The following is a 54694-nucleotide window of genomic DNA, read 5'->3' as shown; positions in this document are numbered from 1 at the left end:
GCAACAGGACGCCGAGCCCGAGCATCGCGCCGAATGACGGCGCGCGCACGACTTCGAGCGCATCCCAGGCGGTTGCCTGTTCGCCGTGTTCGCGACGGCGGCTCATCTCATAAAGGCCGAGTGCCGCAAACGGGCCGATCAGGGCAAAGCCGGCGGCGAGCGGAAACAGCAATGGCAGCACGGAATAGCCGAGCACGGCGCGCGCCAGCATCAGTCCGAGCACGGGATAGATGACACACAGAATGATAGCGTGAGTTGGTACTGCCTTGAAATCTTCCCAGCCGCGCTGCAAGGCGCGATGGAGATCTGACAGGCCGATGGTTCGGATGACTGGCGCGGCGGCGTTATCGGTTACGCCCTGCGCCATAGATGTGACATTGCCGTGAAGGGTCGCCATGGTCGCTGTCTCCCTGCCGGCTGCATGGTGCGCCTGTCGAAAGACGCAGATGCGCCGTTTCATGAAACGATCACGATCAGGCCAGACGCGAAGACAGAGGGATGGAACTGGCCTGTCGCGAACCGAGTCGTCAGCGTACTCTCAAACAGCGACAAAGGCACTCACGCTTAGGTGAATGTTTCATTGGCAAGCATCTTCAGGCTGGCTAGACTTGTCAGTGATACCGGCGTGGCGCTGCCGGTCGAAACCTCGGCAGCGACAGAGCCTATCCTCAAGTCATTGGGAGTGAACGATGAGCATTTTCGGAAAAATCATGGGCGCGATCTTCGGCACCAAGGCGGACGCCGCGCCGGCGGGCGGCGGCGGCGCGGCCGCAGGGACCGGATCGTCATCGTCCGGTGGGGCTGCCGCTGCACCGGCTGCTGCGCCAGCCGCGACTGTCGATGTCGCGCCCATCCTGGACAAGGCGGTCGCCGCCAAGGGAGAGAAGCTGGCGTGGCGCACCTCGATCGTCGACCTGATGAAAGCGCTTGATATCGATTCCAGCTTCGCCGCGCGCAAGGAACTCGCCAAAGAGCTCGGCTACACCGGCGACAGCAATGATTCCGCCAGCATGAATATCTGGCTGCACAAGCAGGTCATGGCCAAGCTGGCCGCCAATGGCGGCAAGCTGCCGCCTGATATCAAGCACTGAGCTTCGTTCAGATCTATCCGAAAGGCCCGCGGTGACGCGGGCCTTTTTGTTTCGCGATGGCGGCACCATCGTCAAAAGCCGTGCGTTCCTGCTTTGCAATGCACAACGCAAAACATGTCCACTTCGGCTCGAAAAGGCGGTAGATACGCGTCCGGCAACAAGAGCAAAATACAAAATACAAGGAGACGCCAATGAGCAATGTCGATCGCAGGACCATTTTGGCAACGGGCGCGCTGGCGCTGGCGGGCACCGCGGTGCAGAACGGCGCGGCCGATGCGCAGGCTGGCCCGAAATCGATTTTCCCGGTCGGTACGACGACCATCCCGATCGTGGGCGAGACCGACGTGTTTCCGGTGCGGCGGATCTATTGCATCGGCCGCAACTATGCGGCGCATGCACGCGAAATGGGCTCTGACCCCAATCGCGAGCCGCCGTTCTTTTTCCAGAAACCGACCGATGCGATCCAGAATGTCGCCATAGGTACGGTCGGCGATCATCCCTATCCCACCCTGACCAAGAACTATCATTACGAGGTCGAACTGGTGGCGGCGCTGAAATCCGGTGGCACCAGCATTTCACCGGAGCAGGCGCTCGACCATGTCTACGGCTATGCGCTCGGCCTCGATATGACGCGGCGCGATCTGCAGCGGGCGATGGGTGACGAGAAGAAGCCATGGGAAATCGGCAAGAGCTTTGATCGCTCCGCCGTGCTCGGGCCCATTCATCCCGCAGCCAAGACCGGCCACTTCACCAAGGGCGCGATCTCGCTGGCGGTAAACGGCACGGTCAAGCAGAACTCCAACCTGCAGAACATGATCTGGAGCGTGGCCGAGCAGATCTCCAAGCTCTCGGAAGCTTTTGAGCTCAAGGCCGGCGACATCATCTATTCCGGCACGCCGGAGAATGTCGGTCCGGTGGTGAAGGGCGACGTGATCCTGTGCAAGCTCGAGGGCCTGCCGGATATGTCGATCCGGATCACGTGAGGCTTGTTGTTNCGGATGGAGCCAACGGGTCGCGCGAATGCGCGCCCGATGACAGGCTCCGCGAAATCCGGGGTGGCTTGCGGTGGATGGACTTATCCCGGATTGCGCTTCGCTCCATCCGGGCTACGACAACATCACGCCATCAGATCGGCAAACTCCGGATTTCTGCGCAGGTAATCCACGACGAAACCGCAGCCGGCGATGACCTTGCGTCCGTCGGCGCGGATCAATTCGAGCGCGCCCTTGATCAGTTCGGAAGCGATGCCGCGGCCGCGCAGTGCGCGGGGCGTCTCGGTGTGGGTGATGATGACCGCCGCGGGCGTGACGCGATAATTCGCAAACGCCACGGCGCCCTCGACGTCGAGTTCGAAGCGGTTTTGAGCCTTGTTGTCGCGGACAGCGGCCATGCAGTGATTCCCGGATAATTCACCCGTTCATGTAGCGGCATGAACCTGCCGATGCAAACCGGCGACGAAGTGGGAGCTGCCTCGCCCGGGATTGGCTGATATGCGCATTCTGACCTGCCTGACCGCATCGTTACTGGGCGTCGCCGTGACGCTCGCGCAACCACCTGCCGCTTCCGCAGAAGATGACCAGACATGGCAGGCCTGCGTCAGCACCACCACGACGCCTGCCGACAAAGTGGCCGCGTGCGGCGCCGTCATCGATGCCAAGCGCGAGACGGGCAAGAGGTTGGCTGCCGCCTATTGTTTCCGCGGCCATGGGCTGACCGAGAAGCGGCAGCTCGACGCCGCACTCGCCGACCTCGATGAATCGATCCGGCTCGATCCGACCTCAGCCTGTGCACTCACCAACCGCGGCCGCGTCTACGCCTTCAAGCGCGATCTCGACCGCGCGATGGCCGATTACGACGAAGCGCTCCGCATCGATCCCGCGTTCGCGCTGGCCTACAACAACCGCGGCGATGCCTGGTTCAACAGGGGCGACCTCGATCGCGCGATCGCCGATTTCAGCGCCGCCCTCAAGCACAATCCCGCGCTTGCAACAGCCTATGGCAATCGCGGCTATGCCTATCACCGCAAGCGCGACATGGCCCGCGCGCTCGCCGACTACACCATGGAGATCAGACTCAGACCCAACGTGCTGGCCTATATCAACCGTGGCAATGTCCATCGCGACAGCGAGCAACTCGACCGTGCCAAGGCCGATTACGGCGAGGCCATCAAGATGGCGCCGACGGATGCGCGCGGCTGGCGCAATCGCGGCATGATCAGGCTGTTCCAGGATGACATCAAGGGCGGGCTGGCCGACTATGACAAGGCGCTGCAATACGATCCCGCCGACGCCTATTCCTGGAACAACCGCGGCCAGGCCAGGATGCGGCTCGGCGACAAGGCCGGCGCAATTGCCGATTTCCGCAAGGCGCTCGAGATCAGCCCGGGCCTGCGTACCGCCAGCGAAAGCCTGCAGCGGCTGGGTGCGGCGCAATAGCGCGGGCCCGCTGTTCCCATCCGCCAAGATCTCTGCAGACGGACCTTGCAGCGGTGGGCAGCGTTCCTAGGTCTTTAGGATGACATACGCCGCCGAAGCGGCTGGATCTGGTTCGGGATCGAAAATGCTATGATCGCGGCCGCCGACGTATGCCTCTTTTTTCAAGGGGAGGTCTACAATGTCGGGCTTTCGTTTCTTCAGTAAACACCGCACATGGGAAGACTGGCTCGGCATGCTGCTTGGCGTGCTGATCGTGGTCTCGCCGTGGTTTCCGTTCTCCAACCATGACGTGATGGATGCAGAACGCAGCACGATGATCCTCAATACATTTGTGGTCGGCATGCTGATCTTCGGACTGGCCCAGCTCGAATATGTCGCGCTGCAGCGCTGGGAGGAGGTGGGTGAGATTGCGCTAGGCCTCTGGCTGATCGCCTCGCCCTTTATCTTTGGCTATTCCGGCGACGAGACGCTCCGGATCTGGCACGCCGCGCTCGGCGGAGTCGTCGTCCTGCTCGGTGCGCTCCAGCTCTGGCAGGACTGGCGCTTGAGTGACCAGGAACTGGCCAACCATCCGCAGTAATTCCGGGCAGGTACTGCCGGCCTCACGCGTGGCCGGCAGGCGCTCGATTTCAATCCTAATATTTGAATGAGTCGAGGAGCATTGCGCGAACCGACCACGGAGTGCCATCGACGGCGCCCTTGATGTCGTCGATTTTCCACTGGCCCGCCTCGCGGACGAAATCGTAGCGGATGGTCTTGTCGGCCGGGTTGGCGCGCGCATCCTGCTGATGCGCCTCGATCGTGACGGCGATGGTCGCCTTGTCGCCTTCCTGCTTCTCGGCAGTCACCTTGAACGATTTCACGTCCGGATCCTGTGAATTGGTGACGGGATCGAAGCCGACCGGTCCGCCGTCGCCCTTTTTGGTGCGGGCATCCGCCTTGGCCCACAGCGCGATCAGCGATTTCGACAGATATTTTGCTTTCGCCGCCTTGTTCTCGATGACGAACGTGCCACCGCCATCGCCCTTGCCCTTGGTGACGCGGGCATAGACCGCGGTGAGAATACCGGCGGGATCGTCGGCGGCACGCGCGTGATGCGGCAGGGTGCCGACCAGCACGAGGGCTGCGCCTGATACGATCAGGTTTCGACGGGTAATCATTTGGTTCCTCAAATCGTTGGGTCGGGTTATGGACGGGAGAGCCTGGCTGGACCATGGTGAGCATGACGGCGGCAGATCATTAGTCGCCCGGCTTCTGTTATTGTTCGAATGAGGTGTTCGATGTCCGTGTTGCAAGGCGACTGGCTTGTCTGGATGGTCCTCCGATGACCGGGACCACAGCCGACCCGCGCGGCGGGCTGGCGCGGATGTCGCGCCGCGTGATGAATCTTTCGCATCTGCTGACCCAGAATGCCCACCGCCATGGCGACCGGACGGGCTTCATCTGGGGCGACAAATCCTGGACCTGGCGCGAGATCGATTCCGCCGTATCGGCGCTGGCGGCGGGGCTTGCCGCACGCGGGGTCGTCAAGGGCGACCGTATCCTGGTCCATTCCAAGAATTGCGACGAGATGTTCTGGTCGATGTTCGCGGCCTTTCGCCTCGGCGCGGTCTGGGTGCCCACGAATTTCCGCCTGATGCCGGACGAGGTCGCCTATCTCGCCAGCGCCTCCGGCGCCAAGGCGTTTTTGTGCCATGGCGATTTTCCCGAGCACGCCACGGCGGTTGCCAATCCAGCGCTCGAATTCATCTGGCGGATCGGCGAGGGAACGCTCGGCGAACGCGCGGTGAGCGACGTGATCGCGGCGCAGGCCGGCGCGAGGATCGAGAACGCGGCGGTCGATTACGACGATCCCTGCTGGTTCTTCTTCACCTCGGGCACGACAGGACGCTCCAAGGCAGCCGTGCTCACCCACGGCCAGATGGCCTTTGTGGTGACCAATCATCTCGCCGACCTGATGCCGGGCACGACGGAGACGGATGCCTCGCTGGTGGTCGCGCCGTTGTCGCACGGCGCCGGCGTGCACCAGCTCGTGCAGGCCGCGCGCGGGGTGCCGACCATCCTGCTGCCTTCGGAAAAGTTCGACATTGCCGAGGCGTTCCGGCTGATCGAGGCGCATCGCGTTAGCAACATTTTTACCGTGCCGACCATCTTGAAGATGATGGTCGAGCATCCCGCGGTCGACAAGTTCGATCACTCGTCGCTGCGCTTTGTGATCTATGCGGGCGCTCCGATGTATCGCGAGGACCAGAAGGCCGCGCTGAACAAGCTCGGCAAGGTGTTGGTGCAATATTTCGGGCTCGGCGAGGTCACCGGCAACATCACTGTCATGCCGGCCAATCTGCATGACGTCGAGGACGGCCCGCAGGCCCGCATCGGCACCTGCGGTTTCGAACGCACGGGCATGCAGGTCTCGATCCAGGGCGACGACGGGCGCGAGCTCAAAGCGTTCGAGACCGGCGAGATCTGCGTGATCGGGCCCGCGGTGTTCGCCGGCTATTACGATAACCCCGAAGCCAACGCGAAGGCGTTTCGCGACGGCTGGTTTCGGACCGGCGATCTCGGTCACATGGACGAGGAGGGCTTTCTCTACATCACCGGCCGCGCCTCGGACATGTACATCTCCGGCGGCTCCAACATCTATCCGCGCGAGGTCGAGGAGAAGATTCTCACCCATCCCGCGATCGGCGAGGTCGCCGTGCTCGGCGTGCCCGATCCGTTCTGGGGGGAGGTCGGCGTCGCCGTCTGTGTCGCACGCGAGGGCGCTGCCGCCGTGAGCGAGGCGGAACTCGCCGCGTTCCTGGCGCCGAAGGTGCCGCGCTACAAGATGCCAAAGCGCTTCTTCTTCTGGGAGGCGCTGCCGAAATCCGGCTATGGCAAGATTCCGAAGCGGCTGGTCCGCGATGAACTGGAGGCGCGAGGGCTGCTTGAACTCATTTCCAAGACCGGCAGCTGAGCCGATGCGCAGCATCGAGCAGCCAGGGCCGCCCGCGGCCGAACGCATCCAATGGGTCGAGGCGCGGGGGCGGGCGTTCTCGTTCACGCTTGAGGCTGGCCTGCCGCTGCTGGAGGCCGCGCGCCGCGGCTTTGCGGAGGCCGGGTTTTCGGGCGGCGTCTTGAGCATGAGGGAAGGGGCGCTTGGACCCTTTGCCTATGTGATGCCGGCGCTGTCGAAGACCGGCGCCAATGCGGCGTTCTACAGCGATACGTATCGGCCCTCTGGCATCACGCGGCTGAAGTGTGGGGCAATGACGCTCGGCGAGCGTGACGGCGCGCCGTTCTTCCATTGCCATGGGCTATGGACCGAGACCGACGGCCATCTGCACGGCGGCCACATTCTCCCCGAGGAGAGCATCGTCGCCGAATCGTTTTCAGTCGAAGCGTTCGGCATCGACGGTGCTGTCTTCACGGCCGAGCCCGATCCCGAGACCAATTTCAAATTGTTCGGTCCGGTGGCGCGCGCCGGCACGGATGTGAAGGCCGAGAGCCGCGCGTTCGCGCTGCGGCTGCGGCCGAATCAGGATTTCGCCGCGGCGCTGGAGACGTTCTGCCGGCAGCACGGCATCCTGCGCGCGCGGATTCACGGTGGCGTCGGCTCGACGATCGGCGCGCATTTCACCGACGACCGAACCGTGGTGCCGTTTGCGACCGAGCTTGCGATCAAGGCCGGCACGATCGCGCCCGGCGCCGACGGCACGTTGCACGCGGAGATCGATATCGCACTCGTCGATTATCTCGGCGGCATCGCCGAGGGCCAGCTGATGCGCGGCGACAATCCGGTGCTGATGACGATGGAGCTGGTGCTGGAGGCGGTTTGAGTTCTTCGTAATGCCGTATGGTGGGAAGGCGCATTTGCGCCATGCCCACCATCCAGCGTCATTGTAATCTGTCGATGGTGGGCACGCTTGCGCTTTGCCCACCCTATAGTTTCTCGGCTTACCTGAAGTGATAGTTCACGCCGACCTTGAAGGTGTGAAGGTCGATGGTGCCGGAATCCGCCGGGATGCCGCCGAAATTGTAGGTCTCGCTGCCGAGGCTGGTGAACATGTATTCGCCCTTGGCCGACCAGTTCGGAGCAAACATGTATTCCAGACCGCCGCCGATGGTGAAGCCGGTGTGCGTCTGGCTGTCGGAAAACGACCCAAGGCCAACCGCTGAGAGCGAGGCCTTGTTGTTGGCCCAGGCATAACCACCCTTGGCGTAGAGCAGGGCCGCATCGATGGCGAAGCCGGCGCGTCCGGTCACGCTGCCGAATGAGTTGATCTTGGTTTCCGACGTGACCAGAAGTCCGCCGCCAAAATCCTCGGTGACGCTGTCCTTGATGCTGGCGCCGGCGGCGTCGACTTCGATACCGAAGACGAACTGGCTGCCGGGGAATTGCCAGTTGTAGCCGATCGTGCCGCCGCCGAAGCCGCCGCTGCCCCCACCGGTCTCCGAGCCGTAGCCGCCCATCGCGCCGATGTAGAAGCCGGACCAGTTATACGCCGCAACCACCGCCGCCGGGGGCGCCTTGGCATAGGGCCGGGCCGGCAGGTCGGCAGCCGAGGCCGCGGTCGCGACCGAGAGGGCCACGCCAGCTAGAAGTAGTTGTTTCATATTTTGTCCCCTGTAGTTGAACACTCTTGTAACTGCCTGCAGGCCCCATAACGGACCGGTGCACCGGCATGGTGACGTAAAGTTCTGGAAGCGGGCGCGAACGCGCCCTCAAAGAGTCGTCTGCAAGCGACGTTTGAGCGGATGTAAAAACGTCGTTCACAGGATTAACCATACGTCATGTATGCCGGCAAAAATTGGACCGAAGCGCGACCGCCCATTGGCGCGGACAGGTTGCTATTTCGACAGCGATGCGGCGACGTGTAGTGCGGAATACGTTCTCGATATGCGCGAGAAATGACACGATTGCGTTCGATCGGCCTAACCGCGTCATTCGAGCGCAGCGAAGCAATCCATACTTCCGCGCATGAGATGGCAATGGATTGCTTCGCTGCGCTCGCAATGACGGTGTGGAATCGTTTCGCGATCTCGCGACACATTGCGTCCGAGGTTTGCATCTTGTTCAACCCTCGAAATTCAGTCCGTAGGGTGGGCAAAGGAGCGCTAGCGACGTGTCCACCAACCATCACCAATCGTCGCTCGATGGTGGGCACGCTTCGCTTTGTCCACCCTACGCGTGCTACGCTTGCTCACCTGTGCTTGCGAACTTGAACGTTGATGTCGAGATCGATATCGCTAACGCAGGTCTGCGTCGTGCGGTGCGAGCCGCCCTCGTGCCAGCGGCCTGCGCGCAGGCGGGCGTCGCTGACGTCAGCAAGTTTCAGGCAGCGCCATTGCGGCAGTGGGCCACTGCTGTCGCCGGCGAACTGCCAGGCCAGCACGACCTCTTCGCCGCGTCTGTTGGTGCCGATGACATACGGGCAGAGCTCGCGGCTGCGCCCGCCATAGCGGCAGATAACTTGCTGCCCGGCAAGGATGGCGTTACGGAAGATGGTGTAGGTGACGCTTGGCATTGATTGGCGTGCCATCTAGGATTGTACGGCGTTTTCTGTATAACCATGACGAACGACATTGTTTCCTCCGGACCAGGGCCCATGGCTTCCAGACGCAATCGCCCGATCAATTTGCCGGCGCCGTACCTTAAGCGCATCTGGCTGGAGCCGTCGCGGATCACCGACCGCGAGGCCTATCCGTTCTGCCTGCCGCTTTTGGGCGATGATTTCGAATTGAGCTTCGATCGGGCGATCACAATCATCGTCGGTGAGAACGGCACGGGCAAATCCACCTTGCTCGAAGGCATCGCCGTGCTCGCCGGCTACGACGAAGCCGGGGGCGGCAAGGGGTACATGACGGTCGATCACTCATGGGCGTTGGAAAAAATGGGAGGGCAATTGTCCAACGCGTTGCGGGCGAGCTGGCTACCCAAAATAACCAATGGCTGGTTTTTCCGCGCCGAAAGCTTTTTCTCGGTTGCCCGATACTTGGACGAGATGGCCCAGAAATATCCAAGTGGAGGAGGCCCTCCGCCGGACTTCCTGTCGCACTCCCATGGCGAAGGTTTTCTGCGTTTCTTCGAAGAGCGCTGCCAGCGGCAGGGCATCTTCATCTTCGACGAGCCGGAATCCGCGCTCTCGCCCGCGCGGCAGATCGAGTTTCTGAAACTGATGCGGCGGATGGACGAGATAGGCCATTGCCAGATCATCATGGCCACGCATTCGCCTGTCCTGATGGCCTATCCCAGCGCGACGCTACTACGGCTGACGAAGTATCGACTCGAGCCGACGAAGGTGGAAGAGACTGACCATTTTCGCTTGATGCGCGAGTTCTGCGAGGATCCGGCAGGTTTCGTGGAAGGTGCGATCGCTGGAGAGTGAACCATCCGTGATTCCGGCGCGACAACGAAGCGGCGGCGTTCCGACGGCGCCCGCGCATCGCAACCGGAGACCGCATGACCGGCCAGGATCTGACACAAATGCTCCTCGACGCGCTGGGCAAGCGTATCGAGGACGCGGAGGCGACCGCGCTTGCGGTGGCGCTCGGAAAAAAAGCGTTCAAGAGCGCGACGCCGAACAGCCAACCTGGGATCAGTGCAGCCAAGCTCGGCGTGGACGTCGGGACGCACATCAATATCAAGAACCGGGCCTTGTGGCCGCCGCGCAAACAGGGCCGCCTCTGGATCACCTTTGTGTCGCACGCGTTCATCCGTCCGAATTATCGCGGTGCGCTGCCGCCGGGTTTCGATTGGCAAATGGACGATGCGGCGCTGAGCGCGCGCTTTGAGCGGCGCGTGGAGGGTACCATCAAGGCGGTCCGCTTTACGCTGCCGCAGCCGCGCGAAGGCCTGAGGGCCATCGTTGAACTCGGCAGCGACGGGCGGCCGCGACATCTATATCTCGGCGTCATTCAGGAGCGCGCCTATGCGACGATCTATCCCGACGACAAGCCTGAACACCGCGTCGAGGACGGCTTCTTCGCGGCCTGGTGCGCGCTGGAAGGCCTGTTGCGCGAGGGGCGGCTCGACGCCGGCAGCAGCATGCCCTGCGCAAGCGGCGCGGATCGCCGCGGGCTTTCCTGGAAAATGCGCTCGGCGGGCTGCTCTGGCAGGCGGACGTGAGGCCCGAATTCAACGCGTTCTGCCACGCCTACATGAACCGGTTGATGCAGCCCGAGGAGGCAACGGCTCTGGGCGACGCCAGGCTGATCTTCGGCGAAGCCAATTACTGGCGCGGGGCCGACGAGCCGATGACGAAGGATAGCTGGTCGAACTACGACCGTATCGCGCCGCGCTATGCGCAGCGGCTCGCGCAATGGCGACGGGGCGAGATTACGTCGATGGTCGATGGGTGAGCGCCCGCAGGATGGGTAGAAGCCAAACCCATCCTTCTGCATCGTACGGCTACCCTGATGGGGATCGCGGACTTTATCATCGGGCCGGCCGAAAGGCCGGACCCGTTTGCTCCCCCATCCTACATCACTGGTCAGATCTCCCGCCGTCGTATACAAGGCCAGGCGAAAGATAAATGTCGATCGACCGCACCCAGCTAAGCAAGTTCTTGAGTCTCGTCCTGCGTCACAAGCCGGATGCGATCGGGCTTGTGCTGGATTCCCAGGGATGGGCCAGCATTGAAGCGTTGATCGACAAGGCCAATGTCGCCGGCACGAAGTTCGACCGGAAGGAGCTGCTCCACGTCGTCGAGACCAGCGACAAGAAACGGTTTTCGGTCTCGCCGGATGGACAGCGCATCCGGGCGGCTCAAGGACATTCCGTGTCGGTCGAACTCGGGTTGTCGTCCAAAGAGCCGCCGCCCGTGCTGTATCACGGGACGGCGACGCGGTTTGTGGAAGCGATCCTTGAACAAGGCTTGAAGCCGCAGGCGCGCCAGCAGGTTCATCTTTCCCGCGATGAAGAGACGGCCCGTCGTGTCGGGCAGCGACATGGCAAGCCGCACATCTTTGAGATCGATGCCCTTGCCATGCACGCGAATGGTTTCAAGTTCTACCTCGCCGACAATGGCGTCTGGCTGACGGACCGGGTGCCGCCGGAGTTCCTGGCGCCATCGGCAACCGGAGCAGAGTAGGGACCCTGCGGTTTGCGTGGGTGAGGGGTTTCGCTTGCGCTCTACCCATCCTACGCCTTTGGAGACTTTGTCGCAGACAGGGTCACCCATCCCGAGTGCGGCTGTGCTATGATATTGACCGAACAGGGGAAGACAGGGAGGAAGCCATGCCTCACACCCTGGTGCCCAGTGATCGCGTCGAGCGTGTGAGCGTGTACGGCCGCGACGGCACAAAACTTGGCTCGATCGAACGGCTGATGCTCGACAAGGTGAGCGGAACCGTGGCTTACGCCGTGATCAAGACCGGCGGGCTGCTCGGCAGTCACCATCATTGTCCGATCCGCTGGGACGCCCTCCGATTTGATCCCGCGCGTCAGGCCTACCAATCCGACGTGACACTGGAAGATCTGCGCACGGGTCCATCCGAGCTCGATGAAGAAGCCTTCGATTGGGGTGATCGCTCAAGGCCTCATCCGCATTACTGGACGGTGTAGAACGGCATTTGCGGCTGCGGGCTTCTGAGTTCCCAAGCGGCGGGATGCGGCCCTCGTTCGCGCCGCAAAAGCGCGATCGGTATCGCTTCCGGCGGACAACGTCGCTCCACGCATCCTGCATTACCGCTTCCCGGCAGCGCCACGAACCAGCCTTCTTTGGCACGAAAATGCGGTACGCTATCGCCAACGCGCGCCGGCGCGGCCAACGAAACTTTGGGGAAACGACATGAGAGTGACAATTACGGGGGTGGGTGCCGTGCTGACGGCGCTGGCGGTAATGGGGGTCGCCTGGGCGCACGGGCCGACCCGCCAGAAGGTGCGGGAATCGATCGAGATCAACGCGCCGCCGGCCAAGGTGTGGGCGGTGATCGGCAATTTCCAGGACATGAGCTGGCTGCAGCCGGTCAGCAAGACCGAGGGCACGAAAGGCAACGAGATCGAGGCGACGCGGCGGCTGACACTGGCGGATGGCGCGACCGTCGACGAGGAGCTTTACAAATACGACGCCGAGAAGATGACCTATTCGTACCGGATCACGGCCGTCGACGTGAAGGTGCTGCCGGTCACTAACTACTCCTCCACCCTGACGGTTACGCCCGGCGCCGACGGCAAGGGAAGCAGCCTGGAATGGGCGGGCGCGTTCTATCGCGGCTTTCCCAACAACGACCCGCCGCCGGAGCTGAGCGATGAGGCCGCGGTCAAGGCCGTGAGCGGGCTTTATCGCGCGGGCCTCGAGGCGCTGAAGAAGAAGGTCGAGAGCGGAAGCTGATCGTGCGGGCCCTTGCCCTGGCGGCGTTCGTCGGCGGCATCGGCGCAGCGTTCGCCGGGCAGGGTTGGGCCGAGGAAGCCTTCGTCACCAACCAGCTCAGCGAAAATCTGACGGTCGTGGATCTCACGTCCTTGCAGCCGGTCGCCACCATCGCGATCGGCGGCAAGCCGGCGGGCGTCGCCATCACGCCGGATGGGCGCTTCGCCTATGTGACGAGCCCGGACACCAAGGCGCTGACGGTAGTCGATGCCGCCGCACGCCGGATCGTCGGCAAGATCGACGTCGGCGGTGGTCCGCTCGGTGTCGCGGTGGCGCCGGACGGCGCCACCGTCTATGTCGCCGACTGGTACGCCGCGGCGGTACGGGTGATCGATCCCAGGGAGCAGCGCGTGAGCGCGAGCATCACGGTCGGCGCCTCGCCGTCCGGGCTTGCGGTGACACCGGATGGCCGGCTGCTGCTTTCCGCGGACCGCGATGCTGACAGCGTATCCGTCATCGATACCGCCACGCGCGAGCGGCGGGCGGTAATCAAAGTGGGCACGCGCCCGTTCGGCATTACCATCGATGCCGAGGGCCATCGCGCCTACACCGCCAATGTCGGATCGAACGACGTGTCGGTAATCGATATTGAGCAGGCCCGCGAGATCGGCCGTGTGAAGACCGGCCTGCGCCCCTATGCCGTCGCGCTGGCCCAGGGCCGCGGCTTCGTCACCGACCAGTATGACGGCACCCTCACCGTGTTCGACCTTGCCACGCTGGCGCCGGTCAAGCGCATCACCGTCGGCGATTATCCGGAAGGCATCGCGGCGACGGCGGACGGGAGGCGCGTCATCGTCGCGAACTGGGAGAGCAACTCGATCAGCGTGATCGATGCGGTTGAGCTGAAAGTAACAGGCGAGATCAAGGTCGGCGACGGGCCGCGGGCGTTCGGGGCGTTTCTCAGGCGGTAGCCAGCGAAGGAGTGCACTGCGTAGGGTGGGTAGAGCGAAGCGAAACCCACCGTTTACGAAGGCGATGGGTTTCGCTCTACCCATCCTGCACATTCAGGTCCATCATCAATGTAAGATTGCGCAGCGTGTTGCGTTATGCCATCAGTCGCGCTCAAGTCGCCGCCGCTCATGCAGATGCGCAGACGCGCGGTGAAATTGGAGACATTTCTTATGAATGATTGGATGGCGTTGGCGGCATCGTGGTTGCCGTTCGTGGTGCTGATCGCGGTGTGGCTATGGCTTTCGAAGGGATATCGGGGACGTGGACCGTCCGGAGCCAACTGGGCCGAGCTTTACGAGCAACAGATCGCGGAGACCCGGCGGATGAACGTCTTTCTGGAACGGATCGCAGTGTCGCTGGAGAAGCGGGAGATAACAGCGGGCAAGTGACGTGAAGGCTCATAGGCGGGTGGAGCGCAGGTGAGCCACAGGTTGACTTAGCGATTACTCCGCCGCCTCACTCGCCCCCGCGCTCTTCCTCGGCTTGCTATCCGCCTTCTTCAGCACCGGCGCCAGAAACTTCCCCGTATAGCTCCGCGGCGCTTTCACGATATCCTCTGGTGGGCCCCAGGCGACGATTTCGCCGCCGCCGTCGCCGCCTTCGGGGCCGAGGTCGATGACCCAGTCGGCGGTCTTGATGACCTCCAGATTGTGCTCGATCACGACGACCGTGTTGCCTTGGGCGACCAGCTCGTGCAGCACCTCCAGAAGTTTTGCGACGTCGTGGAAGTGCAGCCCGGTGGTGGGCTCGTCGAGGATGTAGAGCGTGCGGCCGGTGGCGCGCTTTGACAGCTCCTTGGCGAGCTTGACGCGCTGGGCTTCGCCGCCCGACAGGGTGGTGGCCTGTTGGCCGACGTGGATATAGTCTAGGCCGACGCGGTGCAGCGTCTTGAACGTCTCGCGGACGCGGGGGACGGCCTTGAAGAACTCGGCGGCTTCTTCCACCGTCATGTCGAGCACATCCGAGATCGACTTGCCCTTGAACAGGACTTCCAGCGTCTCGCGGTTGTAGCGCTTGCCCTTGCAGGTGTCGCAGGTGACGTAGACGTCGGGCAAAAAGTGCATCTCGATCTTGATGACGCCGTCGCCCTGGCAGGCCTCGCAGCGGCCGCCCTTGACGTTGAAGGAGAAGCGGCCGGGCTCGTAGCCGCGCGCCTTGGCTTCGGGAAGGCCGGCGAACCATTCGCGGATTGGCGTAAAGGCGCCGGTATAGGTCGCAGGGTTGGAGCGCGGGGTGCGGCCGATCGGCGACTGGTCGATGTCGATGATCTTGTCGATATGCTCCAGCCCCTCGATGCGGTCGTGCGGCGCGGCGCCTTCGCTGGCGTTGTTGAGCTTGCGGGCGATGGCGCGATAGAGCGTGTCGATCAAAAGCGTCGACTTGCCGCCGCCGGATACGCCGGTCACGCAGGTGAACAAGCCGAGCGGGATCTCCGCCGAGACGTTCTTCAGATTATTGCCGCGGGCGTTGACGACCTTGATGGTGCGGCGATGGTTCGGCGGCCGGCGCTCGGGGATCGCCACCGACAATTCGCCGGTGAGATATTTGCCCGTCAGCGATTTCGGATTCTTCATGACCTCGGCGGGCGTGCCTTGCGCCACGATGTGGCCGCCATGCATGCCGGCGCCGGGGCCGATGTCGAGCACGTAATCCGCCAGACGTATCGCGTCCTCGTCATGCTCGACCACGATCACGGTATTGCCGAGGTCGCGCAGCCGCTTCAGCGTTTCCAGAAGCCGCGCATTGTCGCGCTGGTGCAGGCCGATCGAGGGCTCGTCCAGAACATAGAGCACGCCGGTCAGCCCCGAGCCGATCTGCGAGGCCAGGCGGATGCGCTGGCTTTCGCCGCCGGACAGCGTGCCGGAGGAGCGGGACAGCGTCAGATAATTCAAGCCGACATCAAGCAGGAAGGATAGCCGCTCGCGGATCTCCTTCAGCACGCGCGCGGCGATCTCGTTCTGCTGCGCGTTGAGCGCCTTCGGCACGCTCTCGAACCATTCGCCGGCGCGCTTCACCGACAGTTCGGAGATCTCGCCGATATGCTTGCCGCCGATCTTGACGCAGAGCGCCTCCGGCTTGAGGCGATGGCCGTTGCAGCCCGCGCAGGGAATGTCGGAGAAATACTTTGCCAGCTCCTCGCGCGCCCACTCGCTCTCGGTCTCGCGATAGCGGCGCTCGAGATTGGTGATGACGCCCTCGAACGGCTTCTTGGTATCGTAGGAGCGGACGCCGTCCTCATAGGAGAACTTGATCTCGTCGTCGCCGGAGCCGTGCAGCAGGGCAGCCTGCGTCTTCTTCGGCAGGTCTTTCCACTTGGTGTCGAGCGTGAACTTGTAGAACTTGCCGAGCGCGGTCAGCGTCTGGATGTAATAGGGCGAGGAGGACTTGGACCAGGGCGCGATCGCGCCCTTGCGCAAGGTCAGCTCCTTGTCGGGAATGACGAGGTCCTCGTCGATATGCTGCTCGACGCCGAGGCCGCCGCAGGCCGGGCAGGCGCCATAGGGATTGTTGAACGAGAACAGCCGCGGCTCGATCTCGGGGATGGTGAAGCCGGAAACCGGGCAGGCGAATTTTTCCGAGAACAGAATCCGTTCCGGCCCGCTCTTGTCGTGGATTTTTGCAGTTTTCTTGTCGGACTTCTTCTCTTCCGCCGCGCCCGCGGGGGCATCGGCATATTCGATCACGGCCAGGCCCTCGGCGAGCTTCAGCGCGGTCTCAAAACTTTCGGCGAGGCGCTGGCCGAGATCGGGGCGCACCACGATGCGGTCGACCACGACGTCGATGTCGTGCGGGAATTTCTTGTCGAGCGTTGGCGCTTCCGAAAGTTCATAGAAGGTGCCGTCGATCTTGACGCGCTGAAAGCCCTTCTTGAGCCATTCGGCGAGTTCCTTCTTATATTCGCCCTTGCGGCCGCGCACGACCGGCGCCAGCAGATAGAGGCGGGTGCCTTCGGGCAGCGCCAGCACGCGGTCGACCATCTGCGAGACGATCTGGCTTTCGATCGGCAGGCCCGTGGCCGGCGAATAGGGTACGCCGACGCGCGCCCACAACAGGCGCATGTAGTCGTAGATCTCGGTGACGGTGCCGACGGTGGAGCGCGGGTTCTTCGACGTCGTCTTCTGCTCGATCGAGATCGCCGGAGAGAGGCCGTCGATCTGGTCGACATCCGGCTTCTGCATCATCTCCAGGAATTGGCGCGCGTAGGCGGAGAGCGATTCGACGTAGCGGCGCTGTCCCTCGGCATAGATGGTGTCGAAGGCGAGCGAGGATTTGCCGGAGCCGGAGAGTCCGGTGAACACTACGAGCTTGTCGCGGGGAATCTCGAGATCGACATTCTTGAGATTGTGCTCGCGCGCGCCACGAATGGTGATCGCACGCGACGCGGAGCCGGCGTTCTGTTGGCGCTTCGCCCTTAGCACTTCATCCATATCGGCATTTCCAGGCGCGCTTGTCGCGCGCCGCGTTGGGCGCGCATTGCCGGAGCGAACCGGGATCAGGCGCCGATGATTGAAAGTCGGAACATAGGAAGAACGAGAGGGAATATCCAGTGCCGCGCGCGAATCATCAACGGATTGTTTTGCGCCATCAACGTTTTGGCAGCAGCCGTCAGCAGCGCGGGGCGGAACTGCGCAAAAGAAAACGCCTCCGTTCCGGATTGAGGAACGGAGGCGCATGTAGTTTCAGCAGGAAGGCTGAAAGCTTTTGTTTGAGCATGATCCTTTCGGAAAAGCGGTATCCGCTTATCCGGGCCATACTCTTAGAAGTGATAGTTCACGCCGACCTGAACGCTGTTGAGATTGATCGTTCCGACGGGGAAAGTGCCGGCGAGGTAGGTGCCGCCTTCCAGGCTCTTGTAGAGGTACTCGGCCTTGACCGACCATTTCGGTGCGAACATCACCTCGACACCGGCGCCGACAGTCCAGCCGGAGTGGAAGCGGCTGTCCGAGACGCTCCCCAAGCCGGCCGCCGTTGCCGTCAGGCGGTTGTCGGACCAGGCGTAGCCGCCGGTGCCGTAGATCAGGACCTGATCGAAAGCATAGCCGACGCGGCCGCGAACGGTACCCATCGAGCGAATCGTGTAGTCGAGCGAGGCGATGCCGGGAACGCCCAGGGTCGTGCCAATGTCCGCCCAGGCGGCATCGGCTTCGAGACCGAGGACGACGTTGCCCATCTGCCAGTTGTAGCCGGCGGTGCCGCCAGCGAATCCGCCGCTCAGCGTACCGATGCCCGACGAGTTCTCCTGCGCATAGCCGCCCATCGCGCCGAGGTAGAAGCCGCTCCAGTTATTGATCGCAATCGCTGCGGCAGGCGCCTTGGTGTAAGGCCGGGCGGCAAGATCGGCGGCGACCGCGGGCGCCATCCCGAGCGCGATCAAACCGGTGGTGGTCAGCAGAATCTTTTTCACTTTCTTTTTCCTTTCACGGCTCCCAACGCAACTTTTCCTCAGCCGTCAATTTGAGGTTGCTTCGGCATATAGCGCGAAGTTTCCGCAAATTGCTGTCGCCGAAAAACCACATCCGCGGCAAATGTAGGTATTCTGCAACCGGTGCGGGTGTTGATGCCGTCGCGGTACAACCAAACAAAAAGGCCGGCGCGAGGCCGGCCTTTTCATCCCGATTTGGAAAGCGAAGATCAGTACTTCGCAATCACCGGGCCACCCCACTTGTAGTTGACGCGAACGGTGACGAGATCGACGTCCTGACTGATGCGATCGGCGGCGAAGAAGGCGCCGGCTCCGTCGACGAAGGTATGCGTGCGGTCCTGCATGAACAGGTGATTGTACTCGACGCCGGCCGTCCAATTGGGGGCGAAGCCGAATTCGACGCCTGCGCCGACGCTGGCTCCCCAACGGGTATCATCACCGGTGGTGCCAACGACGAGGCCCGTGGGAATATCAAAGATGCGGAAACGATCCGCGGTGACGGCCGCGCCGCCCTTAACGTAGAACAGAACGTTGTTGGCGGCGTAACCAACCTGGCCCGTGAACAGGCCGAAGGCGTCGATCCGCGAGTCGTTCCGGGCGCCAAGGAAGAGCGTGCTTGCGTTGCTGCCCCTGAAGTCGGCCCAGTTGCCCTGGGCTTCGAGGCCGAACACCCAGCTGCTGGCCTGCCAGCGATAACCGATCTGACCACCGGCGGTGCCGCCGGTCGCGTCATGGCAACCCTCAGCGCCGATCAGGAGAGCAGGCGCCACCGAATCCCAGCACTTGCGGCTCGAACCCCAGCCGCCGTTGGCGCCGATGTAGAAGCCGCTCCAGTCGTACACCAGCGCGACCGGTGCCGGCGGGGCCTTGGTGTAGGGGCGCGCCGCAAGGTCGGCGGCCGCCGCCGGCGCAGCGAACGCGATGAGAGCAACCGTACCTAACAGAAACTTCTTCATCCTCTGATCTCCAGCTCTTGCTCGCTTCCCGTTGGTCCCGAAGCGTTGTGGATGACGCGAACGCCCGCGCCGATAGGTGTTCTATATCGCGACTCGCGCAGAAATGGCGTGTCCCGGATGCAACAGGCGACAGCCGAGTTATATGCACAACAACATGAATTAGCTGGCATAATTGGAACCGAGACGGGAACTTTCGAGTTCCATTCTCGTCTGTTTCCGTATCTCCGTGGGTTCCCGTGGTTCGCTCAACAGTTGTATTGTTGTGGTCAGGCTCTGGCGGAGTGTTCGTGGGAACAAAGCTGGAACGCGCGGCCGGGCGATGCTATATGTGGATAACCACCGGCTTGGCGAGGGATCGCCAAGTCAGCGAGGCCTGCGAACGTATAGGGTCGCCTCGGATGTCCGGAAGCGGACAGGCGACAGGTCAAGCGACAGGTCAAGAATTGAAGACGTCCGGCGATTTGCCGTCGGACCGGTGATTTTTGCCGGCGATATCGATTGGAGAGCGGCGATGGCGGGAAGTGTGAACAAGGTGATTCTGGTCGGGAACCTCGGCAAGGATCCGGAGATCCGGCGCACGCAGGACGGACGGCCGATTGCCAATCTGAGCATCGCGACGTCGGAGACCTGGCGCGACAAGGCCACCGGCGAACGCAAGGAAAAGACCGAGTGGCACCGCGTCGTGATCTTCAACGAGGGGCTCTGCAAGGTCGCCGAGCAATATCTGAAGAAGGGTGCCAAGGTTTACATCGAGGGTGCGCTGCAGACCCGCAAATGGACCGACCAGAGCGGCGTCGAGAAATACTCGACCGAAGTCGTGCTGCAGGGATTCAACTCGACCCTGACCATGCTCGATGGCCGCGGCGGCGGCGGAGGCGGCAGCTTCGGCTCGGACGATTCCGGCGATTTCGGCTCCAGCGGTCCGGTCTCTTCGGCACCGCGTCGGGCGGTAGCGGCCGGCAGCCGCAACAGCGACATGGACGACGACATCCCGTTCTAGGGTTTGGCCGGCAAGAAACGGCCGGCGCGACTTTCGAGCATCCGGACTAAAACCGGGTCCATGAATTCGTAGTCGTCCGGAATGTCGAGGCAGATGACCCGCTTACCCTTCAAGCTGGACCGGAATTTCCGGTTCAGCCTGTTGCGATGGGTCTTCTCCATGACGAAGGATGGGTCTTCTCCATGACGAAGATTGATGTCGGCCCACTCGACCTGTTCGGACGACAACGGCACGTTCGCGCCGTTCGAGATGCCGGCCGAGTCGGTCTCTACCCCCGGCCAGGTCGAAAAGATCTGTTCAGCCGTTGGGCTGCGCAGGCGATTGGCACTGCAGACGAAAAGGACGTTGGTCACTTTGTCGCTCGAATGGGGCGATGGAGCATCGGGTCCTTGCGTATAGTTGACATTTCTCCTGCTCACTAAATCGTTCTGATCGCAGCGGCGCCTGATAGCGGGAAGTGTCCCGAACCGGCTGCATTCGGCTGAAAATCGAGTTTTCTATCCGGGCGTGTGATCGGTTCGGTCAGCTATTAATACTTACATGAGGTCTTTCCCGTAAGCTGCTTCCAGCCTCGAACGCCAATCGGATCTGGAGCGACCACCATGAGCCTCGCGCCGCTGCTGGAGGCCCCTGGAACGATCCCGCTGCACGCCTTCGCAGCGATCGCCGCCTTCGCGCTTGGGATCGTCCAGTTCGCCGCGCCAAAGGGAACCTTGCCGCACCGGACCATCGGCTGGATCTGGGTGGCGCTGATGTTTGCAGTGGCGATCAGTTCGTTCTGGATCCACGAGATCCGCCTGGTCGGGCCGTTCAGCCCAATTCATCTGCTGTCGATCTTTGCGCCGGTCATGCTGGTGCTCGCGGTGCTGCATGCCCGCCGGCACAATGTCGGCGCGCACAAGAAGGCGATGACCTCGATCTTCTTTGGCGCGCTGGTCGTCGCCGGCGTCTTCACCTTCCTGCCGGGACGGATCATGCATGCGGTGGTTTTCGGTCCGTAAGGAGCGGTAATTAAGCACCATTTTAGCAGTTTCATTCGGGCCCGGAAATAGCTGTCCCAGCAGCGGTCGGAAAACTCCCTTGCGCTGCCGTAAGTCCATGAAAAAACGAGCGGAAAAACAGCTCCGCTTAAAGGCTCCGGGGTGGTTATCGGACCCCCGATGCGCTATATGATTCCCGACTGAGAACTGACTGGATTTTCCCCTTTGTCCGACAACGAAGACGACAAGCCCGGCGAGCCGCCGGAGCACTCTGATATCCGTCCCGTTTCCATCCTCGACGAGATGAAACGCTCCTACCTCGATTACGCCATGAGCGTGATCGTGGCGCGTGCGTTGCCGGACGCGCGCGACGGATTGAAGCCGGTGCATCGGCGCATTCTCTACGCGATGCACGAGAACGGTTTCGAGTGGAACAAGCCGTACCGCAAGTCGGCGCGCACGGTCGGCGACGTGATCGGTAAATACCATCCCCACGGCGACCAGTCGGTCTATGACGCGCTGGTGCGCATGGCGCAGGATTTCTCCATGCGCGTGCCGCTGATCGACGGGCAGGGCAATTTTGGCTCGGTGGACGGCGATATGGCGGCGGCCATGCGCTACACCGAATCCCGCCTGACCAAGATCGCGCAGACGCTGCTCGACGACATCGACAAGGATACCGTCGACTTCCAGCCGAACTACGACTCTTCCGAAAAAGAGCCGTCGGTGCTGCCGGCGAAATTCCCGAATCTCCTGGTCAACGGCGCCGGCGGCATCGCGGTCGGCATGGCGACCAACATCCCGCCGCACAATCTCGGCGAAGTCATCGACGCCTGCGTGGCGCTGATCGACAATCCGGCGCTTACCATCGACGATCTCATCAACATCGTCCCGGGCCCGGATTTCCCGACCGGCGGTATCATCCTCGGGCGCCAGGGCATCCGCTCAGCCTATCACCTCGGCCGCGGCTCGATCGTGATGCGCGGCAAGGTGACAATCGACACCATCCGCAAAGATCGCGAAGCGATCATCGTCACCGAGATTCCCTACCAGGTGAACAAGGCCACCATGGTCGAGCGCATCGCCGAGCTGGTGCGTGAGAAGAAAATCGAAGGCATCTCCGATCTGCGCGACGAATCCGACCGTGACGGTTTTCGCGTGGTCGTCGAACTGAAGCGCGATGCGGTACCCGACGTGGTGCTGAACCAGCTCTATCGCTTCACGCCGCTGCAGACCAATTTCGGCGCCAACATGGTGGCGCTCGACGGCGGCCGGCCGCAGTTGATGAATTTGAAGGACCTGCTGACGCTGTTCATCGCGTTCCGCGAGCAGGTCGTCACGCGTCGCACCAAATTCCTGCTCAACAAGGCCCGCGACCGCGCCCATATCCTGGTCGGCCTTGCCATTGCGGTCGCCAATATCGACGAGATCATTCGCGTGATCCGAACCTCGCCCGATCCGAACACGGCGCGCGACACGTTGATGTCACGCGACTGGCCGGCAAAGGACGTGGAGGCGATGATCCGCCTGATCGACGACCCGCGTCACCGCATGGCGCCTGATGGCACCGCGCGGCTGTCGCTGGAGCAGGCCAGAGCCATTCTCGATTTGCGTCTGCAGCGCCTGACCGCGCTCGGCCGCGAGGAAATTTCCGAAGAGCTCGACAAGCTCGCGGTGGAAATCGCCGACTACCTCGAGATCCTGCGTTCGCGCGCGCGCGTGCAGGCGATCATCAAGGACGAGCTCGCCGCCGTGAAGGACGAGTTCGCCACCCCGCGCAAGACTGTGATCGTCGAGCAGGAAGGCGAGGTTGAGGACGAAGACCTGATCCAGCGCGAGGACATGGTCGTCACGGTCTCGCACGCCGGCTACGTCAAGCGCGTGCCGCTCTCGACCTATCGGGCGCAGCGGCGCGGCGGCAAGGGCCGCGCGGGCATGCAGACCCGCGACGAGGATTTTGTCAGCCGCCTGTTCGTGGCCTCGACCCATACGCCGGTGCTGTTCTTCTCCTCGCGTGGCCAGGTCTACAAGGAAAAGGTCTGGCGGCTGCCGATGGCAGCGCCGAATGCACGTGGCAAGGCGATGATCAACATCCTGCCGCTGGAGCAGGGCGAGCGCATCACCACCATCATGCCGCTGCCGGAGGATGAATCCTCCTGGGCCAATCTCGACGTGATGTTCGCGACGACAGGCGGCACGGTTCGCCGCAACAAGCTGTCCGACTTCGTCGATGTCCGCCGTTCCGGTATCATCGCCATGAAGCTTGGGGAGGGCGAGTCGATCGTCGACGTCCAGATCTGCACCGAGCATGACGACGTGCTGCTGACGGCAGCCGGCGGCCAATGCATCCGCTTCCCCGTCACCGATGTGCGCGTCTTCACCGGCCGCACCTCGATGGGCGTGCGCGGCATTGCGCTGGCGGAAGGCGACAAGCTGATCTCGCTGGCGATCCTGCGCCATGTCGAGACCACTTCCGACGAGCGTTCGGCCTACCTCAAGATGCGCCGCGCGGTCGCCGGCGAAACCGCGGCGGAAGAACCCGTTGATGCGGAAGGCGAGGAGACCTCGGGCTCGCTCCAGCTCTCGCAGGAGCGCTACGCCGAAATGTCGGCGCAGGAGCAGGTGGTGCTGACGGTCTCCGTCAACGGCTACGGCAAGCGCACCTCGTCCTACGAGTACCGCACCACCGGCCGCGGCGGTAAAGGCATCGTCGCGATGAGTGTCAACAACCGCAACGGCAAGCTGGTGGCGTCATTCCCCGTGGAGCACAGCGACCAGATCATGCTGGTCACCGACAAGGGCCAGCTGATCCGCTGCCCGGTCGAGGACATCCGCATCGCCGGCCGTTCGACCCAGGGCGTGATCGTGTTCGATACCGCAGAGGACGAGCACGTGGTCTCGGTCGAGCATATTTCGGAAGACGAGAACGGCGAGAATGGGAACGGCGGCTAGCGCCGGCCAAGTGTGTAGCGTGCAGCCCGGGTGGAGCCAACGGGTCGCGCGAATGCGCGCCAGATGACAGGCCCCGCGAAACCCGGGGTCAGGCCCATCCGCTGGCGAGACTGTTCCCCGGATTTGCGCTTCGCTCCATCCGGGCTGCGGGTCGGACGGCCCCCAGTGTCGCCGCGTCTGGGTTCCCGCTCGCGGTAAACCACCCCTTAACCATAGATTGATACGATTTAGCTGTATCCGGGTGGTGACCGTCCGGCCAACGGGAGCAAAATCATGCCCGTCGAGATGCTGACGTATGCCGAACTGGGCGAACGACTTACAGTTTCGCCGGAAGCCGCGCGCGCCCTGGTGAAACGGCACCGATGGCCACGCTCCCGCTCCAACGATGGAAAGACGCTGGTCCAGGTCGATCTCAGCGAATTCAGCCATTCCCCAACACCCCGTCAGCCGCAATTGCAGGCCGGTCAGCAGGTGGTCACCGCCCTGAAGCAGCGAATCGAGACCCTGCAGACCGAGCTGGCGGAGATGAAGGTGATTGCCAGCGGCCATCGGGCCGATTTCGAGCGGGAGTGCGAACGCACCAACAAGCTGCTTGCCGAACTGCTCAAAGTCAGCACCGAAAGCGTGGGAGCCCGGGAAAGGGCAGCTCTGCTCGAAGGCAAGCTGTCGATGCTGACCCAACCTTGGCGGCGCCGGCTGGTCGATGCTTTCACCCTGGCCCTGCCGCAGGTCGCCTCCAATCCTCGCGAGAGCGCCGGGCCGATAGCCCAGTCACAGAATTGAACGACTTGCCGATGTGCCGGCTCCGCCGTGGACTGGCACAAGCTGGAGATCGCGGCTCGCGCCGCGCTAGATCGCTTTCCTCATCCCAGTCTACGCGCTGAAATAGTCTGCTTGTTGACGGGACGTCATTCGCCCGCCTTCGAACGGGCGCTCGCGACCCCATTGCGTACCGAGTCGTTCCCGCATCAAATCGAGCATGGTCTCCCGAAGGGGCCGGCTCGAGACTAAGACGGAAACGAGACCCAGCGCCATCAGCAGCATGCCAATCCAGCTTGCCGTAGAGCCCCACCCGTCATCGGCTGCCTCGGCAACGGTAACGGCGGTTGGCGCGGCCGAAGGCACGGAGATGGCAACCGCTGCGCTGGCGGCCGGCGCAGCGGTCAGAAGCGTCTCCACGTCGACCTGGCGCGATGCGGGTTGCTGATCGGCGACGCCGTTGGCGATGGGTGCCGGCGGCACGAGGGCTGCGGCGCCCGCAGCGACGACGGAAGCAGCATCGGCCACCTTCAGCCTGGGTGCGGGCGGCGTCGGCGGAGAGGTTTCCGCCGGTGCGGAGCGCAGCAGCTCTGCACGGGCATCCACGACCGCCTTACGCTTGCGCCGCGCGGCCTCGTTCTCCTCGGTAGAGACGGCGCGAGGCTTCGCGGCGCGATGACGAGCCTGCTGTTTCGCCGCCACCGCCTCATCGGTCTGGAACCAGCATTTGCGGTGACCATCGAACCGGTAGACCCAGTGCTGGCCGGCCGTCGTCGACTTGCCGGGCCGCGACAAGCACTCTTCTTCTGCTTCCGCGGGAGCGGGCGCGGTGGCCTGCCGGGGAGCGAGATTGAAAAAATCGGCAAAGGAATTCGAAGATGCTGGCGATGTCGAGAGACTTGCGAGAAAGACGAATGCAGCGAAGCAAAATCGCAAATGACCGGACATGGAAGCCTCCGGTGTTGCGCCCCCGTGGGCACGACCTTTGGCCGCGACCTGGGTCACAATGCGGCTTAAATCCGGCAGCGCGGTGGATTCATTCTGGCCCGGCAACACGATCCGGGCCCCTGAGTGCCGGTCCTGCAGCCGCGCGAAAGGCATCTGGTGTCTTCCGGCCGATCCCGAACCCGGGGTCGTAGAAACTCAGTATTTCATACGGCCCGCGTCGATGTGGCGGGGGCCGCCCCCATGCTGCACCCCGTCCGGCACATTTAGTCGCGCATGACCGTGTGGCTTTCGCGCAAGCCACGAGCCTCTCGATGGACCATGGACATCCTCTGGCATCCTGAGAGGGCGTGCGATCTTTGGTCGCGATACAGGGCGCGGTGGAAGATCCTATGGTGGCCCCGACATGATACACGTCCTCGACATCGATCCGCGCATCGCGCGGCGTTGCTTGCACGCCGGACGCCTCCAAGCAGGAGTCTAGCCGGACGGTAATTTGCCGTCCGGATCCCCCTTCCTTCATCAAACAGATTTGGTGTGTGGCTCTCTCGCGAGGGAAGCCCAAACAAGGAGGCATGTCGTGAACAACCCCTCTATTCCGGACGTCACTCTTCCGGCGTCTGACCATCGCCGCTTGGAGCGGCTCGCGCAGGCAGGCGCAGATCAAGGCGACGTGGACGCACGCTTTCTGTTGAGTGAGATCAACCGCGCGGAAATCATCCCTGATGGCGCAGCCAGACTGGACAGTATTGTCACCATGGGGGCGTGGGTGACGTTCTGGATCACCTGGGGCTTCCCTCGCGAGACCAGGCAACTGGTGTATCCCGAAGACTACGCGTCCGAGCGAACCCAAATCCCCGTGACGTCACCGTTGGGCGCCGCGTTGGTGGGGCTGAAGGTCGGAAGTGAAATGCCCTTCTTCACCGCCGGGCGACCAACGTCGTCGGGATCGAGCGCGTCAGTCGAGGTGAAGCGAATGACGTTGTCAGGGCTTTGTTTTGCAATCCGGTGGTCAAGGGCAAAAAGCTCTTTGGTGACGATGATCCGGGACCATCAGCAGCTTAGGAAAGGAGAGAAGGTAATGAGCAAGATTAATCGCAAGAGCAAAGCTGAAATCGTGTTGCCGCCGATCACGGTGATGGAGAATGAGGCTAGGCGTCTAAATACTCTGGCCAGTTCAAGTGCGATGCTCTTCCCGCGCGTGGCCCATTTCCTTGCGCAGGAGATGGAGCGTGCAAGCTTGGTGGCGGACGATTCCGATCTACGTGGAGTAGTCCGCATGGGCTCGCAGGTCCGGTACTGCGATGACAAGACCGGTGAGGTCCGGGACGTGGTGTTGGTGTATCCGCACGAAGCGGACATAGCGTTGAAGCGCGTCTCGGTTCTTACGCCGGTCGGAGCTGCATTGATCGGCCTGTCGGTTGGCCAAGCCATCGAGTTTCAGACGCCGGGCCACAACAAGCGGTCCTTGACGGTGCTGGGCGTGTCCAACTGAAGGAGGCTTTTGAGCGGCATGTTGAGGCTAGACGCGCCGCGTGGTTTTTCCCGCGGCGCGACAGTCGGTCCGAGCAAATGCCACTACGCCGCCTCGGTTGCGTGGAGCTGCGCCTCCAGCGAAGCAATGGTAATCCGGATGTTCTCCTTCCGGGACCTCAGGCTCCGCGCCAACACCGGATAGGTTACGGCCGACAGATCATAAACACCTGCACGGGCTTCCTCGTGTTCTATCTCGATGCTGAGCAACTCGACCGAACGCGCGAGGCTTTCAATCAGTTTCGCCATTTGCGAGCGGTTCGCCGCTGCCGTGCCCCGGAGTGTCTGAAGTCGATGCGAAGTTGTCATTGGTAGCCTCTGCGCTGGTCTGATTTGGGACGCGCTCGCGGCGCATTCAGGCGTACAGCAAAGGCGGTGCCAATCGGCGCACCGAGAGCTTCCGTAGGACTCCGGGCATCGATCCCGTTCGGCAAGTGGCGTTAAGCCAGGGAACTCAAAAGTCGGGAAGCGAGCGCCTTCAAAACGTCCCATAGGCGTGCTGATCCCGCGGCGGGCTGGCACGGATTCACAAGATAGAAACCATAGAAAATTATCTGAAAACTCTTGCGAAACAACTCGGCCGGCCAAGCGTCGGTTTGCCGGAGGGCAAGCGTCATGACAGAGCGCCAGTTCAGAGAGCTTGAAACTGAGATCGCACGCTATCGGATTCTGGAACGGGAAGTCACCGATCCACTTGCCGCGTGCCTGTTACACGTCATCATCTCGGAACTTGAGGCTGACCTTCAGAAGGATCGCGAGCCCGGTCAGCAACTTTGTCCGGGCGACTAGAAGCAAACGTTGTCAGGCGCTTGTGACCCGGGGAGCAGCCTCGCCGGCGCTTCGCATCTTTTCGTTGCCGCGGTAACCGCGTCGCTTTTGGGGGCAGAGCAGACATTGCTTCTGTCACGCCAAAGTTGCCTTTGTCGCGAATGCCTCTATTCTGCTGCGTCGGAAATGTGAAACGCAATTGCCGCTTTCGTATGTAAATGCCATTGACCGCGCCTTGCAAAATCGTTGTTGCCGGCGGCCGTGGACAGATGGGCCAAGCCGTTATTCGGGCCCTGAATGCTGATCCCGCTTTCATTCATATTGGTAATCTAGGTCGTCCGGGCAGCACCGGCGATGATTTGATCAGCCTCGCAGCCGCGCTTGATGAAGCAGACGTGATCATCGACTTTACGACGAGTAAGGCGGCGACCGAGCTCTCGGAAGCATGTGCGGCAAGTGGCCGGCCTGCACTGGTGATAGGCGCCACGGGCTTTGAGCCTGATCAACTTGGCCGGATTAGCGAAGCGGCACGCAGGATAGCGATTGTGCGCTCCGGTAACTTCTCACTTGGTGTCAATATGCTGGTCGGCTTGGTCGCGCAAGCGGCCCGGATTTTCCCCCGCGAGACTTGGGACATCGAAATTTCTGAAGCCCATCATCGCCGAAAGGTCGATGCGCCTTCTGGGACGGCTTTGATGTTGGGTGAAGCCGCTGCGCAAGGCCGCGGCGTTTCCCTCGCCGCCGTCGAGCGGCGAGGGCGGGACGGCAGCTTTGGCGAGCGCTTACTAGGCGAAATAGGTTTCTCTGTCATGAGAGGTGGGGGCATTGTCGGAGAGCATAGCGTTACGTTCGCCGCCGCCGAAGAGGTTGTGACCCTTTCACACTCGGCGTTGGATCGCGGTATGTTTGCACGCGGCGCGCTATCCGCTGCTCGCTGGATTGCCGGGCGTACAAGCGGCGAGCATGATATGCAAGATGTCCTGAGCTTGAAGCGTTCGTGACGCCTCACTGGGATCAATGGAGCCGGAGCAGTCGCACTCACCTCGATTGCGAATGTCCCCTTCTGGCCCGACACGAACTTCTAATCACAAATCAGGAGTTTTGCCATCGATGCCTGCCTTGGGCATGCTTCTCGGACATTCAAGCCGCGCTGTAAGTCTGTGAAGCGACAGATGAAGTGCCACTTAAAGAGGATGAAATGCAACGTGGTGCGAGTACGATTCGGGTTAGGGAAGCTTGTCCGTCAGACAATGACTTCCTCTTCGGTCTGTCGCCCCGTCTTTCGGGCGTCCCGCGCCCCGCGTGGCATACCTTGAATGCGATGGAGCGGTTTCAGAGTCGCTTCATGGCCGCCACGTTGGACAACGCCACCGAAGGCTCCCAGACGCTCATCGCAATCTCACAGAACGACATGCGGCTGGGTTATATCCATATGCAGCCAGGCAAAGACGGCGTAACGAACGAACCATGCGGTTACGTCGCGATCCTGGCACTCATAGAGGAGGCGGAAGGTCAGGGCGTTGCGGGATTGTTGATGAGCTACGCTGAGGACTGGGCGCTCAAAATGGGATACCGTTTTCTCAGCTTGGATGTGTTCGCAGACAATCGGCGTGCGCTTGACTTCTACCAGCGTGGCGGATTTAGGCCGGAGTCAATACGCTTGGTCAAACCGTTGTAGCGGTCCAAGGCGACACGGATTCATCCCAACCTGCCCGCGGTGCGGACAGTCGTCTGATACGCATCACTCCGCGGCAAGCGGCGCTTCGCGCGGCACGATGATCCGGATTTTCGTTCCGGCGCCGGGCCTGGTTTCCAGATTGATCCGGCCGCCCAAGCGATTGGTCACGATGTTGTGGACGATGTGCAGTCCAAGGCCGGTGCTGCCCTGGTCGCGCCGGGTCGTGAAGAATGGATCGAACACCTGGCGCCTGATCTCCGCGCTCATGCCGCAGCCGTCGTCCGAGAACAGCACTTCGACGTTGTGCTTGCCCGACGCCTGGGCCGCAATATGGACGGCGCCGCGCGCGCCATCCGGATAGGCGTGCACCGCGGAATTGATGACTAGGTTGGTGAGCACCTGGCCGTAGGGGCCGGGATAGCTGTTCATGGCGAGATCGGGCTCGCAGGCGACGTTGACCACGAGATTTCTGCGTAGCCCGAACCGCAACCCCTTGACGACCTGTTCGGTCACCACGCCGAGATCGAAACCCCTGCGATCCGAGACGTTGCGGTCGGCCGCAACCTGCTTGAACGACTGGATCAGATCGATCGCGTGATTGAGGTTGATCATGACTTGCGAGGCCGCCTCGCGACTGGCCGCGATGAATTCGGTCAGGCTCGATCGGCGCACATCGCCGCCGGCGACATCGGCTTCAAAGCGATCGGCCTTGTTGATGAACGCCGAGGCAACCGTCAGGCTGGTGCCGACGGGGGTGTTGAGCTCGTGCGCCACGCCCGCCACCAGCCGTCCGAGCGCGGCCAGCTTCTCCGTTTGCACGAGGCTGTCCTGCGCGGCGCGGAGATCTTCCAGCGATTGCGACAATTGCGTCGTGCGCTCCTGGACCTCGGTGAACAGCCGCGTGTTCTCGATGGCGATGACCGCCTGACCGGCAAAGGTCTTCAGCAACTCGACCTGCGCCTTGGCAAATAATTGCGGCTCGAGCCGCATCACCGCGATGGCCCCGATCGCGACGTCGTCGCGCAGCATCGGCACGACGAGGATGCTGCGATAGCCCGATGTTTTCTGCAGGTCGCTGTAGCCGCCGGAGACGAGCACGTCAGGCTCGTGCACGACGCGGCGCTCGCGGATGGCGACCGAGATCAGGTTCTTGCTGGTCAGCGGGGCCGGGTAGGCTTTGCGCACCGCGGCCACCGATTCCGGGGAGAACTGGTCGTAGGCGACCAGATGCACGTGCTCGCCCTCGCGGCGATAGACGGCGCTCAGCACGCTCTGGCACAGCCGCGCGGCGTTCTTGACGATCCGGTCGAACACCTCCTGGATGCCGGTCGGCGAGTCCGAGATGAGGCTCAAGACCTCGGCCATCGCCGCCTGCCGCTCCCGGGCTTCCTGCAGCTCGAGGGTAAGCTGTTCGATTTCCGTTTTCGCAGGATGTTTGGCTTTTGCGGCTTTCGCTTTTGCCGGGCTCTCGACGCGCGCCGCCTTCGGCGCACGGCCGCGTTTGGCCGTGATCGCGGCGCGGCTCTTCGATCTGGTTGTTTCGCCGCCTGCTTTCATTGCCTGCCCAATTCCCCCGGATAAGCTATCGCATCGGCTTGGGCCAGCAACGGGAAAATGGCGGCCGGTGGGCGATATGTGTGATATTAAGGCATCAACTGAAGATAGAGTTCATTTTAGGGCAGGCCCGCTAGTGGCCGTGCGTGTCCAGGGAAAACGGCCGATCCATATGCTCGTTCGCACGATTTATTTGCTGGTTGCGGGATATCTGTTGCTCCTTTTGCCCAGCCACGCCGTTGCCCAGGCCGGCGCGAATGCGGCGCCCACGACGTGCGGCGTAGATATCGAGCACCAGAAAACGGATGCGGTGGAAGCTGCTTGCTTGCGCGAGTTCGGAAAACTCGCGAGCCGCGAGGGCGATCTGCTGACGCTGCGGCTCGAAAACGGCGCGTCAAAGGCGTATCGGGATGAAGGCAAAGCTTGCGAGACCGACGACGCAGCGAGGTGTATCAGCCATCGGCTCGCCGCTTATCATCCCGAAGCGCGCGTCTATTCAATTGTGATCGGGTACTATGAAGGCAGTGCTGCGGAACTTCTCAGTGGGCGCACGGGCAATGTCCTGCGTCTCTCGGGTACGCCATATTTTTCGCCGGATGGATCAAAATTCATCGTCATAGACAATGATTATGCCTATGGCGGCCCCAATGATCTTTCCGTTGGCTCGAATGTAAACGGTTCGCTGTCGCTGGAGTGGGAGCACGCCACCGAGCAGGGCGAGCTTCGCGAATGGCGCCTGGCGCGCTGGATCGACAACGACCATATCGCACTGCGCGTGTTTCCCGCTGACACCGGCCAGAAATGTCCTGACAACAACTGCGATGCGATGCTCGTCCGTTTCGGCAATGGCTGGGCGATCCGCCGGCTGCCGGCCAGACCGCAATAGCAGCGAGCAGCCCGCGGCTTGTTGAATTCTCCTTTTGTCGAACAGTATTCCTACGGCATTGGAAAATCCTGTCTCGTAGTGCATGTGCTCGCAATGTGCTGAACTTCTGGCGGTTTGTGCGAGTGGCCATATGAGTAGTTTTCGTCGTGTTCAGGCTTTGCTTCAAAGCGCTGATGAAATGGCCAAGCTGATTGCTGAACTCCATGACCTTCGAGTGCGGGTTCAGCGGGCCGAGGCGACAGCGTTTGCCAGGCGGCTAGGTTCAGGCCTCACTCAATCGTCAGCCCGGCCTTGTGGATCAGCGGCACCCAGCGGTCGATTTCCGACTGGATGTAGGCGCGGAAGCCGATTGACGTGTTGGTCGCATCATCAGGCATTTCGAGGCCGAGCGGGGCGAGGCGGGCGCGCAGGGTTGCGTCCTGCGTCGCCTTGCGGATCGAGGCGTTAAGCCGCTCCACGACCGGTTGCGGCGTGCCCTTGGGGGCGAGGAATCCGAGCCAGACCGGGAAGTCGAGGCCGTCGACGCCGAACTCGTTGGTGGAGGGGACGTCGGGCAAAGTGGATATGCGCGCCGAGCGGAAGACGGCCAGCGGTCGCACGGTCTTCGCCTGAATCTGGGCCAGCGCGGTGAGCGACACTTCGACCATGTAGTCGATCTGGCCCGCGATCAGATCGTTCATCGCGGGACCCGTTCCGCGATAGGAAACCAGATTGACCTTGGTACCGAGCCGCACGTTGAGCATGGCTGCGCCCATATGCGCCGACGAGCCGGGGCCGGCGGTGCCAGCGTTGAGCTTTGATTCATTGGCGCGGACATAATCGACGAACGCTTTGAAGTCGCCGGGCGGAAAATCGCGCTTGACGACGAGCACCTGCGGCAAATCGCCGAGCAGTCCGAGATGTTCGTAATCGGTGATCGGGTTGTATTTCAGGTTCTTATAAAGCCCGACACTCGATACATGCGTACCGGCCTGGCCGATCTGGATCGTGTAACCATCGGGCGTCGCGCGCGCGGCTCGGGTCGAGCCGATCGTTCCGCCGGCGCCGGCGACGTTTTCGATCACCAGCGTTTGCCCGAGATCACGCGAGAGGAATTCGGCATAGATGCGCGCGATCGCGTCGGTCGGCCCGCCGGCGGCAAATGGTACGATGACGTTGATCGGCCGGTCCGGATAGTTTGCCTGCGCGCGCAGGATCGAAGGCATGCAGAGGGCACCAGCCAGGCCGAACGTGACGGCGCGGCGATCGAGCGTACGGAACGCCATGAATCAATCCTCCCAAATGTCTATTTTGTTTTTGTCTATCGTTTGCTTTGACGCGCGAGCACGCGGTCGACCATCGCGCCCGCGGTGCCCAGATAGTTTGACGGCTCGCACAGCGCGGCGAGTTGCTCGCGCGGCAAGGCCGATGCGATCACCGGACGGCGCAGCAAGGCATCGAGCAGCGCGTCGCCGCGCTCGAACGCATCGCGGCAGGCGGCATAGACCTCGTCATGGGCCGACTGGCGGCCGAGCGCGGGCGCAAGCCCCATCATGACGGCTTCGGCCACGATCAGGCCGCGCGTGGAATCGAGATTTCGCTTCATCGCCGCGGGTTCGACGATCAGGCCGGACAGCATGAATTGCGCCTGCGAAAGCGACCCGGAGGTCAACAGACAGACCTGGGGCAGCGCCAGCCATTCGCAATGCCAGGGACCGGTGGCGCGCTCGAGATCCTGCACCATGGCATCCAGCATCAGCGAAGCGGCATCGCGCGAGGCCTTCGCGTTGGCCAGCAGGATTTCCGAGGAGATCGGGTTGCGCTTCTGCGGCATGGTCGAGGAGGCGCCGCGATGCGAGGAGAAGGGTTCGAACACCTCGCCGATCTCGGTCGCCATCAGGATCATGACGTCGTAGCCGATCTTGCCGAGTGCGCCGCAGATCACGGCCAGCGTCTGGACCAGTTCGACCAGTCCGTCGCGGGCGACGTGCCAGGTGATGTCAGGCTCAGCGAGACCAAGCGCCCACGCATAAGCGGCGCGAACATCCAGTCCGCGATCGCCGAGCGCCGCCAGCGTGCCAGCGGCGCCCCCAAGCTGCGCCTGAAGGGCGCGAGGCTTGGCCTGTTCGAGCCGTTCGGCCGAGCGCTGCAGTGCCGATAGCCAGATCGCGGCCTTATGCCCGAACGTGATCGGCAGCGCCTGCTGCAGATGGGTCCGGCCCGCCATTGGCGTATCGCGGTGGAGGGTGGCGAGATTGGCAAGCGTACCCATCACCTCGGCCAGCTGGGCTTCGATCAGCGCAACCGCGTCGCGCAGTTGCAGCACGGTCGCGGTATCCATGATGTCCTGGGTAGTCGCGCCCCAATGCAGATAGCGGCCGGGTTCGCCGAGCTGCTCGGAGAGTTGGCGGACCAGGCCCACAATCGGATAACCGACATTCTCGGTGTCGCGCTTCAACTGCGCCCTGTCGAGCACGATCGCCGGGGCCTGCCGCGCAATCGCCTCGGCCGCCTCGCGCGGGATCACACCGGTCTCGCCTTGCGCGGTGGCAAGCGCGACCTCGGCCTGCACATAAGCCTTGAGCTGCGCCTCGTCGGAAAATACCGCCCGCATCGAAGGCGTCGAGAAAACGTCGCGATAAAGGGCGCTGTCGAACATCGTGCTGGCCACGCGCGTGTTTCCTCCTCGTTAATATGTACGGCCATATGATTGATGCGTACAAATTTGTCAAGCGCCGATGCAGGGGCGCCGAAGCCGTGCTATGCCAGCGCGCCGACCCACGAGAACCGTTCGACATGCCGATCTACGAGGACATTGCCCGCGATTTGCTGGAAGCGATCCACCGCGGCCAGTACCCGGTCGGCGGCCTGATCCCGACCGAGCTCGAGCTTGCGGCGCACTACGATGTCAGCCGCCAGACGGTGCGGGCGGCGATGCGCCGGCTCACCGAGCTTGGGGCGGTGTCGCGCCGCAAGGGGTCCGGCACGCGGGTTGAGAGCCGCGAACGGCCGCAGGAGAGCTTTCAGCAGACGCTGGGCGCATTGAGCGATCTGGTTGAACTCGCCGCGGCGACGGATCGCGATATCAGGCGTATCGAGACCGTCGTGATGGATCGTCAGGCCGCGAAGCGTTTTGGCTGCCAGCCGGGGTCACGCTGGCTGCGGATTCCCTATGTTCGTGCCTCGACCAAGCCCAGGAGTTCGCCGCTCGCCTGGGTCAATGTTTATGTCGAGGAGAGTTATGCGGATGCCGTCAGCGACATCCGAAAGGACCGTCGCCTGGTCTGCGACATGATTGCGGACAGCTACGGCGTGATCGCATCCGAGGTGCACCAGACCGTGGCGGCGACCGTGATTCCGAACGAGTTCGCCAAGGCGCTGGGGGCGGAAGCCGGATCACCCGCGCTCGAGGTCATCCGCCGCTATCTGGATTCGCACGGCCGTCTGTTCGAGATGTCCGAAAGCATCCATCCCGCCGGGCGGTACGTAGTGACCTCGGTGCTGAAGCGTGTTGGGAATCCGGGGACGGCAGACGGCCGCGCGACGCGATCTTCCGGCAAGGCGAAATCACGCGCCTGAGATCGCCCCGGACGAACCTGGCGCGAGGGTGCTAGCTAGATCTCGAGCTCAGTCCCGAACTCAACGACCTGCTTCGCCGGCACGTCGAAGAACGCGGCGGTGCGTTCGGCGTTGCGTTGCAGGAAGGCAAACAACGCTTCGCGCCAGACCCACATGCCCGGTACATCCTCGCGCGGGATGATGGTCTCGCGGCCGATGAAATAGGTGATGTTGGTGAGATCAATCCCGGGCAGCTTGCCCTGCCGGCAGGCCAGCGTCAGGCCCTCATGGATTGTCGGGTACTGCATGAAGCCGTAATGCAGGATGACGCGGGTGATGCCCGGGACGATCTCGACGATCTCGGCGCGATCCTCATCCGGGATGCGCGGCGATTCCTCGATCAGCACGGTGACCAGCAGCACGCGCTGGTGCAGCACGTGGTTGTGCTTGACGAACTGCGTCAACGTCAGCGGCACGCCCTTGGGCGCGGAGGCCAGGAACACGGCGGTGCCGGCGAGTCGCGCGTGGCAACGATTAACCGCGGTCTCGATCAGATCCTCTTCCGGCTGGCGGAGGTTTCCGCGTGCCCGCTCCACCAGCTTGACGCCGCTGCGCCAGGTCAACATCACGAAGGCGATGACGGCTGCGAGCAGCAGCGGAAACCAGCCGCCCTCGAACAGTTTGACCGAATTGGCCGAGAAGAAAATGCAGTCGATGGCGAAAAAGAATCCGTTGACCGCGATGACGATGAACGGCGAATAGCCCCACTGGATCGCTACCAGCGCCGCAAGCAGTGTGGTGATTGCCATCAATAGCGATACGGCGATGCCGTAGGCGCCGGCGAGGGCTTCCGAGGAGCCGAAGTGCAACACGGCGCCCAAGGTAGCAGCGGCAAGCAGCCAGTTCACCAGCGGCACGTAGATCTGGCCGATCGCGTCGCTGGTCGTGTGCGTGATATGCATCCGCGGCAGGAAGCCTAGCTGGATCGATTGCTGCGTCAGCGAGAACACGCCAGAGATGATCGCCTGCGATGCGATCACGGTCGCGAGTGTTGCGAAGGCGACGAGCGGGTAGTGCACCCAATCGGGCGCGAGCTGGTAGAACGGATTGTCGAGCGCGCTCGGATCGGTGATCAGCAGCGCCCCCTGTCCAAAATAGTTCAGCATCAGCGCGGGCAACGCCACCGCGAACCAGGCCAGCCGGATCGGAAATCGCCCGAAATGTCCCATGTCGGCATACATCGCCTCGCCACCGGTGACGGCCAGAAATGCTGCGCCGATAATGGCGAAGCTGACGTGGAAGTTATGGTGGATCAGGAAATCGAAGGCATAGAGCGGGCTGATTGCGGCGAGCACGCCGGGCGCCATGACGATGCCATGGATACCGAGCGCGGCCAGCACCGCGAACCAGCCGACCATGACAGGGCCGAATGCCCGTCCGATAAATTGGGTGCCCTGCCTCTGCATGACGAACAGCCCGATCAGGATCACAACCGTGAGCGGCACGACGGCGGGCGCAAGCGACGGCGCGTCGGCCTTCAGTCCTTCGATGGCGCTGAGCACCGAGATGGCCGGCGTAATCGCGCCGTCACCATAGAGCAGGGCGGCACCGACGAGACCGACCACCAGAAGCTTCGCGCGCCATGTTCCGGCTTGCGCGTTGCGAGCGTGAAGCAGCGCAAGCAGTGCGACGATGCCGCCTTCCCCGCGGTTGTCGGCACGCAGGATGAGGAGCGCGTATTTGATCGAGATGATCAGGATCAGTGCCCACAAGATCAGTGACACGACGCCGAGCACGGCGTCATTCGTCAGCGGTCCGCCATGGGTCGCGGCCTTGGCGGCTTCCTTCAGGGCATAGAGCGGGCTGGTGCCGATGTCGCCATAGACGACACCAAGGGCACCGATCGTGGCTGCTGTGGGGAGGGGGCTGGAATGACCGGAGGCTGCAACTGGCGTACTGGTCACTGGCGCGCCTCCATTGGCATCGTGCCCGCCGGATCATCCGAAGGGCGCGATCAACGCCAGCATGCGACGAGACGTCGCAAATTGCCATGGGGTTCCGATTGTCGGGAATCAGTTGACGTCATGGGGTGCGATTAGCGGTAACCAGGCGCGCTTCCTTCACCATAGTCGTGGAGCCGGCGGTACGGAGGTGCGTCGCCAAGCCAGAAGCGGCAGACAACCGCGCGCCCCGATCTTCCGGCACGATCACGCGCAGGAGGGGAATCAACTAAATTCTAAAGCGTCTTAGCCGTTCGGTTGGTCGGATCCAGTCGCCATGCCAGCATGTCCAAACGGTCGGCCCCAAAGAAAATCTCGCCGCGTGCCACGAAACTCGGCACGCCGAAGATACCGGCTTCGTACGCCTGCATGGATTGCGTAACCAACTCGCTTCGGGCCTTTGGCGAGACAGCAGACTCAATCACCGTCTCCTCGAGCGCGGCGGATGTCAGGCATTTCGCCAGGACCTCGCGGGTGCCGATGTCGCTGCGATGCTGCCACATCGCCTCGAAGGCCATGTCAATAAACCGGTCGTGGGCAATGCCGCCTTGCGCGAGCCGAAGTGCGATGCACAAGGCCGGCGCGGGATCGGGACGAGGTTGATGCGGTGGTGACAATGGTGCGCCGAAGAAGTTCGCCGATCGCCTGATGTCAGCCAGGAAGTGCTTCCGCTTCGGGGGCGGCAGCGGATCGACGTACGGTGCCAGTGGTTCGCGTCCAGCGTGCAAGTTGAGCAGGACATCAATCGAAACCGGCTTCCACCGCCATTTCCATGATGAAAATGCCTGCTCTCGACGAACTCGCCACCAGGCCAAATAGGCGTAGGGCGATCTGAAGTCGTAGTAGATATCCATCGGCGCGGTCATCGCCACGATGTTACGTGTGCCGCATCCGACGATGCTTCGATATTCGTCGAAGGATAGTCGGAGCATAATCCGGGACGGACGGGACCGCGAGAAACGGCGCTCAGAACGCAAATGGCGAGCAGGGAGGGGGGATCCCTGCTCGCCATCACTGCGGTTCCTTGGAGGGGGGCGGAACCAGATCTTGCCGTTACGGGGTGCGGTCGGCGGTCACCAGGCGGGCTTCACGAACATCGGCGTTGGAGCCGGCAGTGCGGAGGCAGGAGGCCTCGAAATTCGGCCAGGCCTGCTGCGAGCAATCCTTGCCGACGGTCCGGACCGGCAGGCGGTCGCCCTTGGCCAGCGCCTGCGGCACGCTGGCTTCGACCTGCGGGGCAAAGCCGGGCAGGACGGTCAGCGCGGCAGCGATGAACGCGGCAGCAGCGACTACGGAAAAAGCCTTGATCATGACGGTCCCCTGTCGTGGGCCTTCGCGGCCCGTCGTCGTTTCGTTGGGTGGACTTGTAGCCAGCGCAAGTTTCCGGCCGTCTTCGCCAAGTCCGAAAATGGTTTCGTCCCGACCGAGTTTTGTTTCGTCGGCCAGTGGCGGACGAAACAATTCCGGCCCGCCCAGGAAGACGCCCGGCGCCCGGGACTGGTTCATTGGCCGATCTGAAATAAAAAGCCGGACCCCGGTGGAACCGGGTCCGGCTTGCCGGGCCGCCCGGGGCGGGGTAGGAGGGTCCCATGCCCCGTATCGCTCTTTACCCTGGCTCTTTCGACCCCGTCACCAACGGCCATCTGGACGTCGTCAGGCACGCCGTGACCCTCTGCGACCGCCTGATCGTCGCCGTGGCGATCCATCACGGCAAAAAGTCGCTGTTTTCGACCGAGGAGCGTCTGGAGATGCTTCAGGCGGTCTGTGCGCCCATTGCCCAGAAGGTCGGCTGCGCCTTCGACTGCACGACCTACGACAATCTCACCGTTACGGCGGCGCAGGCAACGGGTGCAACCATCATGATTCGCGGCCTGCGCGACGGTACGGATCTCGACTATGAGATGCAGCTGGCCGGCATGAACGAGGCCATGGCGCCCGACGTGCATACGGTATTCGTTCCGGCTTCGGCCGCCGTCCGCCCGATCACTGCCACACTGGTGCGCCAAATCGCCCAGATGGGTGGGGATTTCTCCGCTTTCGTGCCGCCTTCGGTCGTGGCCAAGCTCAAGGCCAAATTCGCCAGCTAGCCGTCCCGTCGGCGCTCCTCTACCCGACCTCTTTATTTTATCCGGAGTTCTCATGATCCGAATTCTCGCATTCGTCGCTGCGCTCTTGTGTGTGGCTCCCGCGATCGCGCAGCCGCTGCCCGCCAATCTCGACAAGGCGAATGCGATCGTGATCGACACCACCAAGGGCCGCATCGTGATCAAGCTGCGGAACGATCTCGCGCCCCAGCATGCCGAGCGCATCAAGCTGCTCGCGCGCGAGGGCTATTACAACAACGTGCCGTTCCATCGCGTGATCGAGGGATTCATGGCGCAGACCGGCGACGGCAAGAATTTCAACGGCACCGGCGGCTCGAAATATCCGAACCTGCCGGCCGAATTCTCCAACGTGCCGTACAAGCGCGGCATTGTCGGCATGGCGCGCACCAGCGATCCCAACTCGGCGAATTCGCAGTTCTTCATCATGTTCGCCGAAGGCTCATCGCTGAACGGCAAGTACACCGTGATCGGTGAAGTCGTGGCCGGCATGGATGTGGTCGACAAGATCAAGCGCGGCGAGCCGGTCGCCGATCCAGACAAGATGGTGAAGGTGCAAGTCGCATCCGACATCAAGTGAGGTCATGAGACGGCCGCGCAGCAAGCCATCGCTGTGGTTGGCCGCTGGTCTGGTGTGGCTGGCGTCGGCGGCTGACGCCTCGGCCCAGCCACAGCAACTCGATACCCTCAAGGACGTCTTCGCCAAACTGTATTCGTGCTGGCAGCCGCCGCCTTATTCGCGCGCCAACCCGATGGACATTACCGTTATCGTCAGTTTCAACCGCGAAGGCGCCATTTTCGGTCAACCAAGGATTACCTATGAATCCGGAAACGCCAGCGATAATGACCGACTAGCGTATCGGATTGCTGTCATGGAAACATTGCAACGCTGTACGCCGTTGCCATTTACCGAGGGACTGGGCGGTGCGGTCGCCGGCCGGCCTTTGGCGGTCACTTTCAGAACCCGCAAACGTCCACCCAAACCAGAAGAGAAAAGAGCATGGCTGATACAGAAAATACTTTGATCCTTGAAACCACCCAGGGCCCCGTCACCATCGAGATGCGTCCCGATCTCGCGCCTGGCCACGTCGCCCAGATCCAAAAACTGGTGCGCGACGGATTTTACGACGGCATCGTGTTCCATCGCGTGATCGAGGGCTTCATGGCGCAGACCGGCTGCCCGCACGGCACCGGCACCGGCGGTTCCGGCAACAAGCTGAAGGCCGAGTTCAACAAGGAACCGCATGTGCGCGGCACCGTCTCGATGGCCCGCGCCGCCAACCCGGATTCCGGCGACAGCCAGTTCTTCATCTGCTTCGACGATGCCTCCTTCCTCAACGGCCAGTACACGGTCTGGGGCAAGGTCACCTCGGGCATGGAGAACGTCGACAAGATCAAGCGCGGCGAGCCGGTGCAGAACCCGGACAAGATCGTCAAGGCGCGGATGGCGCTGGACGCGGCTTAATGTAATTCGTCATACCCGGGCTTGACCCGGGTATCCATCTTACGAAGAAGATGGATTGCCGGATCAAGTCCGGCAATGACGACTTGAACATGCGCACCGATCTCTTCGACTTCGAACTTCCCCCGACCAGCATCGCGCTGCGGCCCGCCAGCCCGCGCGATGCCGCACGCATGCTGGTCGTGCAGTCCGACGGCATCATGCACGACCGCACTGTCGCCGAGCTGCCGCAGTGGCTGCAGCCGGGCGATCAGCTCGTCGTCAACGACACCAAGGTGATCTCGGCCCAGCTCAAGGGCCGCCGCATCGGCCGCGAGACCGAGCCGAAGATCGAGGCGACGCTGATCAAGCGGCTCGACGGCTCGCGCTGGCGCGCGCTGGTGAAGCCGGCGAAAAAGCTCGCGCCGGGCGACATCGTCCGCTTCGGCAATGAGGGCAAGGTCTGCCTGCTCGGCCATCTCGACGCCGAGGTCGAGGCCAAGGGCGAAGAGGGCGAGATCACGCTGTCGTTCTCGTTCCATGGCCCTACGCTCGATCAGGCCATTGCCGATCTCGGCACGCCGCCGCTGCCGCCCTATATCGCCTCCAAGCGCACGCCCGACGATCGCGATGCCGCCGACTATCAGACCATGTTCGCGGCGAACGAGGGCGCGGTCGCTGCCCCAACCGCGGGACTGCACTTCACGCCTGAGCTGGAGGCTGCGCTACGCGGCCGCGGCGTCGAGCTGCACCGGCTGACCTTGCATGTCGGGGCAGGGACCTTCCTGCCGGTCAAGGTGGAGGAGACCTCCGAGCACAGGATGCATGCCGAATGGGGTTCGATTTCGGCCGATACCGCCGCGGCGTTGAACGCCGCGCGCGCCAAAGGCGGGCGCATCATCGCGGTCGGTACCACCTCGCTGCGGCTGCTCGAGAGCGCCGCGCGCGAAGACGGCACCGTTCAGGCGTTCGACGGCGAGACCTCGATCTTCATCACGCCGGGCTATCGCTTTCGCGCGGTCGATATCCTCATGACCAATTTCCATTTGCCGCGCTCGACGCTGTTCATGCTGGTGTCGGCGTTCTCCGGTCTCGACACCATGAAACGGGCTTACGCGCATGCGATCGCCGCCGGCTACCGGTTCTATTCCTATGGCGACGCCTGCCTGTTGTTTCGCGCGCGCGATTGAGCCAGGCCGGGGGCGTCCTCGCTTTGAAAAAGAGGCCCGCCAATTGGGCGGGCATAAGGTTCAGGGAGGAAGCGCTCTGACAAAGAAGCGCCAAGATTGTGTTTCTGCGATTCGGCTGATTTCGCCAAGCTCGTAGTACTACCGTCTCTGGCTACATGTCGGCGCCGCGGCCGTCCGGCGACCAGCGTTGTTTTCACGCGAAAACGCATAGGTGCCGGCGAGTTTGCGCGCCGATGACGAGGTTCCAACGCTTCCTGGCGTCGGATAGGGTGCGCGCGATCATCTGGAGAATTTCATGGACATGTCGGGTATTTTTGCGCGGTTCGTCGCGCTGATCGGTGCCGTCGCGCTGCAATGGCGCCGTCTGCAGGGATCTGCGCCAGCGCCGGCCTGGGGCAATAAGCCGGCGATCCCGGAGGCGAAGCCGCAAGGCGCGATCCCGACGCTGAAGATGCCGACGGCACAGGGCTGGAGCGCCGGGCAGAAGCCGACCGCCGCGCCCGGGCTGAAGGTCAACGCGTTTGCGACCGATCTCGACCATCCACGCTGGATCAACGTGCTGCCCAATGGCGACGTCCTCATTGCCGAGGCGACTCAGATTGCGGGACCGCCCAGGAGCGTGTTTCACTATGCGATGCAGGCGACGATGCGGCGTGCCGCGGCGCTCGGCGTCAGCGCCGACCGCATCACGCTGCTGCGCGATCGCGATGGCGACGGTGTTGCGGAGGGCCGCGGGATCTTCATGGAAGGGCTGAGCCAGCCGTTCGGCATGGCGCTCGTCGGCGACACTTTTTACGTCGGCAACACCGACGGCGTGGTGGCTTTCCCGTATGTCGCCGGCGCGGAGCGCATCACCGCCGAGGGAAAGAAGCTCGTCACGTTCAAGCCCGGCGGTCACTGGACGCGGAGCCTGTTGCCGAGCGCGGACGGCAAAAAGCTCTATGCCGGCGTCGGCTCGCTCAGCAACATCGCCGAGATGGGCATGGAGGTCGAAGAAGGCCGCGCCGCGATCTATGAACTCGATCTGGCTAAAGGCACGAGCCGCATCTTCGCCGGCGGCCTGCGCAATGCCGTGGGCCTTGCCTGGGAGCCCGGCACAAGCGTGCTCTGGACCGTCGTCAACGAGCGCGACGGCCTCGGCGACGAGACGCCGCCGGACTATCTGACGTCAGTGCGCGACGGCGGCTTCTATGGCTGGCCGTATTGCTACTGGGGCCAGACGGTGGACGACCGCGTGCCGCAGGATCCGGCCATGGTCGCGAAAGCGATTCAACCGGACTATGCGCTCGGCGGGCATACGGCGTCGCTGGGCCTGTGCTGGATGCCGGCAGGCACGCTGCCGGGCTTCCCCGACGGCATGGTGATCGGCCAGCACGGCTCCTGGAATCGCAGCACGCTGAGCGGCTATGCCGTCGTGTTCGTGCCGTTCGAGAACGGCCGCCCCTCCGGCCCGGCGCGCGACATCCTGACGGGCTTCCTCGCCCCCGATGAGAAGGTCTCCTACGGGCGGCCGGTCGGCGTCACGCTCGGCCCCGACGGTTCGCTGCTGGTGGCCGACGACGTCGGCAACGTCATCTGGCGCGTGACGGGCGCGTAGCGCCGTTCGACCCTCATGGTGAGGAGGCGCGTTAGCGTCGTCTCGAACCACGAGGCCCGNGGTGCCATTCATCCTTCGAGACGCCGCTGCGCGGCTCCTCAGGATGAGGTCAGGCAGAGGGGCGTAGGGTGGGCAAAGCGAAGCGTGCCCACCGTCTTGACTGGCCATGCGGGGCCAATGGTGGGCACGGCGCAAGCGCGCCTTTGCCAACCCTACGGCACCTTCACCTTCACACCATCGCGCGCTGCGGCAGCAATTCCGCGATCTGGATCGCGTTCAACGCCGCGCCCTTCAGCAGCTGGTCGGCCGAGACGAACATCGAGATCGAGTGGCCGCTGGAGTCGCTGAGATCCTTGCGGATGCGGCCGACCAGAACGTCATCCTGTCCGGACGCATCGATCGGCATTGGAAAATAATTCTTCGCGCGATCGTCGACGATCTTTACTCCCGGCGCCTTCGACAGGATCGCGCGCACGTCGGCTTCCGTGATCGGGTTCTCGCATTCGAAGGTGATCGCTTCGCAATGGGCGCGCAGCACCGGCACGCGGACGCAGGTGACGCCGATGGCGATCTTGTCGTCCTCGAAGATCTTGCGCGTCTCCTTGATGACCTTGGTCTCTTCGTCGTTGTAGCCGGTCTCGGGATCGATTGCCGTGTTGTGGCTGAACAGGTTGAAGGCGTAGGGGTGCTGGATCGCCTTCGGTGCGAACGGCCGGCCGTCGAGATAGGCGCGGGTCGATTCCACCAGCTCCTGCATCACGGCGGCGCCACCACCGCTCGCCGCCTGATAGGTCGACAGGATGACACGCTTGATGCGGTTGGCCTTGTGGATCGGCCACAGCGGCACTAGCGCCGTGATCGCCGAACAGTTCGGAACGGAGATGATGCCCTTGTGCTCGCGGATGCGGCCTGCGTTGATCTCGGGGATCACCAGCGGCACGTTCGGGTCCATGCGGAAGGCCGAGGAGTTGTCGATCACGACGGCACCGGCCTTCACTGCCGCGGGCGAGAACTTCCGCGAGGTGCCGCCGCCCGCCGAGAACAGCGCGATGTCGACGCCTTCGAACGACTTCTCGGTGAGCTCCTCGATCACGATCCTCTCGCCGCGGAAATCGATGGTCTTGCCGGCCGAGCGTGCGCTGGCCAGCGCCTTGAGCTTGCGGACGGGAAAGCCGCGCCGGTCCATGGTGGCGATGAATTCGGCGCCGACTGCGCCGGTCACGCCGGCAATGGCTACAACGGGTTCGTGGCTCACGGGTCTATCCTCCTGATTTGCGTATGTTGCGGGCAATAAAAAAGCCCCGGTCCTTTTCAGGCGGGGCTGCGGTTTGGATGATGCGGTCGTTCGACTACGCGCGCACGGCTCCCCAGCCCCCGGAGGGTGCTTTGGTTTTCGCGGTCGCTTTGGTCGAGATCGTCATGGCGCGGACTTATGCGGCAGCTTTGGGCGGCCGTCAACGGCTTTTAGCCTGATCCGGAGTTCGGGGGCAGACAACGCCCTCATCGCCGCCTTGCGGCGCCGGGAGGTTCGAGGACCACCGCCTTCAGGTCGTTGCCGCTCATGACGACGATCGCGAAATTCAGCCGGCCGCGCTCGCGGATCAGGCCGCCGCTGATGGCCTTGCCCGACGCCGCATGCTCGGCCACCCGAACGGCATCCGCCAGGCCGTGCCGAACCGTCTTGAGTGCAACGAGGTTGCTGCGGTCGTTCGCATCGAACTCCTTCAGGGGCAGGGCGGCTTCGCCGCCGACGATCTTGCCGGTCGCAGCGTCGACGGCGTGGTGCCAGATGCGGTCGTTGTGAAGGGTCTTGACCCGGTAGACCGGTGAATCCGGTGCGCCGTCGAAGCTGACATCGGCGGTGGTCGCACCGGCATGCAGGGCTTCGGCGATAGCCATCGCCTGGCTCAGCGAGACTGCCGACCCGCGGAAAAGCTCGAGCTCGCGGTTGATCGCCCGCTGGTCGAACGCGGCGCTATCTTCGGCCTCATTGCGGAGCGAGGTCGGCTCGTCGGCCGACGACGCCATGGCATAGATCGGGGCAGGGAGGATGATCGCCAGCAGGGCGACTGCAAGCAATGGTCTCCAACATCGCGGCACACGCATGTTTGCAAGTCTCCGTGCTTGAGCCTGTCTCTGCCGGCGGGCTGGATCGTCTCGAAGAAACGCGGCCGACCCTCTGGAGGCATATGGGTCGGCCGCGGAACGTCGCAAACGGGCGGGACCGCCGTTTGCGGCGATCGAAGCGCGCGAGCCCCCGCCGGGACTGGTAAGCGGGAACCCGCACGCTCCACTTGTAACAAAACCATACCGTATCGTTTTGTTTGGTCAAGGGTACATCCAGCCCGTACCGCATGCGAAACTCCGTTCTCACGGAATTGTCAGCGGGCGGGACGTCGCCGAGTGGTTCCCTTGGGAACGGACTGGACGCGGCTCGGTGGTCCGAGCGCACCGGCCAGGAACAGCCTGATCGCCAGCCGCATCCGTTTTTCGGCGGACTTCATCTCGAGCGGCGTTCCGAACGTCGCCATCCGGTGGGTGTGGCCGACGACCACATCGAGAAAGACCTCAGCCGCGATGCCGGTATCCTCGACGTCCATGGCGCCTTGCGCGACCAGACGATCAAAGAAGCGCGCAGTCGTGGTGACAGCCTTCATCCAGCCTTCCTCCTTGCCGAGTTTGGCAATGTCGGGAAAGTTGATGGCCTGTGACGTCATCATGCGGCTGAACGCGACGGCATCGGGGCCGCAGGTGAACGACAGCATCTCGCGCCCAACCTCTATCAGGCGCTGCTCGACCGAGATGTCCGAGGAACGCGTGAGCTGCATCTCGGCAGCTTCAGCAAGCGGCGCAAGCCAGCGCGCAATTTCGCGCCTCAACACCTCCGCAAACAGCCCGCGCTTGTCGCCGTAGCGCGCATAGACGGTGGGCTTGCTGACCCGGGCTGCTTCAGCAACCGCATCAAGCGAGGTCGCATCGTAGCCCCGGTCCAGAAAAAGACGGGTAGCAACTTCGATCAGCCGCTGATCGCGCTCGATGGCGGCGCTTTTTGTCGGCCGGCCGCCGCGCGACTTCGGGACGTCCCGTTTCGCCGGTCTGGCCTTGGTCGCAGTCAATCCCATGCCCAATGATTCCTGCGCGATCATAATAGTCGTCATTGCTCTATAACGCGCAGCAAGAGGGCCGTCATCGCGAATCTGGCCGAATTGGCCATATCGTCAACGGGTAAGGCGGGTCGTCGTTCCGCTCCTTCTGGGCTCATGGAAGCGTCGAGGTCCAGGCGTGGCCCGACGCGGCCTTCTCATAGCCATGCTGGTAAAGGGCGCGCATATAGGCGGTGTCGAAGCCCTCTTTGGGCGACGCGGGATAGTCGCGCTCGATATAGGACAGGTGAAAGCCCCACCGATTGCGCTGGGCGAATTCGTAGGTCGAGAAGATCAACGAGCGGGTCTGGGACTGGGTGATCGACGACAGGCTGCGCGAGGCGACGTCGAGCGTGCTGTTGGACACGAGTTCAAAGGTTCGTTCGAGCTTCTTGTTGACGAGGATGTAGATGTTCATCCGGCTGTTGCCGGGCAGGCGTCCCTGGAAGAGCAGGGCATCGGGCAGCGTCAGGACCGGAGCGGTCACGCCGCCGTCGACATGCATCTCCTGAAAGCGCCGGCCCTGGCCCTCGGCTTCGATCAGGATCGGCGGGAAGACCAGCGGAATGCTGGCGGAGGCCGCCATCACGTCACGAAACAAATGCAGCGCCTCGGGCGAGCCGACGGCGGCGATTTTTCCCATGTCCCAGACGACCGTGCGTTGGGTGTCGAGATCGGTCGTCACCACGAGCAGTTTTCGGCCCCTGGCGTTTTCGCGGGCGACGGCCGCCAGGATCTCCGGCCCGACATAGCGGGCCACCAGCTCGCGCAGCCGCTTGTTGCCGAACAGGCCGGATCCGAACAGCACGCGGATGATGCTGGGATCATCGAGCAGGCTCTCCGCGATGCCGCTGGTGTAGACCTCCCGCAGCGTGTCGTCATATTGCGATCCGAGAAACGCAAACGGCGCGATCAGGCCGCCGGTGCTGACGCCCGAGACCACCGAGAAGGTCGGGCGGTTGCCGGCCGCGGTCCAGCCGTTCAACACGCCCACGCCATAGGCGCCATCAGCGCCGCCGCCGGAGAGCGCCAGATAGGTTTTGGTCGAGGAGCGGTCGTCTTTCTCGAAACGGAATTTCGTGACGGGCTCGTCGGCGTAGCGCCGCAGGCCGTCGATATCGAGCACGCGGGAGCTGGAGGCATCTGCCGCGCTGTAGGGCGTTCGCGGCAGCGACGTGCAGGCCGCCAGCGCGAGGCTGCACAGCAGGACAGCCGACCCGAGCAGGCGTGAGCCTGTCCTCCTGATCCGGCTGTCGGAGAGGATTGATCCAGTCAGGAAAAAGAGGGAGGGCATTCGTCGTCAGTCACCGTACACGCTACTGGCCGCCGTCAGCCTCATCGCCCGTGGCGCCTCTTCATAAAACTATACGGTATCGTTTTGTTTAACAAGCGGGAACGCCGCTCAAATGTGTCCGGCGTGCGGCACGGGCACCCCGTGGCGCGCATTTGGGCGGTTGATTGGCCGTTCCCGGCACGCAATAAGCAGCGCCATGAGTCTTCCCAATCATTTCGAGTTGCTCGCCACCAATGGCGCCGCCCGCACCGGCCGCCTGACCACGCCGCACGGCGTGGTGCAGACGCCGGCTTTCATGCCGGTCGGCACCGCCGGCGCGATGAAGGGCATGCACTGGCGCGAGGTACGCGACGCCGGCGCCGATATCGTGCTCGGCAATACCTATCATTTGATGCTGCGGCCGGGCGCCGAACGGATCGCGGTGTTAGGCGGCCTGCAGACCTTCACCGGCTGGAACGGTCCGATGCTGACTGACTCCGGCGGCTTCCAGGTGATGTCGCTGTCCGACCTGCGCAAGGTCAGCGAGAAGGCCGTGACCTTCCGCTCGCATATCGACGGCGCCAAGGTCGAGCTGTCGCCGGAGCGTTCGATCGAAGTTCAGCGGCTGCTCGGCGCTGACATCGCCATGCAGATGGATGAGTGCGTGCGGCTGCCGGCTGGGCGCGACGATATCGAGCGGGCAATGCGGCTGTCGCTGCGCTGGGCGGAACGCAGCAAGCGCGCGTTCGAGACGGCGCCTGACGGCTACATGCTGTTCGGCATCGTGCAGGGCGGCGACATTCCCGAGATGCGCCACACAAGCGCACGTGAACTGGTCGAGATCGGCTTTCACGGCTACGCGATCGGTGGGCTTGCCGTTGGCGAGCCGCAGGCGGTGATGTTGGCGATGATCGAAGAGACCGCGCCGGCGCTTCCTGTCGATCGCCCGCGCTATCTGATGGGCGTCGGCACGCCGGAGGATTTGCTGGAAGCGGTGGCGCGCGGCATCGACATGTTCGATTGCGTGATGCCGACGCGGAACGGGCGGCACGGCATGGCGTTCACGCGCTTCGGCCAGATCAATCTGCGCAATGCGCGCCATGCCGACGATCCGCGGCCGCTCGACGAAGAAAGCGAATGGCCGTCGACGCGCAATATCTCACGCGCCTATCTCCATCATCTGGTCAGGTCGGGAGAGACGCTTGGCGCGATGCTGCTGTCGGAGATCAATGTGGCCTATTACCAGCATCTGATGCGGGGCATGCGCGAGGCGATTTCACAGGGGGCTTTTGCCAGCTTCCGCGAACGCACGCGCGCCGGATGGGCGAAGGGCGATATACCGCCGCGCTAGGGTGAAGTCGCCGGAGAACGCGTGGAACTCCGGCCTAGCAGGATAATGAAGGCTGCCAGAAGCTGGATCATGGCAATGAGCGCGAACGGCACCTGATAATCCGCTGTCGTATCACGCATCGCACCGATGATGGCAGGTGCGAATGCAAATACCCCTTGGTTGATCGCAACAATCAGCGCCACCGCGGTGGCGACATCCTCGCGCTCGAATTCCTTTTGCACGATCAATGGCGGGAGTGAGGTCAGATTGCCGATTCCGAGACCGAAGAGAACGCATCCAAGCGTGAGACCCACCGGTCCGCTATCGAAGATCAACAATAGGACACCGCCGATCTGCACGGCAAAATTGGCGGCGGCGGCGAACCGGCGATCATACCCGCCCATCCACTTGCCGGTCGCGGTCCGGCCAATGACGGCACATACCGTTGCCAGGCTGACAAGAAACCCGGCATGCTCAATTCCGATCTCCGGTGTAAGGCGGGCCACGAGGTGGGCCAGCAGGCCGATCTGCGCGAAGAGACCGAGCGAGAAAGCCGCCGAGATCGTAATGAAACGCGAGGTCCTGATGATCTCGATGCGGGTCCGTCTCGGCTTCGGCTTCGCGCTCGTCTGATGCGAAGCGTCGCCGTCTGGCGCCAGCCCCATCTCTTCGGGAGACTTGACCAGGAACCTGATGCAGAGGCATGCGACCAAGGCAACCATGCAGCCGCCAACGAAGAGCGCGGCGGATGGAAATCCGATCGATCGTATCAACCAGATCCACATCGGCACGAACAGCACGCCGCCGACGCTCGCGCCATTGAACGCAAGCGCTATCGCGACCGGCCGGTCACGATCGAACCATCTCGCCACGATCGCATTCAGCGCAGCGCCGCTCGTCATGGCCCAGCCAGCCCCGCTTGGGATTGCCGCGGCGAACAACTGCCACGCTTCGCGCGCGTTGGACCACAAGATCAGGCCGGCCGCCGTGAGGACTGCGCCAAGGAACGTCGTTTTGGCGATACCAAGCCGGCGATGTATCTCGGGCAAGCAGGCAATGGCGATTGCACTGAGCAAGAAGTGGGCGGTGATGGCTATCGAAATTTGCGAGATAGGCCAACCCCGCGTTTGGTGCAGCGATTGAAGAAACACGGAGGGGCCGTAGAACCCGATGCCCCAGGCAAACACGGCGATTGCGAACGCCGACCAGGCGACTGACCATCCAAAGAACCGGCCTGCGGCAACCATTGTTTCTGTTTTCCTGAAAACTAAGATGGGCACGAGGTAGCATTGGGAGTGTGCGATGGCTCGCTGCATTCGGACTCGATCGTCGGCAAGGACCAGCGTTGGCAACCTGGACGTGGCAACCTGCGAGCGGGCGCGCGTCAGCCGCGATCGACGATTTGACGGTCGGTTCTTCTCAGGTGTCAGGACAACGCGCATCTACTGTCGTCCGGTCTGCCCGGTTCGCCCCGCAAGAGCGGAAAACGTGTCCTTTTATCCGTCGGCAGCGGCGGCGGAGCGCGCTGGATTTCGGCCGTGCTTGCGTTGCCGGCCAGAGACGGCACCATCTATCCCGATTATTCGACAAGCATCTCGGGGCCAGCCCCGGTCAGATTGCCAGGACGGCGCGCGTGCAACGGGCGAAGCGACTCCTGGATGATACGAAATTGCCGATGATCGAGATTGCGTTGCTGGCGGGCTTCCGCAGCCTGCGCCGCTTCAATGCCGTCTTTGAGGAAGTGTACAGGCGTCCGCCAACCGAAATTCGGCGGGGGCCGCACAATGGTTAGAAAATTCAGGACCAAAAACAAACGCGCGCCGGTTGGGCGCGCGGTGACATTGCTCCAAGATAGAGCTTGAGGTTAGTTGCAGGCGAACCTCTTCGCTGAATGCTTGGTCACGAAGCCGTAACCGCAGGTGTCACAGGTCCAGAGGTAGCTGATCACGTTGTCAGTGAGGTAGGCGGAAGCTTCCGCCGCCACCATGGTGTCGGCACACACCGGGCACGTGGGCAGATCGGATCCGCGCGGATCCGGCCTGTAGGTTACGGTCGACAGGATTTCAGCGATTGCTCGCATCGTGACCCTCCTAGCGATCTGAACCTCTGGCTCAGCTCACGACGAAAGTATAAGCAGAAATCTTTGACGTTGTCGCAACACAAATGCGTTGATTTCGCGATATTTAGCGACAATTGCATTTTGCGTTGCAGCGAATGTTCCGTGTCCGCAATTCCATCTTGCGCGTGGACGCGACCGCCTCCTAAGTAGGGAGCCGCTAATTTCCCGCACATAATCGCCATGGGAGTGTTGAGATGGATGCGTCGTCAGCCACGAGTGCAGTGCAACGTCCGGGGCGGGGAAAGGTCTACGACTCCATCGTCGATGCGATCGGCGACACGCCGATCGTCCGCCTGCGCAAACTGCCGGAGGCGCACGGTGTTAGCGCAACCATCCTGGCCAAGCTCGAATATTTCAATCCTGCCGCAAGTGTCAAAGACCGCATTGGCGCGGCGATGGTGATCGCAATGGAAAAGGCCGGCGTGATCAATGCCGACACCGTGCTGATCGAACCGACCTCGGGCAATACTGGCATCGCGCTCGCCTTTGTCGCGGCTTCGCGCGGCTATCGGTTGAAACTGGTGATGCCGGAATCGATGTCGATCGAGCGGCGCAAGATGCTGGCGTTCCTCGGCGCCGAAATCATCCTGACGCCGGCCGCGCAAGGCATGAAGGGCTCGATCGCAACCGCGGAGGAACTGGTGCGGACGACGCCCAACGCGGTAATGCCGCAACAGTTCAAGAACCTCGCCAATCCCGAAATCCATCGCCGCACCACGGCGGAAGAGATCTGGAACGACACCGGCGGCAATATCGATTTCTTCGTCGCCGGCGTCGGCACCGGCGGCACCATCACCGGCGTCGGACAGGTGCTCAAGCCTCGCAAGCCGAGCTTGCGGATCGTCGCGGTCGAGCCGGAGGAAAGTCCGGTACTCGGCGGTGGGCAGCATACGCCGCACAAGATCCAGGGCATTGGCGCCGGCTTCATTCCGGACATTCTGGATCGCTCCGTGATCGACGAGATCGTCAGGGTCAACGGCCCGGCGGCGATCGAGATGTCGCGCGCGCTGGCGCGCATGGAAGGCATTTCCGGCGGCATCTCCTCCGGGGCCGCAATCGCAGCGGCGCTTGCGATCGGCAAGCGTCCCGAGAGCGCCGGCAAGACCATTCTCGCGGTGGTGCCGTCGTTCTCCGAGCGGTATTTGTCGACCGCGCTGTTTGAAGGAATATAGCGATGGCGGACCAGCCGCGACGGCCGAGAACCCTGAACGATGCACGCACCGAAGCCGAGGCCGCGTTCAAGCGGTCTACGACCAAGGTGGCGGAGGCGCCTCCCAAGCAAGCCGCCATTCCCGGCGTGCGCGAGCAGGTCACGCTGCGGATCGACCAGGAAGTGCTGGAGTGGTTTCAGGAGGGCGGTCCGGGCTGGCAGGACCGTATCAACGAGGCGCTGCGAAAGGCTGCGGGCAAGTAGAACGCCACTGTCTGCACTTGCCCGTCCGCCACGACTGTTTGCGGTTCAAGCGGAAGGAACCAGAACGCGATTGGCATTGTCCCAACGCCAAAGCCGATCGTTGGTCAATCTCGTGCCTCCCCACCACCGATCGATCGTGCAGTGCTGGGCAAAATCCGCCTGTTGCTTCAACAGCGTTCGTCCGAGTTCCGACAAGGATAGCCTGCTCCTTTTATAGCGCTCGAAGCGCTCGCAATCGTCGTGCAGGGCCAGGTTGAATGGACCATCCTCGTCGAGGCCCAAAATTGCGGGTGTTTCGCAACGGGCGAGCCCGTGGAGCCTCGTCCCGAGTTCCCAGTAATCGAGAACGCTGACGGGATTGTCGCCGCGATACCCGGCGATGGCGCGCATCGGCGCGATAGGCCCGGTTGAGACGATTTCGAGCAGTTTCGTTTCTGCAGCCGTGAGCGCCGTATTGGTAGCCGGCAATTCTTCCAACAACTGACTGACGGTGGGCTGCAGATAAGGCAGGGCCTGGAGATCCTCGCGCAGCAGGGCGAACCACGCCTCGGGGCTAGGATGTTGAAACGCCTGCAACGCGAGCTTCGCGGTCTGCAACTGGATGGCGGAGATCTTCTCCGCCCGCGGTCGAAGTGCCGGGATGCTTTCCGGTATTTGGCTGCGGATCAAAAAATCAGGATTTCTTAGCAACAACTTCGGAATGAGGCTCGGATAGGCGCTGAGCCAATCCAGCAGTTGGACAAGTTGAAGTTGAGAATTGGGATCATGGTCGGCCCAAATCTCGACGCGGTCGAAGTCGCTCATGACGCGGATCCTGTCGCGCCATTCATCGCAGAGCCGGTCCGGGCCGTCTGTGTCCCAACGTTGGATCTCGGTGCCGCCAAGCCTCGCCCGCTCCGCAAAGAAAGCCTCGGGTTCCGAAACGGCCGGGACCGGCCCGGTGACGAGCCTGTACGAAAATCCGATCACACGGTCGGCCATTCCGGACGCAGCGAGGCATCCCGCAGCCGTATCGTCCGGCGTCAAAATCAGGGTGCTTATGGTTGCCATTCGACTCTTACCGATGTGATTGCACGCGCTGGCGAAGCGCAAAATAAAAGGCCCGGGATCATCCCGGGCCTTTTTGTCGATCTGTTCGCTGTTAGCGCAGCATGCCGCCGACGACGCCGCCGATGAAGCGGCCGGCACCAGCCGGATCGGGGCCGGGGGCAGGGGCGCTGTACTGGCGCTGCGGCGGGGCCTGCTGCGGCTGAGGCTGGGCCTGGGCGGTACCGCTGCTGGGGG

The 54694-nt window shown here is 62.9% G+C and carries 57 protein-coding genes and 1 pseudogene (1 of these 58 cut by a window edge); 34 read left to right on the top strand and 24 right to left on the bottom strand.

The window, feature by feature from the left end; translation table 11 throughout:
* Nucleotides 1–397, bottom strand: the 5' portion of a protein-coding gene (locus CQ14_RS31590) for a DUF2189 domain-containing protein (RefSeq protein ID WP_057861774.1). 515 nt of this gene lie to the left of the window's left edge; the window shows 397 of its 912 coding nt (coding positions 1–397); the start codon lies at nt 395–397; its stop codon lies off the left edge, out of view.
* Between the two features lie 292 nt (nt 398–689).
* Here CQ14_RS31590 and CQ14_RS31585 point away from each other — a divergent pair, with 292 nt between their 5' ends.
* Together CQ14_RS31585 and CQ14_RS31580 are read left to right on the top strand one after the other, a co-directional pair.
* On the top strand, nt 690–1091 hold the full coding sequence (locus CQ14_RS31585) for a DUF3597 domain-containing protein (protein ID WP_057861710.1): 402 nt from the start codon (nt 690–692) through the stop codon (nt 1089–1091).
* A gap of 191 nt (nt 1092–1282) precedes the next feature.
* On the top strand, nt 1283–2074 hold the full coding sequence (locus CQ14_RS31580) for a fumarylacetoacetate hydrolase family protein (RefSeq protein ID WP_057861709.1): 792 nt from the start codon (nt 1283–1285) through the stop codon (nt 2072–2074).
* A 134-nt stretch (nt 2075–2208) separates the two neighbouring features.
* Here CQ14_RS31580 and CQ14_RS31575 read toward each other — a convergent pair whose 3' ends face one another.
* Entirely contained in the window at nt 2209–2481 is a 273-nt protein-coding gene (locus tag CQ14_RS31575) for a GNAT family N-acetyltransferase (protein WP_057861708.1), read from the bottom strand.
* Between the two features lie 100 nt (nt 2482–2581).
* Here CQ14_RS31575 and CQ14_RS31570 point away from each other — a divergent pair, with 100 nt between their 5' ends.
* Both CQ14_RS31570 and CQ14_RS31565 read left to right on the top strand, forming a co-directional pair.
* Nucleotides 2582–3526 (top strand): tetratricopeptide repeat protein, encoded by a 945-nt coding sequence (locus tag CQ14_RS31570; protein WP_057861707.1) that lies wholly within the window; start codon nt 2582–2584, stop codon nt 3524–3526.
* Between the two features lie 178 nt (nt 3527–3704).
* A complete protein-coding gene (locus CQ14_RS31565) occupies nt 3705–4106 on the top strand; it encodes an SPW repeat protein (RefSeq protein WP_057861706.1) in 402 nt (133 codons plus the stop codon).
* Between the two features lie 55 nt (nt 4107–4161).
* Here the strand turns inward: CQ14_RS31565 and CQ14_RS31560 are convergent, their stop codons facing one another.
* Nucleotides 4162–4686 (bottom strand): DUF3828 domain-containing protein, encoded by a 525-nt coding sequence (locus tag CQ14_RS31560; RefSeq protein ID WP_057861705.1) that lies wholly within the window; start codon nt 4684–4686, stop codon nt 4162–4164.
* Nucleotides 4687–4850: 164 nt separating this feature from the next.
* On the opposite strand from CQ14_RS31560, the gene CQ14_RS31555 reads away from it, so the two are divergent.
* The gene (locus tag CQ14_RS31555; protein ID WP_057861704.1) at nt 4851–6482 is read left to right on the top strand and encodes an acyl-CoA synthetase; all 1632 of its coding nucleotides are present in this window, start codon (nt 4851–4853) and stop codon (nt 6480–6482) included.
* A gap of 4 nt (nt 6483–6486) precedes the next feature.
* Nucleotides 6487–7344 carry a PCC domain-containing protein gene (locus tag CQ14_RS31550; protein ID WP_057861703.1) on the top strand — a complete coding sequence of 286 codons (858 nt, stop codon included), beginning with the start codon at nt 6487–6489 and terminating at the stop codon, nt 7342–7344.
* 118 nt (nt 7345–7462) lie between these two features.
* Here the strand turns inward: CQ14_RS31550 and CQ14_RS31545 are convergent, their stop codons facing one another.
* Both CQ14_RS31545 and CQ14_RS31540 read right to left on the bottom strand, forming a co-directional pair.
* Nucleotides 7463–8122, bottom strand: coding sequence for an outer membrane protein (locus CQ14_RS31545; protein WP_057861702.1), 660 nt, complete (start codon nt 8120–8122; stop codon nt 7463–7465).
* Nucleotides 8123–8709: 587 nt separating this feature from the next.
* Entirely contained in the window at nt 8710–9048 is a 339-nt protein-coding gene (locus tag CQ14_RS31540) for a hypothetical protein (RefSeq protein ID WP_063800450.1), read from the bottom strand.
* A 66-nt stretch (nt 9049–9114) separates the two neighbouring features.
* Between CQ14_RS31540 and CQ14_RS31535 the strand changes: the two genes are divergently transcribed.
* The 8 genes from CQ14_RS31535 to CQ14_RS31500 all read left to right on the top strand — a co-directional run bounded on the left by CQ14_RS31535 (nt 9115) and on the right by CQ14_RS31500 (nt 14219).
* Entirely contained in the window at nt 9115–9894 is a 780-nt protein-coding gene (locus tag CQ14_RS31535) for an AAA family ATPase (protein WP_057861700.1), read from the top strand.
* A gap of 74 nt (nt 9895–9968) precedes the next feature.
* Entirely contained in the window at nt 9969–10634 is a 666-nt protein-coding gene (locus tag CQ14_RS31530; RefSeq protein ID WP_057861699.1) for a hypothetical protein, read from the top strand.
* Complete coding sequence (locus tag CQ14_RS31525) at nt 10631–10867, top strand: hypothetical protein (RefSeq protein WP_057861698.1); 237 nt, start codon at nt 10631–10633, stop codon at nt 10865–10867. The genes CQ14_RS31530 and CQ14_RS31525 overlap by 4 nt, the downstream gene beginning before the upstream one ends.
* Before the next feature lie 173 nt (nt 10868–11040).
* Nucleotides 11041–11598: an RNA 2'-phosphotransferase gene (locus tag CQ14_RS31520; protein WP_057861697.1), complete on the top strand. Its 558-nt coding sequence runs from the start codon at nt 11041–11043 to the stop codon at nt 11596–11598.
* A 146-nt stretch (nt 11599–11744) separates the two neighbouring features.
* Entirely contained in the window at nt 11745–12071 is a 327-nt protein-coding gene (locus CQ14_RS31515; RefSeq protein WP_057861696.1) for a PRC-barrel domain-containing protein, read from the top strand.
* Between the two features lie 226 nt (nt 12072–12297).
* The gene (locus CQ14_RS31510) at nt 12298–12840 is read left to right on the top strand and encodes an SRPBCC family protein (RefSeq protein ID WP_057861695.1); all 543 of its coding nucleotides are present in this window, start codon (nt 12298–12300) and stop codon (nt 12838–12840) included.
* 2 nt (nt 12841–12842) lie between these two features.
* Complete coding sequence (locus CQ14_RS31505; protein WP_057861694.1) at nt 12843–13790, top strand: YVTN family beta-propeller repeat protein; 948 nt, start codon at nt 12843–12845, stop codon at nt 13788–13790.
* 210 nt (nt 13791–14000) lie between these two features.
* Complete coding sequence (locus tag CQ14_RS31500; RefSeq protein WP_057861773.1) at nt 14001–14219, top strand: hypothetical protein; 219 nt, start codon at nt 14001–14003, stop codon at nt 14217–14219.
* 54 nt (nt 14220–14273) lie between these two features.
* Here CQ14_RS31500 and uvrA read toward each other — a convergent pair whose 3' ends face one another.
* The 3 genes from uvrA to CQ14_RS31485 form a co-directional block, all read right to left on the bottom strand.
* Complete coding sequence (gene uvrA / locus CQ14_RS31495) at nt 14274–17258, bottom strand: excinuclease ABC subunit UvrA (RefSeq protein ID WP_057861693.1); 2985 nt, start codon at nt 17256–17258, stop codon at nt 14274–14276.
* Between the two features lie 329 nt (nt 17259–17587).
* Nucleotides 17588–18235 (bottom strand): outer membrane protein, encoded by a 648-nt coding sequence (locus CQ14_RS31490; RefSeq protein ID WP_057861692.1) that lies wholly within the window; start codon nt 18233–18235, stop codon nt 17588–17590.
* A 227-nt stretch (nt 18236–18462) separates the two neighbouring features.
* Nucleotides 18463–19209 carry an outer membrane protein gene (locus CQ14_RS31485; protein WP_057861691.1) on the bottom strand — a complete coding sequence of 249 codons (747 nt, stop codon included), beginning with the start codon at nt 19207–19209 and terminating at the stop codon, nt 18463–18465.
* Between the two features lie 511 nt (nt 19210–19720).
* Between CQ14_RS31485 and CQ14_RS31480 the strand changes: the two genes are divergently transcribed.
* Nucleotides 19721–20209 carry a single-stranded DNA-binding protein gene (locus CQ14_RS31480; RefSeq protein ID WP_057861772.1) on the top strand — a complete coding sequence of 163 codons (489 nt, stop codon included), beginning with the start codon at nt 19721–19723 and terminating at the stop codon, nt 20207–20209.
* On the opposite strand, the gene CQ14_RS31475 is transcribed toward CQ14_RS31480, so the two are convergent.
* Complete coding sequence (locus tag CQ14_RS31475; RefSeq protein ID WP_057861690.1) at nt 20206–20562, bottom strand: low molecular weight protein tyrosine phosphatase family protein; 357 nt, start codon at nt 20560–20562, stop codon at nt 20206–20208. The two genes, CQ14_RS31480 and CQ14_RS31475, sit on opposite strands and share 4 nt — an antisense overlap.
* A gap of 249 nt (nt 20563–20811) precedes the next feature.
* Between CQ14_RS31475 and CQ14_RS31470 the strand changes: the two genes are divergently transcribed.
* The 3 genes from CQ14_RS31470 to CQ14_RS31460 all read left to right on the top strand — a co-directional run bounded on the left by CQ14_RS31470 (nt 20812) and on the right by CQ14_RS31460 (nt 24924).
* A complete protein-coding gene (locus tag CQ14_RS31470) occupies nt 20812–21210 on the top strand; it encodes a DUF2306 domain-containing protein (protein WP_057861689.1) in 399 nt (132 codons plus the stop codon).
* A gap of 204 nt (nt 21211–21414) precedes the next feature.
* Complete coding sequence (gyrA, locus tag CQ14_RS31465) at nt 21415–24141, top strand: DNA gyrase subunit A (RefSeq protein ID WP_057861688.1); 2727 nt, start codon at nt 21415–21417, stop codon at nt 24139–24141.
* A gap of 273 nt (nt 24142–24414) precedes the next feature.
* Nucleotides 24415–24924, top strand: a complete 510-nt coding sequence (locus tag CQ14_RS31460; RefSeq protein ID WP_057861687.1) for a hypothetical protein — start codon at nt 24415–24417, stop codon at nt 24922–24924.
* A gap of 90 nt (nt 24925–25014) precedes the next feature.
* Here the strand turns inward: CQ14_RS31460 and CQ14_RS31455 are convergent, their stop codons facing one another.
* On the bottom strand, nt 25015–26001 hold the full coding sequence (locus tag CQ14_RS31455; RefSeq protein ID WP_057861686.1) for a hypothetical protein: 987 nt from the start codon (nt 25999–26001) through the stop codon (nt 25015–25017).
* Between the two features lie 424 nt (nt 26002–26425).
* On the opposite strand from CQ14_RS31455, the gene rnk reads away from it, so the two are divergent.
* On the top strand, nt 26426–27340 hold the full coding sequence (rnk, locus tag CQ14_RS47935) for a nucleoside diphosphate kinase regulator (protein ID WP_199805661.1): 915 nt from the start codon (nt 26426–26428) through the stop codon (nt 27338–27340).
* A gap of 83 nt (nt 27341–27423) precedes the next feature.
* Here rnk and CQ14_RS31445 read toward each other — a convergent pair whose 3' ends face one another.
* Nucleotides 27424–27627: a hypothetical protein gene (locus tag CQ14_RS31445; RefSeq protein ID WP_057861685.1), complete on the bottom strand. Its 204-nt coding sequence runs from the start codon at nt 27625–27627 to the stop codon at nt 27424–27426.
* A gap of 366 nt (nt 27628–27993) precedes the next feature.
* Here CQ14_RS31445 and CQ14_RS44900 point away from each other — a divergent pair, with 366 nt between their 5' ends.
* The 3 genes from CQ14_RS44900 (at nt 27994) to CQ14_RS31435 (ending at nt 29824) form a co-directional block, all read left to right on the top strand.
* A complete protein-coding gene (locus tag CQ14_RS44900; RefSeq protein ID WP_199805660.1) occupies nt 27994–28167 on the top strand; it encodes a hypothetical protein in 174 nt (57 codons plus the stop codon).
* Nucleotides 28168–28370: 203 nt separating this feature from the next.
* The gene (gene dapB / locus CQ14_RS31440) at nt 28371–29147 is read left to right on the top strand and encodes a 4-hydroxy-tetrahydrodipicolinate reductase (protein WP_057861770.1); all 777 of its coding nucleotides are present in this window, start codon (nt 28371–28373) and stop codon (nt 29145–29147) included.
* A 197-nt stretch (nt 29148–29344) separates the two neighbouring features.
* Nucleotides 29345–29824, top strand: a complete 480-nt coding sequence (locus CQ14_RS31435; protein ID WP_063800448.1) for a GNAT family N-acetyltransferase — start codon at nt 29345–29347, stop codon at nt 29822–29824.
* 63 nt (nt 29825–29887) lie between these two features.
* Here the strand turns inward: CQ14_RS31435 and CQ14_RS31430 are convergent, their stop codons facing one another.
* Nucleotides 29888–31189: an ATP-binding protein gene (locus CQ14_RS31430; RefSeq protein ID WP_245320661.1), complete on the bottom strand. Its 1302-nt coding sequence runs from the start codon at nt 31187–31189 to the stop codon at nt 29888–29890.
* Here CQ14_RS31430 and CQ14_RS31425 point away from each other — a divergent pair.
* On the top strand, nt 31167–32264 hold the full coding sequence (locus tag CQ14_RS31425) for a hypothetical protein (protein ID WP_245320658.1): 1098 nt from the start codon (nt 31167–31169) through the stop codon (nt 32262–32264). The genes CQ14_RS31430 and CQ14_RS31425 overlap by 23 nt on opposite strands.
* A gap of 269 nt (nt 32265–32533) precedes the next feature.
* Here CQ14_RS31425 and CQ14_RS31420 read toward each other — a convergent pair whose 3' ends face one another.
* Together CQ14_RS31420 and pcaB are read right to left on the bottom strand one after the other, a co-directional pair.
* Nucleotides 32534–33529: a Bug family tripartite tricarboxylate transporter substrate binding protein gene (locus CQ14_RS31420; protein WP_057861681.1), complete on the bottom strand. Its 996-nt coding sequence runs from the start codon at nt 33527–33529 to the stop codon at nt 32534–32536.
* A 35-nt stretch (nt 33530–33564) separates the two neighbouring features.
* Nucleotides 33565–34902 carry a 3-carboxy-cis,cis-muconate cycloisomerase gene (gene pcaB / locus CQ14_RS31415; RefSeq protein ID WP_082650125.1) on the bottom strand — a complete coding sequence of 446 codons (1338 nt, stop codon included), beginning with the start codon at nt 34900–34902 and terminating at the stop codon, nt 33565–33567.
* A 137-nt stretch (nt 34903–35039) separates the two neighbouring features.
* Between pcaB and CQ14_RS31410 the strand changes: the two genes are divergently transcribed.
* Nucleotides 35040–35822 (top strand): GntR family transcriptional regulator, encoded by a 783-nt coding sequence (locus tag CQ14_RS31410; protein WP_063800454.1) that lies wholly within the window; start codon nt 35040–35042, stop codon nt 35820–35822.
* Nucleotides 35823–35857: 35 nt separating this feature from the next.
* Here CQ14_RS31410 and CQ14_RS31405 read toward each other — a convergent pair whose 3' ends face one another.
* The 3 genes from CQ14_RS31405 to CQ14_RS31395 all read right to left on the bottom strand — a co-directional run bounded on the left by CQ14_RS31405 (nt 35858) and on the right by CQ14_RS31395 (nt 39112).
* Nucleotides 35858–37765, bottom strand: coding sequence for a potassium transporter Kup (locus tag CQ14_RS31405; protein ID WP_057861678.1), 1908 nt, complete (start codon nt 37763–37765; stop codon nt 35858–35860).
* A gap of 272 nt (nt 37766–38037) precedes the next feature.
* Nucleotides 38038–38655, bottom strand: coding sequence for a 2-hydroxychromene-2-carboxylate isomerase (locus CQ14_RS31400; RefSeq protein WP_199805658.1), 618 nt, complete (start codon nt 38653–38655; stop codon nt 38038–38040).
* 199 nt (nt 38656–38854) lie between these two features.
* Nucleotides 38855–39112 carry a hypothetical protein gene (locus tag CQ14_RS31395; RefSeq protein ID WP_057861769.1) on the bottom strand — a complete coding sequence of 86 codons (258 nt, stop codon included), beginning with the start codon at nt 39110–39112 and terminating at the stop codon, nt 38855–38857.
* A gap of 278 nt (nt 39113–39390) precedes the next feature.
* On the opposite strand from CQ14_RS31395, the gene coaD reads away from it, so the two are divergent.
* The 6 genes from coaD to CQ14_RS31370 all read left to right on the top strand — a co-directional run bounded on the left by coaD (nt 39391) and on the right by CQ14_RS31370 (nt 44131).
* Nucleotides 39391–39888: a pantetheine-phosphate adenylyltransferase gene (gene coaD / locus CQ14_RS31390; RefSeq protein ID WP_057861676.1), complete on the top strand. Its 498-nt coding sequence runs from the start codon at nt 39391–39393 to the stop codon at nt 39886–39888.
* 52 nt (nt 39889–39940) lie between these two features.
* Nucleotides 39941–40483, top strand: a complete 543-nt coding sequence (locus CQ14_RS31385) for a peptidylprolyl isomerase (protein ID WP_057861675.1) — start codon at nt 39941–39943, stop codon at nt 40481–40483.
* A 4-nt stretch (nt 40484–40487) separates the two neighbouring features.
* Nucleotides 40488–40928 carry a hypothetical protein gene (locus CQ14_RS42735; RefSeq protein ID WP_082650120.1) on the top strand — a complete coding sequence of 147 codons (441 nt, stop codon included), beginning with the start codon at nt 40488–40490 and terminating at the stop codon, nt 40926–40928.
* Nucleotides 40904–41368, top strand: a complete 465-nt coding sequence (locus tag CQ14_RS31380; protein ID WP_057861674.1) for a peptidylprolyl isomerase — start codon at nt 40904–40906, stop codon at nt 41366–41368. Before CQ14_RS42735 ends, CQ14_RS31380 begins: the two co-directional genes overlap by 25 nt.
* An 89-nt stretch (nt 41369–41457) precedes the next feature.
* Nucleotides 41458–42534, top strand: coding sequence for a tRNA preQ1(34) S-adenosylmethionine ribosyltransferase-isomerase QueA (gene queA / locus CQ14_RS31375; protein WP_057861768.1), 1077 nt, complete (start codon nt 41458–41460; stop codon nt 42532–42534).
* Nucleotides 42535–42829: 295 nt separating this feature from the next.
* Nucleotides 42830–44131, top strand: a complete 1302-nt coding sequence (locus tag CQ14_RS31370; protein ID WP_057861673.1) for a PQQ-dependent sugar dehydrogenase — start codon at nt 42830–42832, stop codon at nt 44129–44131.
* Nucleotides 44132–44360: 229 nt separating this feature from the next.
* Here the strand turns inward: CQ14_RS31370 and CQ14_RS31365 are convergent, their stop codons facing one another.
* The 4 genes from CQ14_RS31365 to CQ14_RS31350 form a co-directional block, all read right to left on the bottom strand.
* Nucleotides 44361–45386: an aspartate-semialdehyde dehydrogenase gene (locus tag CQ14_RS31365; RefSeq protein ID WP_057861672.1), complete on the bottom strand. Its 1026-nt coding sequence runs from the start codon at nt 45384–45386 to the stop codon at nt 44361–44363.
* Nucleotides 45387–45631: 245 nt separating this feature from the next.
* Nucleotides 45632–46159 (bottom strand): PepSY domain-containing protein, encoded by a 528-nt coding sequence (locus CQ14_RS31360; RefSeq protein WP_245320656.1) that lies wholly within the window; start codon nt 46157–46159, stop codon nt 45632–45634.
* A 353-nt stretch (nt 46160–46512) separates the two neighbouring features.
* Nucleotides 46513–47253, bottom strand: a complete 741-nt coding sequence (locus CQ14_RS31355; protein WP_057861767.1) for a TetR/AcrR family transcriptional regulator — start codon at nt 47251–47253, stop codon at nt 46513–46515.
* Between the two features lie 136 nt (nt 47254–47389).
* Nucleotides 47390–48568 (bottom strand): patatin-like phospholipase family protein, encoded by a 1179-nt coding sequence (locus CQ14_RS31350; RefSeq protein ID WP_057861670.1) that lies wholly within the window; start codon nt 48566–48568, stop codon nt 47390–47392.
* A 196-nt stretch (nt 48569–48764) separates the two neighbouring features.
* Between CQ14_RS31350 and tgt the strand changes: the two genes are divergently transcribed.
* Nucleotides 48765–49898 carry a tRNA guanosine(34) transglycosylase Tgt gene (tgt, locus tag CQ14_RS31345; RefSeq protein WP_057861669.1) on the top strand — a complete coding sequence of 378 codons (1134 nt, stop codon included), beginning with the start codon at nt 48765–48767 and terminating at the stop codon, nt 49896–49898.
* Here the strand turns inward: tgt and CQ14_RS31340 are convergent.
* The gene (locus tag CQ14_RS31340) at nt 49895–51124 is read right to left on the bottom strand and encodes an MFS transporter (protein WP_057861668.1); all 1230 of its coding nucleotides are present in this window, start codon (nt 51122–51124) and stop codon (nt 49895–49897) included. The two genes, tgt and CQ14_RS31340, sit on opposite strands and share 4 nt — an antisense overlap.
* A gap of 55 nt (nt 51125–51179) precedes the next feature.
* Between CQ14_RS31340 and CQ14_RS42730 the strand changes: the two are divergent.
* A pseudogene (locus CQ14_RS42730) lies at nt 51180–51669 on the top strand (Ada metal-binding domain-containing protein).
* A gap of 72 nt (nt 51670–51741) precedes the next feature.
* Here CQ14_RS42730 and CQ14_RS31330 read toward each other — a convergent pair.
* Nucleotides 51742–51957 carry a hypothetical protein gene (locus CQ14_RS31330; RefSeq protein ID WP_057861666.1) on the bottom strand — a complete coding sequence of 72 codons (216 nt, stop codon included), beginning with the start codon at nt 51955–51957 and terminating at the stop codon, nt 51742–51744.
* A gap of 233 nt (nt 51958–52190) precedes the next feature.
* Here CQ14_RS31330 and cysK point away from each other — a divergent pair, with 233 nt between their 5' ends.
* Together cysK and CQ14_RS31320 are read left to right on the top strand one after the other, a co-directional pair.
* Nucleotides 52191–53168, top strand: coding sequence for a cysteine synthase A (gene cysK, locus CQ14_RS31325; RefSeq protein WP_057861665.1), 978 nt, complete (start codon nt 52191–52193; stop codon nt 53166–53168).
* Nucleotides 53169–53170: 2 nt separating this feature from the next.
* Entirely contained in the window at nt 53171–53410 is a 240-nt protein-coding gene (locus CQ14_RS31320) for a BrnA antitoxin family protein (RefSeq protein ID WP_057861664.1), read from the top strand.
* Between the two features lie 45 nt (nt 53411–53455).
* Here CQ14_RS31320 and CQ14_RS31315 read toward each other — a convergent pair whose 3' ends face one another.
* Complete coding sequence (locus tag CQ14_RS31315; RefSeq protein WP_057861663.1) at nt 53456–54460, bottom strand: hypothetical protein; 1005 nt, start codon at nt 54458–54460, stop codon at nt 53456–53458.
* Nucleotides 54461–54694: the final 234 nt, after the last annotated feature.

This window comes from Bradyrhizobium lablabi, from assembly GCF_001440475.1.
Classification (GTDB): Bacteria; Pseudomonadota; Alphaproteobacteria; order Rhizobiales; family Xanthobacteraceae; genus Bradyrhizobium; species Bradyrhizobium lablabi.
The sequence above is the reverse complement of the archived record's forward strand: the minus strand, read 5'-3'. Positions and strand labels throughout refer to the sequence as shown.

Coding starts and splice junctions, on each gene's coding strand:
- CQ14_RS31585 (WP_057861710.1), top strand. CDS start 690: ATGAGCATTTTCGGAAAAATCATGGGCGCGATCTTCGGCACCAAGGCG.
- CQ14_RS31580 (WP_057861709.1), top strand. CDS start 1,283: ATGAGCAATGTCGATCGCAGGACCATTTTGGCAACGGGCGCGCTGGCG.
- CQ14_RS31575 (WP_057861708.1), bottom strand. CDS start 2,481: ATGGCCGCTGTCCGCGACAACAAGGCTCAAAACCGCTTCGAACTCGAC.
- CQ14_RS31570 (WP_057861707.1), top strand. CDS start 2,582: ATGCGCATTCTGACCTGCCTGACCGCATCGTTACTGGGCGTCGCCGTG.
- CQ14_RS31565 (WP_057861706.1), top strand. CDS start 3,705: ATGTCGGGCTTTCGTTTCTTCAGTAAACACCGCACATGGGAAGACTGG.
- CQ14_RS31560 (WP_057861705.1), bottom strand. CDS start 4,686: ATGATTACCCGTCGAAACCTGATCGTATCAGGCGCAGCCCTCGTGCTG.
- CQ14_RS31555 (WP_057861704.1), top strand. CDS start 4,851: ATGACCGGGACCACAGCCGACCCGCGCGGCGGGCTGGCGCGGATGTCG.
- CQ14_RS31550 (WP_057861703.1), top strand. CDS start 6,487: ATGCGCAGCATCGAGCAGCCAGGGCCGCCCGCGGCCGAACGCATCCAA.
- CQ14_RS31545 (WP_057861702.1), bottom strand. CDS start 8,122: ATGAAACAACTACTTCTAGCTGGCGTGGCCCTCTCGGTCGCGACCGCG.
- CQ14_RS31540 (WP_063800450.1), bottom strand. CDS start 9,048: ATGGCACGCCAATCAATGCCAAGCGTCACCTACACCATCTTCCGTAAC.
- CQ14_RS31535 (WP_057861700.1), top strand. CDS start 9,115: ATGGCTTCCAGACGCAATCGCCCGATCAATTTGCCGGCGCCGTACCTT.
- CQ14_RS31530 (WP_057861699.1), top strand. CDS start 9,969: ATGACCGGCCAGGATCTGACACAAATGCTCCTCGACGCGCTGGGCAAG.
- CQ14_RS31520 (WP_057861697.1), top strand. CDS start 11,041: ATGTCGATCGACCGCACCCAGCTAAGCAAGTTCTTGAGTCTCGTCCTG.
- CQ14_RS31515 (WP_057861696.1), top strand. CDS start 11,745: ATGCCTCACACCCTGGTGCCCAGTGATCGCGTCGAGCGTGTGAGCGTG.
- CQ14_RS31510 (WP_057861695.1), top strand. CDS start 12,298: ATGAGAGTGACAATTACGGGGGTGGGTGCCGTGCTGACGGCGCTGGCG.
- CQ14_RS31500 (WP_057861773.1), top strand. CDS start 14,001: ATGAATGATTGGATGGCGTTGGCGGCATCGTGGTTGCCGTTCGTGGTG.
- uvrA (WP_057861693.1), bottom strand. CDS start 17,258: ATGGATGAAGTGCTAAGGGCGAAGCGCCAACAGAACGCCGGCTCCGCG.
- CQ14_RS31485 (WP_057861691.1), bottom strand. CDS start 19,209: ATGAAGAAGTTTCTGTTAGGTACGGTTGCTCTCATCGCGTTCGCTGCG.
- CQ14_RS31480 (WP_057861772.1), top strand. CDS start 19,721: ATGGCGGGAAGTGTGAACAAGGTGATTCTGGTCGGGAACCTCGGCAAG.
- CQ14_RS31470 (WP_057861689.1), top strand. CDS start 20,812: ATGAGCCTCGCGCCGCTGCTGGAGGCCCCTGGAACGATCCCGCTGCAC.
- CQ14_RS31460 (WP_057861687.1), top strand. CDS start 24,415: ATGCCCGTCGAGATGCTGACGTATGCCGAACTGGGCGAACGACTTACA.
- CQ14_RS31455 (WP_057861686.1), bottom strand. CDS start 26,001: ATGCCTTTCGCGCGGCTGCAGGACCGGCACTCAGGGGCCCGGATCGTG.
- CQ14_RS31445 (WP_057861685.1), bottom strand. CDS start 27,627: ATGGCGAAACTGATTGAAAGCCTCGCGCGTTCGGTCGAGTTGCTCAGC.
- CQ14_RS44900 (WP_199805660.1), top strand. CDS start 27,994: ATGACAGAGCGCCAGTTCAGAGAGCTTGAAACTGAGATCGCACGCTAT.
- CQ14_RS31435 (WP_063800448.1), top strand. CDS start 29,345: ATGCAACGTGGTGCGAGTACGATTCGGGTTAGGGAAGCTTGTCCGTCA.
- CQ14_RS31425 (WP_245320658.1), top strand. CDS start 31,167: ATGAGGCTCAAGACCTCGGCCATCGCCGCCTGCCGCTCCCGGGCTTCC.
- CQ14_RS31430 (WP_245320661.1), bottom strand. CDS start 31,189: ATGGCCGAGGTCTTGAGCCTCATCTCGGACTCGCCGACCGGCATCCAG.
- CQ14_RS31420 (WP_057861681.1), bottom strand. CDS start 33,529: ATGGCGTTCCGTACGCTCGATCGCCGCGCCGTCACGTTCGGCCTGGCT.
- pcaB (WP_082650125.1), bottom strand. CDS start 34,902: ATGTTCGACAGCGCCCTTTATCGCGACGTTTTCTCGACGCCTTCGATG.
- CQ14_RS31410 (WP_063800454.1), top strand. CDS start 35,040: ATGCCGATCTACGAGGACATTGCCCGCGATTTGCTGGAAGCGATCCAC.
- CQ14_RS31400 (WP_199805658.1), bottom strand. CDS start 38,655: ATGGATATCTACTACGACTTCAGATCGCCCTACGCCTATTTGGCCTGG.
- CQ14_RS31395 (WP_057861769.1), bottom strand. CDS start 39,112: ATGATCAAGGCTTTTTCCGTAGTCGCTGCTGCCGCGTTCATCGCTGCC.
- coaD (WP_057861676.1), top strand. CDS start 39,391: ATGCCCCGTATCGCTCTTTACCCTGGCTCTTTCGACCCCGTCACCAAC.
- CQ14_RS31385 (WP_057861675.1), top strand. CDS start 39,941: ATGATCCGAATTCTCGCATTCGTCGCTGCGCTCTTGTGTGTGGCTCCC.
- CQ14_RS42735 (WP_082650120.1), top strand. CDS start 40,488: ATGAGACGGCCGCGCAGCAAGCCATCGCTGTGGTTGGCCGCTGGTCTG.
- CQ14_RS31380 (WP_057861674.1), top strand. CDS start 40,904: ATGGCTGATACAGAAAATACTTTGATCCTTGAAACCACCCAGGGCCCC.
- queA (WP_057861768.1), top strand. CDS start 41,458: ATGCGCACCGATCTCTTCGACTTCGAACTTCCCCCGACCAGCATCGCG.
- CQ14_RS31370 (WP_057861673.1), top strand. CDS start 42,830: ATGGACATGTCGGGTATTTTTGCGCGGTTCGTCGCGCTGATCGGTGCC.
- CQ14_RS31360 (WP_245320656.1), bottom strand. CDS start 46,159: ATGGCGTCGTCGGCCGACGAGCCGACCTCGCTCCGCAATGAGGCCGAA.
- CQ14_RS31355 (WP_057861767.1), bottom strand. CDS start 47,253: ATGGGATTGACTGCGACCAAGGCCAGACCGGCGAAACGGGACGTCCCG.
- CQ14_RS31350 (WP_057861670.1), bottom strand. CDS start 48,568: ATGCCCTCCCTCTTTTTCCTGACTGGATCAATCCTCTCCGACAGCCGG.
- tgt (WP_057861669.1), top strand. CDS start 48,765: ATGAGTCTTCCCAATCATTTCGAGTTGCTCGCCACCAATGGCGCCGCC.
- CQ14_RS31340 (WP_057861668.1), bottom strand. CDS start 51,124: ATGGTTGCCGCAGGCCGGTTCTTTGGATGGTCAGTCGCCTGGTCGGCG.
- CQ14_RS31330 (WP_057861666.1), bottom strand. CDS start 51,957: ATGCGAGCAATCGCTGAAATCCTGTCGACCGTAACCTACAGGCCGGAT.
- cysK (WP_057861665.1), top strand. CDS start 52,191: ATGGATGCGTCGTCAGCCACGAGTGCAGTGCAACGTCCGGGGCGGGGA.
- CQ14_RS31320 (WP_057861664.1), top strand. CDS start 53,171: ATGGCGGACCAGCCGCGACGGCCGAGAACCCTGAACGATGCACGCACC.
- CQ14_RS31315 (WP_057861663.1), bottom strand. CDS start 54,460: ATGGCAACCATAAGCACCCTGATTTTGACGCCGGACGATACGGCTGCG.